Raw genomic sequence first — 56786 nt, forward strand, 5'->3', positions numbered from 1 at the left:
CCTTCGAGGGACAGATACGCGGGTGTTGGCATGAGTGCTCTCCTTGCCTGGGTCATGGATCGTGATCGATCCGGGAGCCAGACCTATAGCGAGCGGCGTGCCAGGTATTAAAATTTCAACAAGATCAATAAGTTGAAGTGACCATCAAATCACTCGTGGTCATATTGAGCGGTGTCGCACAGATTGTTGCGCAAAAAGTTGCGCAGTGCTGCGCAAGTTTTTGCGCAGTGTCATGCAGGCCTTTGAGTGCTTGGCCTGTAGCGATATATCCACAGGCTTATCCACATTTTGCTGTGCAGGAAGTTGCGCAGTTGGGGCGATGCTTACTGGTGATCATCCCCGCAACACCAGATGTCGGCTGAGCAGCGCCCGCAAGGCCGCCGGCTTGACCGGTTTGGGCAGATAGTCGAGCCCTGCCGCATGCACCTCGGCCACCAGCTCCGGGCGGCCGTCGGCGCTGATCACCACGCCGGGCACCGGTTCGCCCAGACGCGTGCGTAGCCAGGCCATCAGTTCGGTGCCGGTTTCGCCCTCGTCGAGGTGGTAGTCCACCAGCGCCAGTTGCGGATGCACGTCTTCGCTGAGCAGGTGTTCGCATTCCAGGCGGTTGCGCGCTGTCCACACCTGGCAGCCCCAGCGCGACAGCAGGCTGTACATGCCGGTGAGGATGCTGTCCTCGTTGTCGATGCAGATCACCTGGGTGCCCTGTAAGGGCTGGCCATCGACTGCCGGCACGACTGGGCCTTGTGGCTTCGGTGCCGGTTTTCTCGCCAGCGGCACGCTGACGCTGAACACGCTGCCCTTGCCCGGCCAGGAGCGCACCTCCAGGCGATGGCCGAGCACGCGGCACAGGCCGTCGGCGATTGCCAGGCCCAGCCCTAAGCCTTTCTCGGCGCGGGTCTGGTGGCTGTCGAGGCGCTTGAATTCCTCGAAGATCACCTTGCGCTTGTCCTCGGGGATACCCATGCCGCGGTCCCAGACTTCCAGACGCAACTGCTCGCCCTCGCGGCGTACGCCCAGCACCACGCGGCCCTTGGCATAGCGGAAGGCGTTGGTCAGGAAGTTCTGCAACACCCGGCGCAGCAGCTTGATGTCGCTGTCGATCCATTGCCGGCTGCCGTGCACGCGCAGGTCGATGCCCTGCTCGGCAGCCAGCACGCCGAACTCGGCGGCAAGGGTGTCGAACAGGCTGGACAGGGCGAAGGGGTGGCGATCCGGGGTGATCCGGCCGTTCTCCAGGCGCGAGATATCCAGCAGGTCGGTGATCAGGTCCTCGGCCGAGCGTAGTGAGCTGTCCAGGTGCCGGACCAGCTCCTGTGCTTCGCTGGGCAGGGCGTCATCCTGATGTGCCAGCGCTGCGGAGAACAGGCGCGCGGCGTTGAGCGGCTGCATCAGGTCATGGCTGACGGCGGCGAGAAAGCGCGTCTTCGACTGGTTGGCGGCTTCGGCGTGGGCCTTGGCTTCGGTCAGCGCCTGGTTGAGCTTCGACAGTTCCCGGGTACGTTCGGCGACCCGCCGTTCCAGGCTCTCGTTGGCATCCTTGAGCGCGCGCTCGGCTTCGCGGAACTCGGTGATGTCGGTGAAGCTCATGACGAAGCCGCCGCCGGGCATGGGGTTGCCGATCAGCTCGATTACCCGGCCATTGGGGAACACGCGCTCGTAGCTGTGCGCGGTGCCCTGGCGCATCCAGTACAGGCGCTTGGCGACGTTCTCTTCGACGTCGCCACTGCCGAGCATGCCGCGCTCGGCGTTGAAGCGGATGATCTCGGCAATCGGCCGGCCGACGTAGATCAGCCCCTCGGGGTACTCGAACAATTCCAGGTAGCGGTGATTCCAGGCCACCAGGCGCAGGTTCTGGTCGACCACGCTGATACCCTGGGTGATGTTCTCGATCGCGCCCTGCAGCAGGGCGCGGTTGAACTGTAGCACCTCGCTGGCTTCGTCGACGATGCGCACCACGTCCTCGACCTGCATCTCGCGGCCTTCGATGGCCGCCTTGACCACCGCGCGGGTCGACGAGGCGCCGAGCACACCGGCCAGCAGGCGCTCGGTATGGGCGATCCATTCGCTGTTGGCCGGCTGGTTGGGGTCGAAGTCCTTGCCCTTGCCCTGACGCAGGGCGAAGCGGGCGAAGCTCTGCCGAGCGCGTTCCTCGCCGACGAAGCGGCTGGACAGCATCAGCAGATCGGCCACTTGCACCGCCAGCAGGCTGCGGTTGCTGGGCTTGGTGCCCAGGTCATGGCCGATGAAGCGCCCGGCCTGCCAGTGCTCCGACACCCGGGTGCGCGAGAACCAGGAAACCCAGGCGAACAGCAGCAGGTTGCCGGCCAGCGACATCACCACGCCGCGCGTCAGCGGGTCGACCTGCAGGCCGATGGGGGCGTAGAGCAGGGTGGTGAGCCCGGGGAAGCTCTCCAGCGACCAGCCCATGCCACGTGCCGCCAGCGGCAGCACCAGGGTGTAGAACCAGAGCATGGCGCCGACGATCAGGCCGGCGAACACACCGCGGCGGTTGGCCTGTTTCCACACCAGGGCACCGAACATCGCTGGCGCCAGCTGGCCGATGGCGGCGAACGACACCTGGCCGATGGTCGCCAGGCTGGCACCTTCGCCGAGCAGGCGATAGCAGACGTAGGCCAGCAGCAGGATCAGCACGATGCTGACCCGGCGCGCGGTGAGCATCCAGTGGCGGAAGGCTTCGAAGGGGCGTTCGGTGCTCTGCCGGCGCAGCAGCCAGGGCAGCAGCATGTCGTTGGAGATCATGGTCGACAAGGCAACGGATGCGACGATCACCATGCCGGTGGCGGCCGAGGCGCCGCCGATGAAGGCCAGCACCGCCAGGCCCGGATGCGCCTCGGCCAGCGGCAGGCTGATGACGAAGGAGTCCGGGGTGATGCCCGCCGGCAGCAGCATCTGCCCGGCCAGGGCGATGGGGACGACGAACAGCGCGGCCAGCATCAGGTAGGCGGGGAATACCCAGCGTGCCAGGCGCAGGTCCTTGGGCTCGGTGTTCTCCACCACGGTGACGTGGAACTGCCGTGGCAGGCAGACGATGGCGATCATCGCCATGCCGGTCTGCACCAGCAGGGCCGGCCAGTTCACCGCCTCGTTCCAGAAGGCGTCCAGCTCGGCGGTGTCGCGCGCCTGGTGCAGCAGGTCGTTGAAACCGTCGAACAGGCCGAAGGTGACGAAGGCGCCCACGGACAGGAAGGCCAGCAGCTTGACCAGCGATTCGAAGGCGATCGCCAGCACCATGCCGCGGTGGTGCTCGGTGACGTCGAGGTTGCGCGTACCGAACAGAATGGTGAACAGCGCCAGGGCCAGCGACACGATCAGCGCCGTGTCCTGAGCGCTGGTGCCGATGGTCTGCGGGTCGATGCCGATCAGCAGGTTGACGCCGAGCACGATGCCCTTGAGCTGCAGGGCGATATAGGGCAGCACGCCGACCAGGCAGATCAGCGCGACGACTATGGCCAGCGATTGCGACTTGCCGTAGCGCGCGGCGATGAAGTCGGCGATCGAGGTGATGTTCTCCTGCTTGCTGATCATCACCATCTTCTGCAGCACCCAGGGCATGGTCAGCAGCAGGATGGTCGGACCTAGATAGATAGGCAGGAACGACCACAGTTGCTCGGCGGCCTGGCCGACGGCACCGAAGAAGGTCCAGCTGGTGCAGTACACCGCCAGCGACAGTGAATATACCCAGGCACGGACTTTCGACGGCAAGGGCGTGTTGCGCCGGTCGCCATAGAAGGCTATGGCAAACAGAATGGCCATGTAGATCAAGGCGACCGCGGCGATCAGCCCGGGGGACAGCGACATGCAGACTCCGAAAACACCCAGTGGAACGAAATGAGGCGAGGCGATACTGATCAGTGTTGCACAAAGCCCGAGTCTGTCGGCTGCGACCAAGGTCGCAGCCGAGCAGGCGAGCTTTGCGACGGGACTCGATTGTGCCGCAAGCGCCGGGCTGATAGCGTGGTCGGCTCGCAACCGCGCCAGGAGAAAGCATGTTCAAACCGCAATTGGTCACGCTGCAGCGAGGTGCCCTGCGCCTGGAGCCACTGGCCGATGCCGACATTCCGGCCCTGGTCGCGCTGGCCGAGGCCAACCGTGACGAGCTGCTGTACATGAGCGGTACCCAGCGTCTGGACTGGTATCGCAGTGCGCTGGCCGAACTGCGCGAGCAACGCGCACTGCCGTTCGCCGTTCGCCTCGGCGACCAACTGGTCGGCACCACGCGCTTCGGCGATTTCATGAACAGCCTGCCGGCCTGCGAGATCGGCTGGACCTGGCTCGATCGCGCCCAGCATGGCAGCGGCCTGAACGCCACCATCAAGTACCTGATGCTCAGGCATGCCTTCGACAGCTGGGGCATGGTGCGCGTGCAACTGAAAACCGCCGCCAGCAACCTGCGCTCGCAACGCGCCATCGAGAAACTCGGCGCCGTGCGTGAGGGCCTGTTGCGTAACCACAGGCGCCTGGCTGACGGTCGTCTCGACGACACCGTGCTGTACAGCATCACCGACCAGGAATGGCCGGCGCTGCGCGAGGCGATGGAGGCGCGCTTCGGCGGCTGAACCATGCGGCCACTGACGGCAAGCGAACGCGCGCGGTTCAGCGCCAGTGACGATCTGCACGGGCTCGAGCTGCTGTCCGCGCGCTTCATCGAGCACCGTTTCGCCCCGCACGTGCATGACGGCCATGTGATCGCCGTGCTCGAAGCCGGCGCCGAGCGCTATCGCTATCGCGGCGTCGACCACCTGGCGGGCGCCGGCAGCATCGCCTTGCTCAATCCGGACGAGGTACACACCGGCTCCAAGGGTGTCGAGCAGGGCTGGCAGTACCGGGTGTTCTACCCCCAGCCCGGTACATTCGAAGCGCTGCTGGCCGAACTCGAACTGCCGTCGGCATCGCCGATGTTTCACGACAGCGTGCATCACGACCCGCTGCTGGCGGCGCGCCTGAGCGCGCTGCATCGTCTGCTTGAGGATCCGTACAGCGAGGCGCTGCACCGCCAGACCCTGTGGCGTGAGGCAATGCTCGAGCTGCTGCAGCGTTACGCGCGCCTGCCGGCGCCGCGTGGCGTCGGCCAGGAGTCTCGGGCAGTGGCGATGGCCAAGGAGCTGCTGGCCAGCCAGTTGAGCGAACCGCCTTCGCTGGAAGAACTGGCGGCGGCGGTCAATCTTTCGCCTTTTCACTTCACCCGGGTGTTCCGTCGAGCGACAGGGCTGCCGCCGCATGCCTGGCTCAGGCAGCGCCGCCTGGAGCAGGCGCGGGCGCTGCTCAGAAGCGGCTGTGCGGCCATCAGCGTCGCCATGCAGCTGGGCTTTGCCGACCAGAGCCATCTGTCGCGGCAATTCAAGCAGGCCTATGGCGTCAGCCCCGGCGAATACCGCGCCGCGGTGGCGCGTATGTAGGGTGCGCCGCGCGCACCGGGGGCACTGCCGCGGTTGCTGATGCGCACGCAATAAAAAGGTTCTTCGCATAGTTTGGGGAAAATGCGGGGCGACACCGGACTGGCAATAACGTGTTAGCTGTCGATGACTTGGCACTATCCCTTAGCGTGTCGTCTGATCTGATGGGTTTCGCCCCTTACGGGCGACTCACTTTCTTTGCTTGTGCAAAGAAAGTAAGCAAAGAAACACACCCCTGCATCCGGCCCCGGCTACGCCGGGGTTCCCTCGCTCCATCACCGCTCCAGGGGCACGCCGTGAAGGGCCATCCCTGGCCCATCACGGCTCTCGCGACATCCATGTCGCTCAACCCCTTCCACGGTGATTCCACTCGGCCTCCTGAAGGGGACTTGGGCGTCGTCTGTGACGATCGCGCTTCAAGAGCAAAAGCCAAACGCTACCGACTTTGATCTTCCTGAGATTTCGCAGGCTAACGCCCCTCCCCCGGCGGCGCACCGGAGCATGGGGAGTTTCGCGCAGCGAACCCCGAATGCAGGCTAATGCCGATCAGATAAGGTTGCCAAAGCGGCCTTTCGTAGGAGCCCCGCCTCGGGGCGAAGCTTTCAATGGATAGTGCTCAGCCCGTGAGCGATACGCACACAAACTTGCCAGTCCGGTGTCAAGCGCATCTTCCCCGCGAGAACGCGAAGAACCATAAAAAAGCCGGCGCTCCTTAGCGGGGCGCCGGCTTTTTCAGCAGGCTGCGTCGATCAGAATTGGTGATCGGCGGTGTCCGGGTTCAGGTCGCTGATACCCAGCTTGGCGGCGGCCTGCTCGATGGCGCCGGTCTGCTTGACCAGGGCGGCGATGGCGTCACGCACCAGTTGCTGGCCTTCGGCGTTGTCGGCCGCGATCAGTTGGTCGAAGTGCACGTTGTTCTTCTCGGCGCTGTCGACCAGGGCCTGCAGCCTGGCTTCGGTTTCCTGCAGGTCGGCCTTGAGCGTGGCATCGGCCTGGGCATCGACCTTGGCCACCAGCTCGGACAGGCTCGGGCCGCTCAGGGTGCTGCCGTCGACCTTTTTGTACTCGCCCAAGTAGACGTTGCGAATGCCCTTGCCATTGTAGAAATGCGAGTTGTGGGTGTTGTCGCTGAAGCAGTCGTGCTCGTCTTCGGTGGAGTTTGCCTCCAGCGCCACCTTCATGCGCTCGCCGGCCAGCTCGCCGAGCGACAGGCTACCCATGCCGAACAGCATCTTGCGCAGGCCGTTCTCGGCCGAGTCGGCGACCAGCTCGCTGCGATAGTTGTCTTCGACGCCGTCCTTCCACTGCTCGACCATGTCGTTGAGGTCGCTGACCAGCAGGTCGGCGGCGGCTTTCAGGTAGGTGCGGCGGCGCTCGTTGTGGCCGCCAGTGGCGCCTTCACCCACCAGGTAGTCGGTGTAGGGACGCTCGCCAGCGCCCGGCTCGGTGCCGTTGAGGTCCTGGCCCCAGAGGAGGAATTCGATGGCGTGGTAGCCGGTGGCGACGTTGGCTTCGGAGCCGCCCAGCTCGTTCAGGCTGGCCAGCAGCTCGCCGGTGATCTCGGAAACGTCGATCTTGTCTTCACCGACCTGGATCTCGGTGTTGGCGATGATGTTGGCCTGGGCGCCCGGGTTGCCCAGTGCGTGCTGGTAGTCCTCGGCGACGTAGTCGATCAGGCCTTCGTCCAGCGGCCAGGCGTTGAGTTGGCCTTCCCACTCGTCCACCACCGGGTTGCCGAAGCGGAACACCTCGGTCTGCATGTACGGCACGCGCGCGGCCAGCCAGGCGTCGCGGGCGGCTTTCAGAGTCGCCTCGCTGGGATCGGCGAGTAGGGCATCGACTGCGCTCTGCAGGGCCTGGCCGGTGCTGGCGGCGTCGCTGAACACGGCCAGGGCGAGGTCGGCGTAATGATTGACCACGGCCTTCGCCGCTGCCTCGTCGACCTTCGCCGCAGTGGCCGGAGCCGCGCTCTCGGTGGCGGCGGGCGTTGCCGCCTGGGTTGCGGGGGCTTTGTCTTCGCCGCAGCCAGCGAGGGAAATGGCGATGGCCAGCAGACTGGCGGAGGCCAGGGGCATACGAATCATGGCGGGGTCCTTTGCATGTGCGAATGTGGACGGTACGCAGGAGTACCTGAAAAACCGCGACATAATGCAAATGTTTCCCATTATGTGTAAAGGCCATTATGCGTCGTTGTGCGGGATATCGCTGCCGGGCCATCTGGTTGCCGTTAGAATGCCAGCACCCGATTCGCAGTTCTGCCTGGAGAAAACTGCATGAGCCTGACCGCCGTGATCGTCATCGTTGTTCTCGTTCTGCTTGGCGCCTATGCGGTGTCCCTGTACAACGGCCTGGTGCGCCTCAAGCATGGGGTGAGCAAGGCCTGGTCGAACATCGACGTGCTGCTCAAGCAGCGCCACGATGAACTGCCCAAGCTGGTGGAAACCTGCAAGCAGTACATGCAGCACGAGCGCACCACGCTGGAGCGAGTGATCGCCGCCCGCAGCGCCGTGGCCAGCGCCCGCGAGCAGCATGACGTGGGTGCCCTGGGCAAGGCCGAGAGCGGCCTGCGTGCCGGCCTCGGTCAGTTGTTCGCGCTGGCCGAGAACTACCCCGAGCTCAAGGCCAACGACAGCTTCCAGCACCTGCAGCAGCGCATCAGCGGTCTGGAGAACGGCATCGCCGACCGCCGCGAGCTGTACAACGAGGCCGTCAATCTCAACAACGTGCGCATCGAGCAGTTCCCCGACGTGATCCTCGCGCGCCTGTTCAATTTCCAGGCCGCCGAGCTGCTGGTGTTCAGCGATGCAGAGAAGTCGGACGTGAACCTGAAGTCGCTGTTCAACTGAAATGATGCAAAGCGACCCCATCGGCTTCTTCCTGGCCCTGTCATTCGCCCTCGGCGCATTCCTGGGCGGCGGCTGGTGGTGTCTGCGGCGCCGGTCGCAGGCGCGCCACCTGCTCGATACGCCCACCTCGAAGATCCGCTCGGCGGCGCAGGGCTACGTCGAACTCTACGGTGTGCTCGAGGCGCTGCCGGACATGCAGATTCGCGGGCCGTTGACCGGCAAGCCTTGCGTCTGGTGGCGCTTTCGCATCGAGGAATACCGCTCCAGCGGCAAGAAGCGCAACTGGCGGGTGATCGAGAGCGGCGCCAGTGACGCCTGGCTGCGCCTGGCCGACGGCACCGGCCAATGCCTGATCGACCCGCGCGGTGCCGAGATCAGGGCAGCGGTGCGCGAGGTCTGGGAGGGCAGCCAGCGCCACCCGCTGGGGCCGGCCAAGACCGGCTTGCTCAGCTTTCTCGGCGGCGGCCAGCGCTATCGCTACAGCGAGGAGCGCTTCCATGTTGGCCAGCCGCTGTATGCCATCGGCGATTTCCGCACCTTGGGTGCGTCGCAGCAGGGCTTCGACAGGCACGCCGCTCAGGGCGAGGTGATCCGTGAGTGGAAGGGCGATTACGCGGGCCTGCTGCGACGCTTCGACAGCGACGGCAACGGTGAGCTCGACGAGCAGGAATGGAATCGCGTGCGTCTGGCGGCGCAGCTGGAAGCCGAGGATCGGCACCGGCACAAGGCCGCCGAGCCGGCGTGGCATCAGATGGGCAAGCCCGCTGAGCGCCAGCCGTTCATCCTCTCCAACAGCGGAGAGGATGAACTGGCCCGCCACTTCTACTGGCAGGCTGCCGCGGGTGCCGTGCTTTGTGTGGCCGGCGCCGTGGCCACGGCCTGGTTGCTGGGCGTGCAGCACTGGTGAAGTGCTGGCTCTTCGCGCAAACAAGAACGCCGCGAGAAATCGCGGCGTTTTTCTTGGTACAGGGTTCAGAGCGTCGCAGCTGAACTCAGACGCCTTGCCTGCTTGAGGAACAGGGTCAGTTCGCGTGCCGGCAGCGGCTTGCTGTACAGGTAGCCCTGACCTTCGTGGCAGCCCTGGGCGATGATGTAGGCCTCCTGCTCGGCGGTCTCCACGCCCTCGGCGATGACCTGCATGCCCAGGCTCTTGCCCAGCTGGATGATGGCGCGAACGATGGTCGCATCGTCTTCGTCTTCGAGCAGGTCCTGCACGAAGCTCTTGTCGATCTTGATCTTGTCCAACGGCAGGCTCTTCAGGTAGCTCAGCGACGAATAGCCGGTACCGAAGTCGTCGATGGCGATCAGCGCGCCGGAGCGGCGCAGGCTGAGCAGGTGCTGGGCGGCGGTGCTGATGTCCTCCATCAGGCCGGTTTCGGTGACTTCCAGCTCCAGGCTTCTGGGCGGCAGGCGATAGACCTGCATCAGGTTGTTGACCACTCGAGGCAGCTCGGCGTGATGCAACTGCACGGTGGACAGGTTGATGGCCATGCGCAGGTCGCTGAAACCCTGATCGTGCCATTCGCGCAACTGGCGGCAGGTCTGGTCGAGAATCCACTCGCCGATGGGGATGATGGTGCCGTTCTGCTCGGCCAGCGGGATGAACAGGTCGGGCGCGACGAAGCCGTGCTGCGGGTGCTGCCAGCGCAGCAGCGCCTCGACGCCGACCACGCGGTGGTCGCGATAGTCCACCTGCGGCTGATAGACCAGGTGCAGCTGGTTCTGCGCCAGGGCATCGCGCAGGTCCTTCTCCAGCTCACGGCGGCGGCGCATCTCGCTGTCGACGCTGGCGATGTAGAACTGGTAGCGGTTGCGCGAGCGGCTCTTGGCCAGGGTCATGGTCTGTTCGGCTTTTTGCAGCAGCTTCTCGGTGCTGTCGCCGTCTTCGGGGAACAGGGTGATGCCGATGGTGGCACGCAGGCGCACTTCATGCTGGTCGAGCAAAAAGGGCAGTTCCAGATCGTCGAGTACGCTCTGCGCCAGCTCGGCGGCTTCGTAGGGTTGCTCGATGTCGGCCTGAACCAGGGCGAACTGGTCGCCACCCAGTCGGGCCAGGGCGCCGAGGCGACCGCTGTGGCTGCGCAGGCGGTCGGACAGTGCCAGCAGCAGCTGGTCGCCGCTCTGGTAGCTGAACTGCTCGTTGATGCCCTTGAAGTCGTCGAGGCCGACGCACAGCACGGCGACGCGGCGCTGCAGGCGGCCGGCGTCTTCGAGAATCTGGTCGAGCTGCTGCTGCAGTTGCTGGCGGTTGGGCAGTCCGGTGAGGAAGTCGTACTGGGCCATGCGCAGCAGGCTGTTCTCGGCTTCGCGGCGCAGGTGGGTATTGCGTTCGATGGAGGCCAGCAACTGGTTGGCGGTGTTGATCCACAGGCCCAGCTCGTTCTTCTCGTTGCCCTTGAGCATGGGCAGCTTGTGTTCGCTGGGACGGTCGGGATTGATGTTGGTGAGGTGTTCGATGATCTTCGACAGCGGCTTGGTCAGCAGCCAGTGGTAGACCAGATAGAGCACCAGGCCCATGGCCATGGCACGCAGCACGCCGGATATGAAGATGATCACCGAATTGGTGACGAAACTCTCGCCGTAGTGCGCGGTGTCGAGGGTGATGTTGAGGTCGCCGTAATACTCGCTGTAGGGGCCACGGCCGACCAGCTTGGTGGCGAACTGCTGTTCCTGGCCGAGGATCGGGTCGGTCAGCCAGCGCGTGGGCATCTGCGCCAGATCGCGCGAGCGTTCGGCGAGCATCGGTTCGTTGGGGTGGCCGATGGAGGCGTAGCGTACCGACTCGTGCTGGAACAGGCCCTCGATCACCTGCATGCCCATTTCGCGGTCCAGGCTGTAGACCGCCTGGGTCGAGGGATCACGGAACATGCCGAGAATGCGATGGGCGTCGTTGGCCACGGCCTGCCGGGTCTTGTAGGCGTCGAACACAATCTGCGCGCAACTCAAGACCACCCCGACTACGAATGCCGACAGCAGCACCACGCGGAGCAATTTGAGCGACAAGCTGTTTTTCAATTCCAGCTTCAAAGGCCATTCCTTATGTCGATGCTTACAGCGTCAGTCAGACGAGAGTATTGGCAATCTAGCCCTGGCCGTCAAAGGGCCATCATGACCGGTGGCACTATTTATCCCACAAGGAACGCTCCTGGTGCGAGTCGGCACCAAAGCGCCGCTCCACTGCTCTGTGTCGGTGCGGTTGCGCCGGACTTGAGCGCCTTTGGTCAACTCGACCATTCGTCGCCATGACGCCCCGCAGCGCCTGCTTCGCCTCTGGCACAAGAGTTGCGAAGGCCGGGCATCGACCAGGAGGGGACTCGTGATGAAAACGCTCATGCTGTTGCTCGTCGCTGTCAGTTTTACCCCACAGGCCCATGCCGCCAGCGAGGAGGCTGCGAACACGGCCTGGCTGGTCTTGGCCAGCGTGCTGGTGTTCTTCATGCAGGCGGGTTTCGCTCTGCTGGAAAGCGGCATGTCGCGGGCCAAGAATGCCGTCAACGTGATGATGAAGAACTACATGGATTGCTGCGTGGGCGGCATCGTCTTCTGGCTGCTGGGCTTCGGCCTGATGTTCGGCGCCAACCTCACCGGCTGGTACGGCATGAGCCACTTCGCACCGAACGATGGCGAGCCCTGGGATCACACCTTCCTGCTGTTCCAGATGATGTTCGCCGCCACGGCTGCGACCATCGCCAGTGGCGCGATGGCCGAACGCACACGCTATGGCGCCTACCTGATCGGCGCGGTGCTGATCAGCGGTGTGATCTATCCGATATTCGGCAGCTGGGTGTGGGGTGGCCTGTATGGCGGCCAGGGCTGGCTGGCCAGGCTGGGGTTCATCGATTTCGCCGGCTCGACCGTGGTGCACAGCATCGGTGCCTGGTGCGCGCTGGCGGGGATCCTGGTCCTTGGCCCGCGTCTCGGTCGCTTTGCGGCGGACGGTTCGCCGCGCCTGATTCCAGGGCACAACCTCGGTCTGGTGGCGCTGGGCGGCTTCATCCTCTGGGTCGGCTGGTTCGGTTTCAACGCCGGCAGCAATCTGGAGGTCAGCAGCAGCCTCGGGCTGATCGCCCTGAATACCCATCTGGCTGCGGTCGCCGGCGCGCTCGGTGCATTGCTGGCGCAACGCAGCACCGCCAGCCCGGTGCTGCTGACCACGACGGTGAATGGCTCGATCGGCGGGCTTGTCGGCATCACTGCCGGTTGTGCCAGCATGGCGCCGGGGTTCGCCCTGCTCAGCGGTCTCATTGCCGGTTTCGTCGTGGTCTACGGCATGCGTCTGCTCGATTACCTGCGCCTGGACGACGTCGTCGGGGCGATTCCCGTGCATGGCTTTGCCGGCGTCTGGGGCACGCTGGCGGCAGGGCTGTTCTACCAGGGCGATCCGTTCAACTGGGAGCGGGTCGCAGTGCAGGCACTGGGCGCTGCCGCCGCCTTCCTCTGGGCCTTCCCGCTCGCCCTGGTGCTCTACTTCCTGCTGGCCAGGACCATGGGGCTGCGGGTCTCGACCCAGCACGAACAGCGCGGGCTGGATTTCGCCGAGCATGCCGAGGTCGGTTATCCCGAGTTCAACCTGACGCAGACCTTCGACACCGAGCAATGGTCGAGGAGGGGCTGACGATGAGATTGAGTCTGCGCCGTCGCGCGATCTACACCGGTCTGGCCGGGCACTTCTCGGACGAGGAGGTGTGGCCGTTGCTGGCGCTGTGGGAAAGCAAGTATGCGGAGCAACCGCCGTTCGCCCTCAATGAATTCCTTGCCGAGGTGGTGCTGCGAACCGAGCGCAAGGTCGAACGGGCACGCCTGTATCGTGAACTGGTGGGCGCCCTCACGGGGGCGCCTTCGCAATTGTTGCCGGACCCGGAAGAACAGTTGGCCGCCTGGCGGCAGGGGCGCAATGAGGCGGTACGGCAGGTCGCGACCCCGGACAGCGCCGCGCAAACGACTTTCCTGGCGCTGAACCAGGCTTTGCTGGCGCAACTCGATGGCGCGCAGCAGAGCGCGTTGAGACATTTTGCCGCCGGCAACCTGTCCGGCATGGGGGTGAGCGCCGAGGTGTCGACGCGTCTGCGCATCTGGTGCGAGCAGGGTGCTGGCGACGGCATTGCCAGTCTCGGGCTGGAGCAGCTGCGCAAGCTGCTGAACCTGCTCTATATCGGCCTTTGCGAGTTTCTCGGGCCGGTGCGTGCCGACCGTATCCTGAGCCAGGCGGTCAGCCGGGTGGAGCAGCAGGGGGTGGCGTTTTCACCGCGCCGATTGCTCTAACCGCGCAAACGAAAAACCCGGCCGCAGGGGCCGGGTTTTCGTATTACGGGGCTTGCACTCAGGCCGCGTAGTTCTGGGCGACGAAGTCCCAGTTGACCAGGTTCCAGAACGCCTCGACGTACTTCGGACGCAGGTTGCGGTAGTCGATGTAGTAGGCGTGTTCCCAGACGTCGCAGGTCAGCAGCGGGGTGTCACCGGAAGTCAGCGGGCAGCCGGCGCCGATGGTGCTGGCCAGGGCCAGGGAGCCGTCAGCCTTCTTCACCAGCCAGCCCCAGCCGGAACCGAAGGTGCCGATGGAAACCTTGCTGAATTCTTCCTTGAACTTGTCGAAGGAACCGAAGGCGGCGTTGATGGCGTCAGCCAGGGCGCCGGTGGGCTGGCCACCGCCGTTGGGCGACAGGCAGTTCCAGTAGAAGGTGTGGTTCCACACCTGAGCGGCGTTGTTGAAGATGCCGCCCGAGGAGGTCTTGACGATCTCTTCCAGGCTCTTGCCTTCGAACTCGGTGCCCGGCACCAGGTTGTTCAGGTTCACGACATAGGTGTTGTGGTGCTTGTCGTGGTGGAACTCGAGGGTCTCGGCGGAAATGTGCGGCTCGAGGGCATTCTTTTCGTAAGGCAGCGGCGGCAATTCAAAAGCCATGGTCTATCTCCTACTCAGGTCGTGTGCGATATGCGCCAGGCCGATCACGGGCGGCCCGTGGAGGGTGTTCACAAGCGCTGTGCTGCTGCCTTGCGAACACCACTCTGAGCGGCGTCGAGTTTGTACTCCTTGCGCCGCAGACTCCGGATCATAGCACCCGGTCACGGCCATAACCACGCAACATCTGTGTGGGAAAGCCGATGCCAGGGCCTCTGCGGCAATGGCTTCGACCGTCGTGCGTGGCAGCAGTTGCCTCAAAGGGCGCCAGCTTTCTTCCAGGCCAGGTAACTGCTGACCAGTTCCGGGCCCAGTTCGCCGGGGCGCGTATCGAGCACCGGCACCTCATGGGCAGCCAGGCGTTCGTGCAGTTCGGCGCGGGCGTTGAGGTAGTCCAGCGTGCCGCAGTAGGCCAGGGCCTGGTCGAATTGCTCCACGGGCGTCTGGCGCAGACGGTCCAGCGCTTCCTCGCGCAGGCTGGCGATCAGCACGCGGTGCTGGCGCGACAGGCGCCGTACCGCGGCGAGCAGGTCCTGGTCGTCCTCGTCGCGCAGATTGGTCACCAGCACCACCAGCGAGCGACGGCGCTGACGCGCCAGCAACAGGTCGGCAGCGGCGCTGAAGTCGGCCGGCTGCTGGCTGGTGTCCAGATCGTAGACGGCGTTGAGTAGCACGTTGAGCTGGGCCTGTCCCTTGACCGGCGCCAGGTAACGCGACTGTTGGCCGGCGAAGGTGGCCAGGCCCACCGCGTCGCCCTGGCGTAGCGCCACGTAGCTGAGCAAGAGGCAGGCGTTGAGGGCGTGGTCGAAGTGCGACAGCTCGTCGTCCTGGCTGCGCATGCGCCGGCCGCAGTCGAGCAGGAAGACGATCTGCTGGTCGCGCTCGTCCTGATACTCGCGAGCGATGGGCGTGCGCTTGCGCGCGGTGGCCTTCCAGTCGATCTGGCGCAGGGTGTCGCCATCACGAAACTCGCGCAGCTGGTGAAACTCCAGGCCCAGGCCGCGGCGCGGGCGCTGGCGCACGCCCAGCTGGCTCAGCCAGTCATCCACGGCCTTGAGCTGCGCGCCATAGAGGCGAGCGAAATCGGGGTAGACGCGGCTTTCACCTTCCAGCGGCAGCAGGCGCCTGGCCTGCCACAGGCGCAGTGGGCTGGGCAGCAGCAGTTCGCAGTGATTGAAGAGAAAATGTCCGCGTACCAGCGGTTTGAGGCGATAGCTGATGCGCGTCTGCTGGCCGGGGCGCAGCGCGACATGCTGCGGCATGTGCTCGAATTCCATGCCTTCCGGCATATGGTCGAACACTTCGATATCCAGCGCCTGGCTGTATTCATGATGCGCGCTCAGCTGCACCTCGCTCCAGCGGCCCAGCGGCAGGTTGCCGGGCAAGGTGCGTTCGATGCGTGGCGAGGGCAGGCGGCGCAACCATAGGGCATCCACCGTTGCCACCAGCAGCAGGGCCAGCAACAGCCCCCAGGCCAACAGCATCAGGCTGCCTGCCAGGCGAATACCGAGCAGGGGCAGAGCGCCGAGCAGCACGGCAGCGGCGAACAGGCCGCCGAGCAGCCCGAGGAGCAGGCGCGAAGGTTTCATAGGCGCGGTGCCGGCACCTGATCGAGCAGCTGCTGCAGCACCTGATCCACCGACAGGCCCTCGATGTCCAGCTCCGGCGCCAGACGTACGCGATGGCGCAGCACGGCCAGGGCACAGCTCTTGATGTCATCCGGCAGGACGAAGTCGCCACCGCGCAGTAGCGCGCGCGCACGGGCACCGCGCACCAGGGCGATGGAGGCGCGCGGCCCGGCGCCCATGGCCAGACCCGGCCAGCTGCGGGTAGCACGGGCCAGGCGTACGGCGTAATCGAGCACCTGGTCGTCCAGGGGCAGGTCGCTGGCGATCTTCTGCAGCGCCAGCACGTCCTTGGCCTGCAGCAGGGTGCGCAGCGGGCTGACTTCGAGCATGTCGGCCTTGGCCGAACGGGTCACCTGGCGCACCATGTTCAGCTCTTCGTCCTGCTGCGGATAATCCATGCGCAGCTTGAGCATGAAGCGGTCCAGCTCCGCTTCCGGCAGCGGATAGGTGCCTTCCTGCTCGATCGGGTTCATGGTCGCCAGCACCATGAACGGCAACTGCACCGGCAGGGCGCGACCTTCCAGGGTCACCTGGCGCTCCTGCATCACTTCCAGCAGCGCGGCCTGGGTCTTGGCCGGCGCACGGTTGATCTCGTCGGCCAGCAGCAGGTTGGTGAATACCGGGCCCTTGCGCAGCTTGAACTGCTCGCTCTGCATGTCGTACACGGCATGGCCGGTGACATCGCTGGGCATCAGGTCCGGGGTGAACTGGATACGTGCGAACTCGCCGCCGAAGCAACGCGCCAGGGCGCGTACCAGTAGGGTCTTGCCCAGGCCCGGTACACCCTCGACCAGCACGTGGCCACCGGCGAGCAAGGCGGTGAGCATGTCATCGATCACCGCGCTCTGGCCGATCACGGCCTTGCGCAGCTCGGCGCGCAGGGCCTGGGCCAGCTGGCTGGCGCGCTGGCGTTGCTGCGCCTGCGGGTTGCTCGGCGCGGCGCTCGGGGTTTCCTGCACCGGCAGGTTGTCGTTCTCGGGGATTTCGCTCATAGGGCATTCCTGAGGGTTTGCAGGTGGGCGACCTGGCGGGTGAAGTCACTGGCGGACAGGCGTTGCGGCGGCAATGGGCGCATGGCCTGGCTGATGTCCTTGGCGGGCAGGCGGGTCAGGCGACCGAGCACCTGCCATTGATCGGCGACCGCGAGCTTCTCGAAGCCGGGGTAGCGGCGGCGGGCACGGCGGTTGATGTCCTGTTGCAGGCCCTTGAGCAGACTGTGCTGGCCACTGCGCCGCAGGAGGAAGTCGGCGCTGCCGCGCAGGTGTTCCTCGAGCTGACGCCGTGCTCGGCTGGCCGGCGCCTGCAGCGGGCCGTGGCGCATGCCGAGGTGCCACAGGCTGGCGATGATCAGCAGGGCCAGCACCAGCAAGGCCAGCGGGAAATGGCGCAGCAGCAGGCGCGCCAGACCATCGCTGTCGGCGTGGTAGAGCAGGGTCACGGCGCTGTCCTGGCTCAGATACCAGAGCAGCCAGGCATGGTCGTACTCGTTGATGTTGCGGTTCTGCCAGATCCACGGATCGCTCAGTACGGTGATCAGGCCGTCGCCGTGGTAGAGCTGCAGCAGGTGCGTGGCGGCCTCGCTGTTGGCCCAGGCGTGGGCACGGTTCTGCGCGTCGTACAGGTGGAAGTCGGTGTCGAAGGCGATATAGGCCGGCGCCTGCTCGTTCTCCAGGTAGAGCTTGGTGAGCTGCGGGTAGGCCTCCTGCTCTCCTTTCTGCCCGTTTTCCGCCTCCGTCTCGCTGGCCTCTTCCTCGTCCAGCTCGTCGCTCATGTACTGCTGGATGCCGAGCAGATCGAGCAGCAGGTCGCCGCTCTTGCCTTCCTCTTCGTCCCACAGGCGTTCGGCGATGAACAGCAGGTGGCCGCCATTGGCCGTCCATTGCAGTACGCGCTCGACCTGGCGCGGCGTCATGTTGCCGCGGTCGGCCAGCAACATCAGGGTCTGGCCCTCGCTGGGCAGGCCGTCGAGCACGTCCAGACCTTCGGCGCGGCGTGCGGCGATGCCCTGCTTGCGCAGGAAATGTTCAGCGGCCAGGTAGGGGCTGCTGGCAACCTCGGGGGCAGGGCCGTGCTCGATCACGTCTTCGTAAGGTTCGAGTTTGCCCAGTACGTAACTGGCGATCAGCCCAACCGCCAAGAGCAGGGCCATGGCGAGGATGAATCCGGCGCGCCGACTCATGCCGCACGCTCCTGGCCGAACAGGCTGCGCCAACCCTGACACAGGCCCTGACGGAGCGACTCGGCGGGCAGGCGATGACCATAGGCCAGCGCCTGCCAGTGGCCGGTGAGCAGGCGACTGTAGTCCTCCAGGTTCTGCTGCCCGAGGCCTGCGACCAGGTGCAGCACTTCCCCTTCGGTATGCGACTGCTTCAGGGGTAGACGGTGTTCGTGCAGCAGGCGGCTGAGCAGGGCACGGTAGAGCAGGCCGAGCGCAGCGCGCGGTTGTTCGGCCCAGAGCCGCTCGGCTTCGCTGGCGACGTCATCGGGCAGGGTTTCCGGGGCCAGTTCGAGGCCAAAGAGTTGTTGCGGTGCCACTGGCCGGCGCCGTGTCGGCAGGCCGATGCGTTCGCCAAAGACTTGCAGCCATTGGCGATAGCGCCATGCAACGAAGGCCAGCAGCGTGGCCAGCGCCGCCCACAGCAGCACTTCGAAGATTTGCGCAACGACATCCAGGCTCTTCCACCATTCGCCCAGCTTCAGCAGGTTCCTGAGCATCTCGAGGAAGGCTTCGACATCTTCCGGCTTGGGTTCCTCGGCCGGTTTTTCTTCGCCCAGGCGCCAGCGGGTGACGGTTTCGCGGTGCTGGAAGGGCGGCTCGTCGAGCAGCGCCTCGATGCTGGCGCGCGCGGCCTGGCTGGTCAGCGGCTGCTTGAGCAGGCGCGGGGCGTCGGGGCCTTGCGGGTCGGCCTGCTCAACTTCTTCGCTGACGATGGGCGGCGTGTCGGCCCAGGCATCGCCTGGCAGCTGCGCCAGCAGCAGGGCGCAACCGAGCAGCAGGGCGTAGGCGCTGCCGGTCAGGCGCTGGCGCAGGCGGCGGAAGGTCAGCTCGATATCCCAGGCCTCCAGGGCGGTACGGCGATTGAGATAGAGGGTGAAACCGCAAGCGACGTAGACCGGTTCCCAGAGGATCAGCAGCAGCACGTAGAGCAGGTTGGACAGGTGCTCCAGCCACAGCCACTGACCGCTGCTGGCGGCGATCAGGCTTTCCCAGGTCCAGTCCAGCTCCACCTGCTGCGGCAGCATCAGATAGAACAGGGCGACAAGGCCCATCCACAGGGCCATTTCCAGGTGCACGCCGACCAGTGTCAGCCAGGTAGCGGCGCCGCTGTCACGCTGGCCGAGCACCACCAGGCGCTGGCTACGCGCCTGGCCGGACAGGCCTTCGAGCTGCAGCACGGGCAGATCGAAGCTGCGTGTCGGGCTCAGACGGCGCCAGGTCAGGCTGGCCAGCAACTGTGGCCACAGCAGTTTCGGCAGTGCGCGCAGCGATTGTTTCAGCGAGGGCGTATTGCCGAACAGCGCCTGCGACAGGATGTACAGCGGCAGCCGTTCATAGGCGGGTTTGAGCCACCAGAACAGGAAGATGGCCCAGCCCGGATACTGCCAGAGCAGGGCGCAGAGCAGGGCGAACAGCGGCAGGGTAACCAGCGCCCAGCTGGCCATCAGCAGGCCGGCGTGACGACGGGCGAGCAGCACGCCGAGGTCGATGGCTTCCCAGGCGCTGCGCGGGCGGATGGCCACGCTGGCTTCAGTCAGGCGCATGCTGCCTCCGCCCGGCCAGCAGCAGATAACTCATTACCAGCGCCCAGAGCCCGGCACCGACGATGTACTTGATGTGCGGGCTGGCGAAGGTGGTGGATGACCAGAACGCTTCGATGAAGGCGGCCAGCAGCAGGAACAGGATCACCCCGGCCACCAGCTGGATTGCCTTGCCGGCCGCCAGGCGCAGGGCCTCGCCGCGGGGCAGGCGGCCGGGGGCGAGCAGCGCCCAGCCGAGCTTGAACCCTGCCGCGCCGGCCAGGGCGATGGCGGTCAGCTCGAAGGCACCATGACCGATGACGAAGGACCAGAACGGCTCGCCGTAACCGATGCGTGTCAGGTGGCCCGCCACGGCGCCGATCATCAGGCCGTTGAACAGCAGGAAGAACAGGCTGCCAAGGCCCAGCAGCAGGCCGCTGGCGAAGGTCTGAAAGGCGATGCCGATGTTGTTCATGATGTAGAAGCCGAACATCACCCAGTCATCACCGGAGCCTCGTTCGCTGAAGCGGCCGAGGCGGCGCGCGTCGGGATCGTACATGCGCTCCATCTCGCTGACCTGATCGGGGCTGACCAGGCTGAAGATCAGTTCGGGATAGAGGTAGGTCAGCAGCCCCATCAGGGCCAGGCTGCCGAAGAACAGCAGGCTGGCGACGCAGACGCTGCGCCATTCGCTGCGTACCAGGCGTGGGAATCCGCCTAGCAGGAAGCGGATCATCTGCGCGCCGAGGTGGCTGTGGTGGCGATAGAACTGCTGGTGGCCGCGCATCGCCAGTTGCTGCAGCTGATCGATCAGGTGGCTGCTGTAGCCGCGCGCCTGGGCCAGGGCCAGATGCTGACAGAGCTGGCGGTAGCGGGCGGCGAAACTCTGACAGGTCCGCGCATCGGCCTTGCCGCGCTCGAGCGCGTCGAGCTGGCCGTTGAAGGCATCCCAATCCGGCTGATGGCGACTTTCGAACAGGCTCTGCTTCATGGCGCGTTCCCCAGCAGGCCACGGGCGATGCCATTGAGGCGCGGCTCGGCCTGTTCGGCAGGCACCTGCAGCGGCTCGGCCAGCAGCGCCGCCAGTTCCGCTCTGCGGGCGGCGGACAGCTGGCCGCCGCGTTCGGCGAAACCGAGGATGGCGCGTTGCTCGTCCAGGCTGAGCGGGAAGGGCGCTGGCAGAGGTTCGGCCTCGGCCAGCTGCGGTTTGCTCAGCGGCGCGTCGCGATAGACCACCAGCGTGCCGGCGGCGATATCGCCGAGGCGCTTGAACGCCGGATGGTTCAGGCAACTGATGATGCCCAGGGTGTAGCCGAACGGCAGGATATCGACGGAGCGCAGCAGGTTGCGGGTCAGCGAGGCAGCCCAGCCGATGGGCGTGCCGTCATCGTGCACCACGCGCAGGCCGAGCATCTGCTTGCCGGGGGAGCGACCCTGGTTGAGTACCTCGAACAGCACCATGTACCACCAGGTCACGAGAAACAGCAGGATGGTGCCCAGGCCCATGCCGAACTGACCGAGCAGGCCGAGGACGATGAACATCAGAATGAGGATCAGGCCGCGGATGGCCAGGTCGATGGCGAACGCCAGGGCGCGCGGCACCAGCCCGGCCGGCCGCAGATGCAGATCGATGCCTTCCGGCGTTTCGACCTGATAGCGGGTGTCCAGAGGGGGCTGGGTGGGCGGAAGGCTTGCGCTTGAGCGTGAGGGCATCGGCGGACTGCATCAAGGAAAGCCCGATGCTAGCGAGCAGCGGGCCTCGAACGCAACCGGGCCGGTGCACCGGCCCGAAGGTGACGTCGGTTTATCGAGTGGCCGGCAGCACGCCGAAGATGGTGCGATACAGCACGCCCATGGCCACGACCATCAGCGGAATGCTCCACACCAGGCCGATGCCCAGCGGCAGGGCGCTGACGATGACGATCAGGCCGAGCACGATGAACAGGCCGAAGACCTTGAACCAGTGCTGGGTGATGGCCTTGCGCGAGGCTTCCAGCGCCTGCCAGGGCGACAGGCCGCGCTCGACCACCAGCGGGATGGCCAGCAGATAGGCCACGCCCAGGTAGATGCCGGGGATCAGCAGCAGGATCAAGCCGAGATAGATCAGCAGCATCATCACCACGGCGGTGATGATCAGCGGCACGGTGCGGCCGAAGTGGCTGAAGATCTCGTTGAAGCTCAGCGACTGGTCGGCGGCGCGGCGGATGCCGACCATGTTGATGCCGGCCATGAAGGGGTAGGCCAGTGCCGAGGCCAGCAGCGAAATCAGGATCTCGCCTACGAAGACCATGAACAGGTTGTCGCTCAGGGCGCCGAAGATGCCGAGCACGCCGCCGAGGATGAAGGAGGCGGCCAGCAACACCACGTAGAACACCAGGAAGCCGCCGATGATGATGCCCTTGGTGCCCTTGACCTTGCTCCAGGACTCGCTCAGCAGTGCGCCGATGCTGAAATCGTAACCACGCGCCAGGGCCTCTTCGATGCTCGGCGCATGATCAGGCGACGGCTGCTGCAGGTTGCTGGCGGGCGCAGCGTAGGGGTTGGGGGTGATCGCGTCACTCATGATTGCATCCTTGTACACAGAGTGGAGGGGTGGGGCTTTCATGCTAGTGGCTGGGGCGTTTGCCCCACAAGTGCAGCGCGTCCGCTCGTGTGGCAGCTGTGCGCTGGTTCATGCTTTGGCCGGCGGCGGTGAGCCTGGAGGTGAATGATAGACTGCCGGCAATTCTGCGTTGGGTACGGAACCGCCAATGACTTCCAGCATCTTCTGGTACGACTACGAGACCACCGGCATCAATCCGCGTTGCGATCGTCCGCTGCAGGTGGCGGGCATCCGCACCGACGAGGCGCTCAACGAGATCGGCGAGCCCCTGAACCTCTACTGCCGGCCCGGCGACGACATCCTGCCGCACCCGGCTGCCTGCCTGGTGACCGGCATCGACCCGCAGCGCCTGCTGCAGCTGGGGCTGGACGAGGGCGAGTTCATGACCCGCGTGCACGCCGAACTTTCGGCTCCCGGCACCTGCGGCGCCGGCTACAACAGCCTGCGCTTCGATGACGAGGTCACGCGTTACAGCCTCTATCGCAACTTCTTCGACCCCTATGCGCGCGAATGGCAGGGCGGCAACAGTCGCTGGGACCTGATCGATCTGGTGCGTACCGCCTACGCACTACGGCCCGAGGGCATCGCCTGGCCCGAAGAGGACGGGCGCGTGTCGCTCAAGCTGGAGCGGCTGACCCAGGCCAACGGCATCGATCACGGCCAGGCCCACGATGCCTTGTCCGACGTGCGTGCCACCATCGGCCTGGCGCGCCTGCTGCGTGAGCGGCAGCCAAGGCTCTACGACTTTCTCTATCAGCTGCGCAGCAAGCAGCGGGTGATGGATCAGATTCGCCTGCTGCAGCCTGTGCTGCACGTTTCCGGACGCTTTTCCGCGGCGCGCCACTACCTGGCGCCCGTATTGCCGCTGGCCTGGCACCCGCGCAATCGCAACGCCCTGATCGTCTGCGACCTGCAGGCCGATCCGGCGCCCCTGCTGGAGCTGGATGCCGAGACGCTGCGCAGCCGCCTCTACACGCGTCGCGAGGCCCTCGCCGAAGGTGAGGCGCCGGTGCCGTTGAAGCTGCTGCATATCAATCGCTGTCCGGTGGTGGCGCCGTTGTCGGTTCTGCGCGAGCCGGATCGGCAGCGCCTGCAGCTGGATTGGTCGGTCTGCGAGCGTAACGCCGAGATGCTGAAGAATACACAGGCGCGTTGGCGGGACAAGCTTCCTGCCATCTACCACGAAGAGTCCTTCACAGGCAGCAGCGACCCGGAGCAGCAGCTCTACGACGGCTTTATCGGCGATCGTGATCGGCGCTTGTGCGAGCAGGTGCGCAGTGCGCAACCGCAGGCATTGGCCAAGGATCAATGGCCGTTCGACGATGCGCGACTACCGGAGTTGCTGTTCCGTTATCGCGCGCGCAACTTTCCCGACAGCCTTTCAACCGCCGAACGTCAGCGCTGGACGGATTTCTGCCGGCAACGGCTGAGCGATCCGCAGTTCGGCGCGCCCAATACGCTGGCGCAATTTCATGCAGCACTCGAGCAGTTGTGCCGCGACTGCGACAGGCCGGAGCAACTGCAACTTCTGCAGCAGTGGCGGGCGTATGCAGAACAAGTGCAGGCGCGTTTTTCCATCGGCCCTTCCGGCATCTGAGTGCGCAGAAGAAATACCCGCGCTATGCCAAGGGACTTTTGCAAAACAGGGATTCGTAAGAAAAGTGTAAGAGGCGGGAACTTTTCGCCGACTCGGCATTATTGCTGCAATCGCCAACCCGATGTGCCGGCCTAGACACTCTGAAAGGGATTGCCTTTCCGTCCAGATGGCACCTTGGTGCCGATTCTACGGTTGTTGCGGGAGTGACGGTGACGGGGCTTTTCAGAACTTCCCAACTTGAACGCGGGCATGGCGTGGCGCCGGGAATTGCCCAAAGCTGTTTTTACCCAGGGCAGGAGAAAAATATCGGCAATAAAAAACGCCAGCAGGGCTGGCGTTTTTGCTGTGTCACTCTGGAATTAGCCCAGCAGCGTGGCCCAACCTTCTACGACGTCGGCGCCCCACTTGGCTTTCCACTCTTTCAGCGTCTTGTGATTGCCGCCTTTGGTTTCGATCACTTCGCCGCTGTGCGGGTTCTTGTACTGCTTGACCTTGCGTGCGCGCTTGGTCGCGGCAGGCTTGGCGGCACGAGCGCCCTTGGCGGACTTGGCTTCGGGATCGAGCAGGGCAATGATGTCGCGCAGCGACTTCTGATATTCGCCCATCAGGGTGCGCAGCTTGCCTTCGAATTCCAGTTCTTTTTTCAGTTTGTCGTCTTGCGACAGGTTCTTCAGGCGCTCTTGCAGTTCCTTGATGGCTTCTTCGGTGGCGCGGTATTCGTTGATCAGCGACATGGGCATTACCTTGGCGTGAATAAGTCTGTGACAGTGAACAGTGCTCCAATAATAGTCAGGCCTTAAAAACAAGTAAACAGCGAGCCATGAAATTACTGCAGCGCAGTGCAACCCTTTGTGTCATCACAGCTGAATAAATCGAGTATTGCAAATAGCCCGGGAAGTTTCCTGTGCGCTGCAATAGTGCATTATCCATCCGCTCGCGCCGCGCGTCTGTGGTCAGGGCCTACTGCAGTTTTGCCGGGGTATCGTTACAATGCCCGGCTTTATGCGCCGCCATTGGGATTTTAGTTATGCGCACGTTCAGATTGGTGATTTCCTGCCCCGACCGCGTCGGCATCGTTGCCAAAGTCAGTAATTTTCTCGCCACCTATAACGGCTGGATTACCGAAGCCAGCCACCACTCCGATACGCAGAGTGGCTGGTTCTTCATGCGTCACGAAATTCGTGCCGATTCCCTGCCGTTCGACTTGGATGGGTTCAAGCAGGCCTTCTCGCCGATCGCCCGCGAGTTTTCCATGGAGTGGCGCATCACCGACTCGGCGCAGAAGAAACGCGTGGTGCTGATGGCCAGCCGCGAGTCGCACTGCCTGGCCGATCTGCTGCACCGCTGGCACAGCAACGAACTCGATTGCGAGATTCCCTGCGTGATCGCCAACCATGACGACCTGCGCAGCATGGTCGAGTGGCACGGTATCCCGTACTTCCACGTGCCGGTCGACCCCCGGGACAAGGCGCCGGCCTTTGCCGAGGTGGAGCGTCTGGTCAAGGAGCATCGCGCCGACGTCATCGTCCTGGCGCGCTACATGCAGATCCTGCCGCCAGCGCTGTGCGCCGAGTTCGCCCAGCGCGTGATCAACATCCATCACAGCTTCCTGCCGTCCTTCGTGGGCGCCAAGCCCTATCACCAGGCCTCGCTGCGTGGCGTGAAGCTGATCGGTGCAACATCTCATTACGTTACCGAAGAACTGGATGCGGGACCGATCATCGAACAGGACGTGGTGCGCGTGACCCATCGCGACGATATCGAGGAAATGGTGCGCCTGGGCAAGGACGTAGAGAAGATGGTGCTGGCGCGTGGGCTACGCTATCACTTGGAAGACCGAGTGCTGGTGCACGACAACAAGACGGTGGTGTTCGACTGATCTTGCTGCGTGGCCGGCCTGATGCACGTCAGAGGAGAACGGCCATGCTCAAGTCCATCAAGGTGCGCGACTACATGACTCGCCATCTGGTGACCTTCAGATCGGATACCGATCTGTTCACCGCCATCAACCGGCTGCTGGAACACCGAATTTCCGGTGCTCCGGTGGTCGACTCCCAGGGCCACCTGATCGGCCTGCTGTCGGAGGGCGACTGCTTGCGTGGCATTCTCTCCGGGGCGTATTACGAGGCGACCGGCGGGACGGTCAGCACGTACATGACCACCGAGGTGGAGACGGTGACGCCCGAGGCGGACATCATCGAGCTGTCCGAGCGCTTCCTGCGTGGCCGGCGCCGGCGTTTGCCGGTGATCGAGCACGGGCGTCTGGTCGGGCAGATCAGCCGCTGCGACGTGCTGCGCGCGGTCAAGGAGTTCGCCCAGCACGAGCAGGGCGAACTGAGCATCGGTTGAGGATGGAAGCGATGAGCGATCCACTGGACAAGGCGACCTCCAAGGCGCCGCCGACCCTGGGCGAGGGCTGCGTGCGTCGTTACGACCCTGATGCGCTCAGCGACGAGGACGGCACCGAGTTCGCCGAGGCGGCCGAGCTGTGGCGGCAGCTGCAGGAGCAGGCGCCGAAGCCCGAGCAGGATTGACCACCAAGGGCGCTACGGCGCCTTTTTCATGGCCTGCTGCTGCGCATCCGCGCACCTTCGCGCCGATACCCGCGAGACGGCCGCCTTCAGCGCGGGCGCAATCGGGCTGTGTGGCTGCAGGTTTTTGCTCATGCGATCTTGCGTCCGCACGGCGCTGCAACCAGTCTTGTGGGGCACGGCTGCGCTTGACGCGCTTGGCCACGATAGAGCTTCCAGGGGATGGCAGATGTCTTTGAATGCGCAGTTGGTATTGGGTGCGGGCAGTGATGGACAGGCGGTGGGGCAGCCGCTGCGTCTGGGCAATCGCCACGGCCTTGTTGCGGGCGCCACCGGCACCGGCAAGACGGTGACCCTGCAACGCTTGATTGAAAGCTTCAGCGATGCCGGGGTGGCGGTGTTCGCTGCCGATGTCAAAGGCGATCTGTGCGGCCTCGGCGCTGCCGGTGCGCCGCAGGGCAAGATCGCCGAACGCATCGCCAGCATGCCCTGGCTCGATTACCAGGCGCAGGCGTACCCGGTGACCCTGTGGGACGTGCATGGCCGCAGCGGCCACCCTTTGCGCACCACGCTCAGCGAGATGGGGCCGCTGCTGCTTGGCGCACTGCTCGAATTGACCGACAGTCAGCAGGCCGCGCTCTATGCCGCGTTCAAGGTGGCCGATCGCGAGGGCCTGCTGCTGCTCGACCTGAAGGACCTGAAAGCGCTGCTCGGCCATCTCAAGGACAATCCGCAGGTGCTCGGCGAAGATGTCGCGCTGTTCACCAGTAGCTCTGCCCAGGCGCTGCTGCGCCGTCTGGCGGGGCTGGAGCAGCAGGGCGCCGAAGCGCTGTTCGGCGAGCCGGCGTTGCAGCTCGAAGACCTGTTGCACCCGGACCGCGACGGCCGCGGGCGCGTGCACCTGCTCGACGCCACGCGTCTGGTTCATGAGGCGCCCAAGGTCTACGCGACCTTTCTGCTATGGCTGCTGGCCGAGCTGTTCGAGCAGTTGCCGGAGCGTGGCGACGCCGACAAACCGCTGCTGGCGCTGTTTTTCGATGAGGCGCACCTGCTTTTTCAGGGCACGCCCAGGGCCCTGCAGGAGCGTCTGGAACAGGTGGTGCGGTTGATCCGCTCCAAGGGCGTCGGGGTGTATTTCGTCACCCAGTCGCCAGGCGATTTGCCGGACGATGTGCTGGCCCAGCTGGGGTTGCGCATCCAGCATGGCCTGCGCGCGTTCACGGCCAAGGAGCAGAAGGCCCTGCGCGCCGTGGCCGACGGTTTTCGCCCCAACCCTGCGTTCAACACGTTGAGCGTTCTCACGGAGTTGGGCATAGGTGAGGCTCTGGTCGGCACCCTGGAAGACAAGGGTACGCCGGCGATGGTTCAGCGCGTGGCCATCGCACCGCCGCAGTCGCGCATCGGCCCGCTGAGCGAGGCCGAGCGTGCGCTGCTGGTGCGCCAGTCATCGCTTGCCGGGCGCTATGACAAGCCCGTCGACCGCGAGTCGGCCTACGAACTGCTTACCGCCCGCGCCAGCCAGGCGTCCGCCGAGGCACCCGCACAGGCGAGTACGAAGACCAGGGCCGCAGCGCAGGAGCCGGGTCTGGGCCAGATGGCCGGCGATTTGCTCGGCGGCGCGATGAAAAGCGCCTTGCGCCAGGCGGCCAACCAGCTTGGCCGGCAACTGGTGCGAGGGCTGATGGGGTCGCTGATGGGTGGCAGAAAACGCTAGGTTCTGTACGGAAAGTGCCTGCGCTCGGTGATGCTTCGTTAAAAACAGGTTCGGAATGCTCATTTACAGCTCGTAAACTCGAGTGCGAGCCCAGTCCGTTCCTCACCTGTTTTTTGCGGGGCCGCCATCGGTATCGCCTGACCTTCGCTCGACTACTTTCGTACAGAACCTAGGTGATACTGCGGCCGCAGGTTGTGCGGCTGCAGGGCACGCTCAGGGCGTCATTCGTATTCGCCGGCCGCTTCCTTCCTTTCCTGGCGTTCCTTCTCGATTTTCTCGATCTCTTTCTCGAAGGCCTGGTCGAGCAGGCTGGGTCTCTTGCGCCAGGGTTTGCGGTCAGGGTCCGGTTGAGCGGCATAGGTGATGACTTCACCGCCGTATACATCCTTGTAACGCTGCGCCTGGCGCTCGAGTTCGGCGCGCAGTTCGTCTTTCGTCACGAGTTATACCTGTAGGTTGTGATCGACCCACACGACACGTGAAACACCTGCTTTCACTGCTGCGGTCAGGAATCGATCGGGAGGCGCCTGTTGGAAGCGGGGGTAGAGGCGGCAAAGTTTAAGGCTTCGCATCCTTTTCCGTTCACGTCGGCTAGTTATCTATCTGTAACTTTCTTATGGAAAAAGTTGCACGGTGCAACCGGCGCGTATTATCGCCAACGCCTTGCGGATGTCCAGTGATCAGCCCGCCAGCGCCTGATATTGCAGGCTGAAATGCAACCGGCAAGTTTGCCCCGGGGCCAGCAACTGCAGCCCCGGGCGCTGCGGCAGATGATGCGCGTTGACCGGGTGGGTGACCGGTTCGAAACAGAAGAAGTTCTGCCCCTGCGGGCAGAACAATAGAAATACATCGGCGCCGTGCGCATGGCAGACAAGTTGATAACCGGCGTCCGTCTGAATGATGCGAGCGTCGCCCGGCCAATGGCTGAAGGCATTGTCGACAAGTTGCTGCGGCAACAATCTCGGTTCGGCGAAGTTCCAGGCCTCGGGTAATTCGACCCAGTGACTGGAAAGTTTGTCTTCGCCACATAACCAGACGCCGTCAGCTTTGGCTTGCACGCGGGTATGCGTCGTACGCGGCAGATAAGGATGCAGGCCGAGGCCATACCAGGTGGGCTGCTGGCCCAGGTGGGTGGCGTGCAGGCTCAGGCGCAGGCAGCCGTTCGCCAAACCAACCTGCAGCGTGGCGCGGTAGGGGAAGGGTACTTGGCTATCGAGTTGCAGGCTTGCGCTGTCGGATGTCACGTCGACTACCTGCCAGGGCTGCTGCCAGGCGCTGCCATGAATCGGCAGAGGCTCATGGTCGGTATTGGCGCTCAGAGACTGCCAGCCGGCAGGCGTAGCGAAGCCGCCGCCGCCGATGCGATTGGACCAGGGCAGCAACGGGTAGCAGGCCAGGCGTCTAGGGTTGGCGGCGTCCAGCGCCTGTTCGTCGCTATGCCGAAGCAGTGCTCGACCATCGCTCAGACGCACCCAGTTGACCAGACTTGCGCCCAGTTCCGGGGCGAGGGTCAATTGTGTCAGGCTATCGCGCAGGGTCAGCAGAGTCGTAGGCATTTGGCGTTCCTGGGGCGGTTGATGTCGGGAATTCATAGTGTCATCGTACAACTGCTGGGCTATCATTACGGCAAAGCCTCCAGTCGAGAAGTCGTCCACCATGGAAATGCAGAACGCTCAACCCCGTGCTCGTCGCAAGCACCGCAGTCTGGCCCAGGAGCTGGTGGCCGAGCTGTCGCAACGCATTCGCGATGGGCATATCAAGCGCGGTGAGAAGCTGCCGACCGAGTCGGCGATCATGGAAGAGCAGGGCGTCAGCCGCACCGTGGTGCGTGAGGCGCTGTCGCGGCTGCAGGCGGCCGGGCTGGTGGAAACCCGCCACGGCATCGGCACCTTCGTACTCGACACGCCCAGCGCCAGCGGTTTTCGCATCGACCCGGCGACCATCGTCACCCTGCGCGACATACTGGCGATTCTCGAATTGCGCATCAGCCTGGAAGTGGAGTCCGCCGGCATGGCGGCGCAGCGCCGCAGCGATGCGCAGCTCAAAGCCATTCGTGAGGCGCTGGACGCCATCAACGAGAGCGCTGCGCATGCCAGCGATGCGGTGTCCTCGGACTTCCAGTTCCACCTGCGCATCGCCGAGGCCACCGGCAACCGCTACTTCACCGATATCCTCAGCCATCTGGGTACCAGCATCATCCCGCGTACCCGGGTCAATTCCGCCAGCCTGGCGCGTGACGATCAGACCCATTACATGGCGCGGCTGGAGCGCGAGCACGAGCAGATCTTCGAAGCCATCGCGCGCCAGGATGCCGAGGCGGCACGCGCTGCCATGCGTCTGCACCTGACCAACAGCCGCGAGCGTCTGCGCCAGGCGCACGAGGCCGCCGAAGCCGAGGCGCTGCACGGCTGAGGGCCCATGGCCTCGGGCGCCGACGGCCGTAGGGTGTGCCGTGCGCACCAGCCTCAGTGCGGAGTTCTCGGTGCGCACAACCTCGGCCCCACGGCACCTTAGCGGCGGTAGGCCAGGGCGATGATGCCGCCGACCACGATCATTCCGCCGACTACCTGCAGCGCGCCGAGCAACTGGCCGAGGATCAACCAGCCGAACAGCATGCCGGCCACCGGTTCCATGTTCATCACCGGCGCATTGCGCGCGATGTCCAGGCGCGGCATGAGTATGAACAGCAGCGAGAAGGCAGTGCCATAGAGCAGCACCAGCACCGCCAGGGCAAGCCAGCCGGCCAGGGCGTTGGGTAGGCCGAGGCCGCCGGGCAGCGCACCGCTGGCGCCGGCCAGGGCCGAGGCGCTGAACACCACCGCCATGGTCAGCATGCTGCGCACTCGTCCGGGCATGGCTGACAGGCGATGCTCGGTGATCCACAGGGCCACGGCGAATACCGCCGCCGCCGTCAGGCTGAACAGCACGCCTTCGACCCAGCCTTCGTCGATGACGCCCGGGCCGGCCAGGCGCGCCGGTACGTCCAGTACCAGCACCAGGCCGAACAGGATCACGCCCATGATCAGTGCCGCGCGGCGGGTCGGTGCCGGGCCGCCGAGTGCCCAGGTGAGCAGCGCCAGAAGGATCGGCGAGAGGTTCACCACCAGCAGCGCCAGGCCTACCGGAATGCGCGCCACCGCCGAGTAGATGCAGAAGCTCTGCACCGCGATCAGCAGGCCCAGTACCAGCTGCCAGCCCCAGGTGGCGCGGCTCAGGCGCAGCGAGTCGTGCTGCCACAGCACCAGCGCGGTGAGCACCAGGAAAGTCACTCCGGAACGGCAGAGAATCGCCAGCAGCAGACCAGCCTCATGATCGAAGGCGATGCGTGCGGCGATATGGTTGCCGGCGAAGGAGCAGGCCAGGGTGGCGAGGATCAGCGCGGCGATATGCCGGGGGAACGCGGTGGCAGGCATGGCGAAGCAAAGCATCCTTACAAAGCGAGGAGCCGCCAGAAGGCGGCTCGGGTTGGGCACAGCGGGCCCTGCAAGCAGGGCGGCGAATCAGAGCACCACGCTCGGCAGCCATAGCGAGATGGCCGGGATATAGGTGACCGCCATCAGCACGGCGAACAGCGCGACATAGAAGGGCAGCAGCGCCTTGACCGTGTTCTCGATGCTGACCTTGCCGATGGCGGCGCCGACGAAGAGTACCGCACCGACCGGTGGCGTGATCAGACCGATACCGAGATTGACCAGCATGATCATGCCGAAATGCACCGGATCGACCCCGAAGGAGGTCACCACCGGCAGCAGGATCGGGGTGAGGATCAGGATCAGCGGCGCCATGTCCATCAGCGTGCCCAGCATCAGCAGCATGAAGTTGACGCACATGAGGATCACGTAACGGTTGTCCGACAGGGTCAGGAAGGCCGTGGTGATCTTCGACGGAATCTGCATCAGGGTCATGATGTAGCCGAAGCTGGCGGCGAAGGCGATGAGGATCATCACGATCGACAGGGTGCGCACCGTGCGGTGCAGCATCTTCGGCAGTTCACTCCACTTGTAGTCGCGGTAGATGAACATGGTGACGAAGAAGGCCCAGACCACGGCCACGGCGGCCGACTCGGTGGCGGTGAACACGCCACTGAGGATGCCGCCGAGGATGATCACCATGGTCATCAGGCCCCACAGCGCCTCGACGCAGATCTTCAGCGCCTGGCGCAGCGGAATGACCTCGCCCTTGGGGTAGTTGCGCTTGCGTGCGAACAGCAGGCACAGCGTGGCCATGGTGGCGCTGAGCAGCAGGCCCGGGCCGATGCCGGCGACGAACAGCGCGGCGATGGACACCGTGCCGCCGGCAGCCAGGGAGTAGATCACCGAGTTGTGGCTGGGCGGGGTGAGCAGCGCCTGCACCGAGCCGGAGACGGTGACCGCGGTGGAAAATTCGCGCGGATAGCCCTTCTTTTCCATTTCCGGGATCAGCACCGAGCCGACCGAGGCGGTATCGGCCAGGGAGGAGCCGGAGATGGCGCCGAAGAAGGTCGAGGCGGTGATATTGACCAGCGACAGGCCGCCGCGGACGAAACCCACCAGCACACCGGCGAAGGCCACCAGGCGCCGCGCCATGCCGCCTTCGGCCATGATCGCGCCGGCCAGGACGAAGAAGGGGATGGCCAGCAGGGAGAATTTGTTCACGCCGCCGGCGATCTGGATCATCACCGCGTGCAGCGGGATGTCGATGTACCAGGCACCGACCAGGGTGGCCAGGCCGAGGGCATAGGCGACCGGGACGCGCAACAGGATCAGGGCAATGAAGCTGCCCAGCAGGATGGCGGCATCCATTACACGGACTCCTTGGAATCTTCGCAGTTCTCGTAGTCGACGACCCGGCGCTTGCTCTGGTCGCCGTACAGCAGTTGCTCGATGACGAACAGCAGGGTGATCAGGCCGCCCAGGGGAATCGGCGCATAGCTGACGCCGACACGCATCCAGGTCAGGGTGCTGAGGTACTGGTTCCAGGTGGCGACGCACAGCTTGTAGCCCCAGATCAGCATGAACAGGGCGATGGCGGCCATGGCCAGGCGGACGAACAGGGTGAGAAAGGGCTGTGCCACGTCGGGCAGGCGATCGCTCAGCACCTGCACGGCCATGTGCGCGCCGGCGCGGTAGCTGGCAGCGGCGCCGACGAAGGTAAACAGCACCATCAGCAGGATGGCGATCGGCTCGGGCCAGCCGAGGCCCTGGCCCAGTGCGTAACGGCTGAACACGCCCCAGGGGATGATCAGGGCCATGATCACGATGGCCAGGCCGGCGGTCGCGATACAGGCGCGGTAGATGACGTCATTGACGCCCAGAACCAGGTTTTTCATGAGGCTTCACCGGTGGCGCGGCGCGGGCAGGGAGCCGGCGCCGCGCGCTTGCGCGTGGATTACTGAACGGCTTCGATGCGCTGGATCAGTTCGGCGAACTGCGCGCCGTACTTCTCACGGACCGGGGCTGTGGCGTCGTAGAAGGGCTTGGTGTCGACTTCGATGAACTCGACGCCTTCAGCCTTGAGCTTCTCGTCGCTGGCCTTTTCCTTGGCGACCCACAGGTCGCGCTCTTCCAGCTGGGCTTCCTTGGCCAGCTTCCTGACCAGCTCCTGTTGCTCGGGGGTGAGCTTGTTCCAGGTGGTCTTGGACATCAGCAGCGGCTCGGGGAGGATCAGGTGATGGGTCTGGGTGTAATACTTGGCCGCACGGAAGTGGTTGTGCTCAAGCAGGGTCGGCGAGTTGTTCTCGGCGCCGTCGATCACGCCGCTCTGCAGGGCGCTGAAGATTTCGCCGGTATCCATGGCGATGCCATTGGCGCCCATGGCGTTGAGCGTGTCGATGAACAGGGGGTTGCCGATCACGCGGATCTTCATGCCCTTGAGGTCTTCCAGCTTGCGTACCGGCTTCTTGGTATAGAGGCTGCGGCTGCCGGCTTCCATCCACGCCAGGCCGACCATGTTGAAGTCGGAATTGGTGATGGCGTCGAGAATTTCCTGACCGATCTCACCGTCGACTACCTTGCGCATATGGTCGATGTCGCGGAACACGAACGGCATGTTGAACACGTTGGTGGCAGGTACCACCGGGCCGACCGAACCGAGGCTGACGCGGGTCAGCTGCACGGCGCCGATCTGGGTCTGTTCGATCACTTCCTTCTCGGAACCCAGTACCCCGCCTGCGAACATGCGTGACTTGATTTCACCATGGGTGGCGGCTTCCAGTTTCTTGCCGAGGTTCTCCATGGCCACTACGGTCGGGTAGCCGGCAGGATGGATTTCGGCAATCTTCAGGGTCGTCTCGGCCTGTACGAAGGAAGACAGACCGAGCGCTAAAGGAAGTGTGGCGAGAAGCAACTTGCGTTTGAGGTTCATGCGGAAACTCCGTCTTGTTGTTGTTGGTGAGCAGCGTTGCAGCCGGTGCCGCGAATGGCCCGGGGTGAAGCGAATCAGGGGATGAAGGCAGGCTCCTCGATACCACTCACGCCGGCCCTGAGGGCGAACACGCCGCCGGCCAGTGGCTGGTCGGAGATATCGCCGCCAGGGCGGATCGAGGTGACGAACAGGGTGTCCAGATTGGCGCCGCCAAAAGCGCACATGGCGGGCTTCTTCACCGGTACGGCCAGTGAGCGATCCAGGCGACCATCCGGTGTGAAGCGGTGCACCAGGCCTGCGTCGTTGCCGCAGATCCAGTAGCAGCCATCGACGTCCACGGCGGCGCCGTCCGGCCTGCCGGGGTGCTGTTTCATGTCGATGAACAGGCGACGGTCGTGCGGCGTGCCGCTGTCGGTGTCGTAATCGAAGGCCCACACGGCCTGCGCCGAGGGATGCGAGTCGGACAGATACATCGTGCGGCCATCGGGACTGAAGGCCAGGCCGTTGGGCACGATGAGGTCGTCGAGCACCTGTTGCAGCTGGCCGTCGTAGCGATACAGCGCGCCTGCGGCGGTACCTGCAGCCATGTCCAGCAGCATGCTGCCGGCCCAGAAACGGCCCTGACGGTCGCAGCGACCATCGTTGAAACGCATGTGCGGGCGGGCGTGCTCGACCTGCGCCAGCCGCTCGGCCTTCAGACTGCCATCGTCTTGTGGCTGCAGATGAAAGATGCCGCTCTGCATACCGGCGAGCCAGCCGCCTGCCGGATGCAGGGCGATGCAGGCGAGCATTTCCTCGGCCTGCCAGCTCTGCGTCTGGCCAGTGGCGGCGGACCAGCGATACAGGCGTCCGGCAGGAATATCGACCCAGTAAAGAGCCTGTTCGGCTGTGTTCCAAACCGGGCATTCGCCCGTGGCGTTGCGCGCATCGACAATCAGTTCGGCTGTCATGGCTGGGGCGCTCTGGTTGTTGTCATGGCTCGGGCGGTGAGGCGTTGTCTTAGTCGTCGCCGAACGGGCCGGCCGCCACGAAGGCGCCGCCCTGGTAGATGCGCGCCGGATCGTCGGCGGCCGGCATGGGTTGCGCTTCGACCTTGTCGCGGAACACTTCCGAGCTGTCCTTGGGGGTGAAGCCCAGGTGCGCGGCCTGGCTGTTGTCCCACCACACCTCGCGATTGGCCGACATGCCATAGACCACGGTGTGGCCGACGTTCTCGGTATAGAGGCTGCGTTCGATCAGTTGGGTAAGGTCGTCGTAGCTCAGCCAGGTGCTCATCATCCGGCGGTTGGCCGGCTCGGGGAACGAGGAGCCGATGCGGATGCTGACGGTCTCGATGCCGTAGCGATCGAAGTAGAAGCTGGCCATGTCCTCGCCGTATGACTTGGACAGGCCGTAGTAGCCGTCCGGGCGCCGTGGGCTGTTGGCGTCGAGCCGTTGGTCCTGTTTGTAGAAACCGATGACATGGTTGGAGCTGGCGAACACCACGCGTTTCACGCCATGGCGGCGGGCGGCTTCGTAGATGTGGAAGACGCCACAGATATTGGCGCCGAGGATTTCCTCGAACGGGCGCTCGACCGAGACGCCGCCGAAGTGCAGGATGGCGTCGACGCCTTCGACCAGTTGATGCACGCCCGCCTTGTCGGCCAGGTCGCAGCGCACCACTTCTTCATGCGGGCCTTCGGCAGGGGCCATCTCGCCGATGTCGGACAGGCGCAGGATGTTGGCGTAGGGGCGCAGGCGCTGGCGCAGTACCTTGCCCAGCCCACCGGCAGCGCCGGTCAGCAGCAGGCGATTGAAGGGACGCAGTTCGCTGGAGGTCGTGGTCATGGCGGGGCCTGGACTCTTGTTGCTTGTTGTTATTGGTTGTCATACGTTGTCGTATGACTTGGCTCGATTATCAGCACCCGCCTGAGCAATGTCAACGTGAGCAGGGGGAAAACCAGCCATGTGCTGCGCCTGTCGCTCGACTTCGCGCGTGCGCCGTCGATTGCTGGAAGGTCAGCGAGATTCTGGAGTGAGCTGCTCTAACGCGATGCTTTGTGGCGTTTCGCATGGGCCGTGCGCTGCCCGTGGTCACGCCGTCGGGCAGAGGGCGGGGCGATATCGCTTCGGCCTATATGACTAAAGTTGTATGACAACGTATCTCGATTCAAATCAAGCGCCTTCCATGCAGGGCGCTCGCATGCGGGAGGCAGGACATGGGCAGGAAAGCGATGGGCATTCGCAGCAGCACGGCACCAACGCTGATCGATGTCGCCAGGGTGGCTGGGGTGTCGCCGATTACCGTATCGCGCGCCCTCGGTCGCCCCGAGGTGGTCACCGATGCGACCCGCAAACGTGTGCTGGAGGCCGTGCGGGCGACTGGCTATGTACCCAACCTCGCCGCCGGCTCTCTGGCATCCAGCCGCAGTCGGTTGGTGGCGATCTTCCTGCCGACCATCGCCAACTCGATCTTCGCCGACACCGTGCAGGCGCTGACCGACCGCCTGGCTGCCGCCGGCTATCAGACCCTGCTGGGCCTGACCGGCTACCGTCCCGAGCAGGAGGAGGCGCTGCTCGAAGCGGTGCTGGGGCGGCGCCCGGACGGCATCGTGCTGACCGGTACCGAGCACACCCAGGCCAGTCGCGAGCGCCTGGCGCGGGTCGGCATTCCGCTGGTCGAGGCCTGGGACCTGTGCGAACGGCCGCTGGACATGCTGGTCGGCTTCTCGCACGAGGCCGTCGGCCAGGCGGTGGCGCTCTATCTGCTCGGCAAGGGCTACCGTCGGGTGTCGGCGGTCGGCATCGATGATCCACGTGGCTTGCGCCGTTATCGCAGCCTGGTCGCGGCGCTGCAGGGGCAGGTTTGTTGCGCCGGTGACAGCGCAGATTCTGCCGGCACCGGCGACGCTCGCGGTCGGCCGCGAGGGGCTGACGCGCCTGCTGCAGGAGGGCGCTGCCGGGGAGGTGGTGGTGTGCAGTTCCGATACGGTGGCGCAAGGGGTGATGGCCGAAGCGCTGAGCCGTGGCCTGCGCATCCCCGAGGATCTGGCGGTGATGGGCTTTGGCGATCTTTCCAGCGCGGCGCATACCCATCCGCCACTGTCTACCGTGCGGGTGGACGGGCCGCGTATCGGCTGCGCCATTGCCGAAGCGCTGCTGGCGCGTATTGCCGAACCGGCGGCTGCGCGTCAGCCGCTGCGAATGGACGTGGGCTGCGAGCTGATCGAGCGTGGCAGCGCCTGAGCCCGGCTCAGGCCAGGCGCAGGTGGTTGTCCCACAGGCCGGCCGGTAGCTGCAGGGCGTTGGTGACGATGCGCGCGCCGCGGCAATCGTACAGGCGGCAACGGCCCTGGCCAGACGTGACGACGAAGCCATCGGCCACCGCGCCGACGCCTGCGCAGTCAGGCAGCGGCACGTCGAGACGCACTTCGGCGCTGTCCAGATCCCAGATGAAGAAGCGGTTGCCGCGCGGTGCGGTCATCGCCAGCAGGCGCAGCTCGTCGTGGATGGCCACGCTGGCGGTGTACTGGTTCATCGCCGCGCGCTGCGTCTCGCCGAGGGCGAAGGGCTGGTACGGCTGGCCGGGGCGTTTGATCGCCAGCAGCGGCACGGCATCGTGCATGTCGCCCATGTACTGCTGGCCGCTGACCACGGTGCCGTCGCGGGCCACGGCCAGGTGGCGGATGCTGTTGCGCTGGTCGGCCAGATACTCCTGGCTGACCAGGCTGCCGTCGCGGCGCATCAGCACCAGGCTGGCCTGCATGGCATCGAGATTCATGTCGACGCGGCTTTCCGCTTCGGTGCGGATGCCGCCGTTGGCCACCACCAGGGTTTCGCCATCGGGCATCCACAGCAGCTGGTGCGGGCCGACGCCGTGCGTGCCGTGTTCGCCGTCGCGTTGCAGTCGTTCACCTTCCAGGCGATAGACGCCGAGCACGCCGCGACCCGGTTCGGTGGTGTCGTTCTCGGTGGCGTACAGCCACTCGCCGCCCTTGTGGAACACTGCATGGCCGTTGAAGTGGCGCCCGGCTGGCGAGGCGAGCGTTTGCAGCAGGCGACCGTCGCGGGTGTCGATCAGGTAGCTTTCGGTGCTCGGGCGACGGCCGACGAACAGCGCCAGCGGCAAGGCCGGGTGCGGCACCACATCGTGGCAGCGTTCGCTCACCAGAGTGGCGAAGGCGCGCTGGCCGTCCAGGCGATAACCGACCGCGTAGTGCTTGCCATCGGCATCGTCACGGGCCGACAGCAGCAGCGGTTGTCCCGAGGGGCCGAACAGCGTCCAGCCGCCGAAGGCGCCCGCTGCCGCCAGGCTGGCCGCGGCGGCGCCGAGACCGAGAAAGGTTCTGCGGTGCATGCGTCAGTCCCCGTCGTGGGCGTTGAAGCCGATCTGTACGCCGAGCGCCTTGGCCAGGTCGCTTTCCTGCAGGCGATGCAGGCGGTTGAGGCTGTCGTACAGCTCGTTCAGCTGCTTGCGGCCGTCTTCGCTGGCCAGCAGTTCGGTCAGCGGCAGATCGAAAGCGGCCAGGCGCTGACGGGTGTCGAGGTAGGCGGCGTCGATGCGCTGCACCAGCTCGGCCTGGTCGCTGCCCAGCAGCGATTGCAGGCCATCCTTGTTGTTGCCGTGCCAGAGCCGTTCGGCACTGGCCAATGCCGAGCCGAGGTTGGCCAGGCTGGCGCTGCTGCGCCAGGATTCGGCCTGGTAGGGCTGGGCGATGCCCTTGGTCTGGCGGCCGAGCGGCGCGCCGAGCTTCTTCTTCAGACCGTCGATGCCGCTGACCTGAACGCGCAGCAGTTCTGCCACCGCTTCCCTGGAGTCGGCGTAACGCTCGTTGGGGAACTGCTTGAGCTGCGCGGCCATGCCGCTCTTGTCAGCCTGCCATTGCGCCACGATATCGGCGGCCAGGGCCTGCTGATGCTGACCGATGGCCTGCAGCAAGGGGCAGTAGCGGGCTTTCTGCTCTTCCTGGGTCAGGTCGATATCGGCGTCGAACAGCACGTACTCGGAGGCAGTCAGGCCCTGCACCACGACACTGGCGCTGGCCAGGTCGGCCTGGGTCAGTTGCGGCCTGCTCTTGAGCAGCGCCTCGACCTGGCGCTGCACCAGGTTCTTCTTGTCCGGCCAGAACTGTACCTGCCAGGCGCGGTTACCCTCGGCCAGCGGGCCGAGCATCAGCGGTTGCAGCGCCGACCAGGCGCTCATGGCACCGAGAAAGGCCTGGCGCGCGGCGGGCAGATCGGCGCTGCCGGCGCAGAAGGCCGCGGCACGCTCGGCCAGTTGGCGATCGGCTTCCTGCCAGCTGGTATAGGCCGGCAGCAACACGCCGTCGGTGAGGGCGCCGGTGACCTTGGCGGTCTGATCCTGCTGGCCGCAGCCGACCAGGGCCAGGCCGAGCAGGGAGGCGATCAGGCTCTTGTGCAACATCTCGGGCTCCTTAAAGGGAATTGAGGAAGGCGAGCAGCGCGGCTCGCTCATCGGCATCGAATTTCAGCACCTGCTGCCTGGCCGCTTCGGCCTCGCCGCCGTGCCAGAGTATGGCTTCCAGCAGGTTGCGGGCGCGACCGTCGTGGAGGAACTGGGTGTGGCCGTTGACCGCCTGGGTCAGGCCGATACCCCACAGCGGTGGCGTACGCCACTCACGGCCGCTGGCGAGGAACTCCTCACGGCCATCGGCCAGGCCCTCGCCCATGTCGTGCAGGAGCAGGTCGGTGTAGGGGCGAATCAACTGATTGGCCAGTTCCGGCTCGGCGGCATCGGCCGAGGTGTTGAAACTGGGCGTATGGCACTTCTGGCAGCCGGCCTGGTGGAACAGGCTCTTGCCCTTGAGCACTTGCGGATCGTCGACGTCGCGCCGCGCCGGCACGCCGAGGTTGCGGCTGTAGAACAGCACGCTGGCGAGGATGTTGTCGCTGACCTCCGGCACGCCGCCGTTGACCGCCGCCAGACAGTCGGGCTGGGCCTGGGTGCAGCTGTCATGTGCAATCAGCGTGGTGGTCAGGCCCATGTCACTGGCGAAGGCGTCGGCATTCTGCTGATTGAGGTTGGGTTGGCCGGCCTTCCAGCCGAAGCGGCCAAGCACAGTGCGTTGCTGCTGGCGATCCCAGACGAGGTTGGGGCGACCGGAAATGCCGTCACCATCGGCGTCATCCGGGTCGGCATTGGCCAGGATATCGGCCTCGGAGATGGCTTCGAGCAGGCCGAGGCCGATCATCGGCGGGGCGATACGGGTGGAGAACAGGGTGTCCGGGTGCAGGTCGCCATAACCGAGCTGGGTGATCTCCAGTTGCGGTTTGCGCAGCTCCACCCGCGTGCCGTCGGCAAAATGCACCGGCACGCTGCTGTAGGTCACCCGCACCTTGCCCTCGGCGGCCACGCCGGGATTGGCCATGTCCTGCAGCTGAGTGCCGTAGGTGGGCTCGGCGACCACGCCCTGGCGTTGCAGCAGCTCGGCATGCTCGGCTGCGGCCGGGATGGACAGGCGCACCAGCATGGAGGCTGCGCTGAGGTCACCCGGCTCGGGCGGATGACCGCGGCCGTCCTTGAGGTGGCAGTTCTGACAGGCGTTGGTATTGAACAGCGGGCCCAGGCCGTCGCGCGCGGTGGTGGAGGCGGGCGCAGGCACCCAGGGGTTGCGGAAGAAGCTGTTGCCCACCGCAAAATCCAGACGCCGGCTCGGCGCCAGATTGGCCGACGGCTGGGAGAAGGCGTTGTGATCGAACTTGCGTACCGTGGTGGCGCCGGCAGAAAGGGCTTCGCCGGGTTCTGCCGCGGTGAAGTTCGGTTGCTGCTCGCAGGCGATCAGGGTCAGGGCCAGAAGGGGCAGCAGGCAGCGCTGGAGCGGCGACATCGAGGGGGACTATCCGGGCGGGCAGTAAACGAAGCGCCAAGATTAGCAGGCTAACGTAATTTAAATAAGATCAATTAGCGTTATCCGGGCGTGGCCAGAGGTCGCGGGGCGGCCCGATGCGAGCATCGGGCCGCGTGGTTCAGGCGACCCGGAAGCGGTTGACCTGCTGCTGCAGGTCGCTGCCCAGGCGCGCCAGGTCGACGCTGGCCACCGAGGTCTGCTCGGTGGCGGCTGCCGACTGTTCGGCGATGTCGCGGATGTTGGAAATGCTGCGGTTGATCTCCTCGGCCACCGAGCTCTGCTGCTCGGACGCAGTGGCGATCTGCTGGTTCATCTGCTGGATACGCGACACGGCCTCGTCGATCAGTGTCAGCGCGGTGCCGGCCTGGCGCGCCGCCTCCACGGTATCGCCCGTCATGCTGCGGCTTCTGGTCATCACCCCTACGGCATTTTCGGCGCCACTTTGCAGGGTTTCGATCAGTTGCTCGATCTGCTGGGTGGACTCCTGGGTGCGGCGCGCCAGCGCCCGCACTTCATCGGCCACCACGGCGAAGCCGCGGCCGGCGTCACCGGCGCGCGCCGCCTCGATGGCGGCGTTGAGCGCCAGCAGGTTGGTCTGCTCGGCGATGCTCTTGATGACGTCCAGCACGGTGCCGATGTTGGCGCTGTCACCCTTGAGCCTGCCGATGGCTTCGGCAGAGGCTTCCACCGTTTGCGCCAGCTGCTCGATGCTGGCGATGGCCTGCTGCACCACGCTGCCGCCCTGACGGGTCTGGTCCTCTGCATCGCCGGCCGAGGTCGCGGCGCTTTCGGCATTGCGCGCAACGTCCAGCACGGTGGCCGCCATCTGGTTCATGGCGGTGGCGACCTGCGCGGTCTCCATGCGCTGTTCGGTGACGCCGGCGCTGGTCTGCTCGGTGACCGCCGACAACTCCTCGGCCGCGGTGGCGAGCTGGCTGATGCCGGCACCGAGGCGCCCGATCAGGTCGCGCAGGCTCTCGGTCATGGCCTGCATGGCCTGCATCAGTTGGCCCAGTTCGTCGCCTCGTTCGCTGCGGATGTCCAGGGTCAGGTCGCCTTTGGCGACCTGGCGGGCGACGCCGACCACGCGTTGCAGCGGGCCGACGATCACCTGGGTGATGAGCATGGCGCAGAGCAGGCCGAGGGCGAAGGCGACTGCAGCGGCGACGAAGAGCATGTGCCTGGCGTCGTTGGAGTCGCTCTCCAGCAGCGTGCGTTGCAGGCCCAGCGACTTGCTGGAGGCGGCTGCCACTTCGCGGGCGCGCTCGGTCATCGCCTGCTCCGACTGGTCGCGGGCCTGCAGGCTGGCGCGCATGCTCTGGAACTGCTCGCGGTACTGGTCGAGCGCGCGCATGGCTTCGCCGAGCGTCTGGCGCGACTGGGCGTCCAGGGCCAGGCGCTGAAGCTTCTCGCCATTGCGCTCCAGCGACTGGAAATGTTCATCCAGCTTGCTGACGTAGCTGTCGTCGCCGCGCAGCAGGAAATCCTTCTCCCGGCGCCTGGCTTCGAGCAGCTCGGTGGACAGGGTGTTGGCCAGGTTGGCATGGTCCAGCAGCTCGATGCTGGCCGTGTCATTGGTCTGGCGAATCTGCTCGATGGCGGTCTGGCGCAGGCTTTCGGCCAGTGACTCGAAGCGTTCCAGCGCCGCCCGGGCGGACGCCTCCATGGCCTTCTGGGCCTGCTGGTTGTCATCGGTGGTTTGCTGCAGGAGCAGCAGCTTCTCGCGGTAGCGCCCGACGTCCTCTCTGATCTGGCGCATCAGCGCCTTGTTCTCCGGCAACTGCAGACGTGCTTCGCTGACCTGCGCCTGGGCACCGACCTCGTCGGCGAGGGCGACGGCCTGGTTCAGGTACTGGTTGTCTCCGCGCAGGATGTAGTTCTTCTCCTGCTGGCGTGCCTGGCTCAGTTTGCCGTCGATCGCGTTGACGCCCAGCAGGTTGTCGAAGCGGGTCAGGCTGGTTTCCAGCGCCCAGTGTCCGATCCAGACGGTACACAGGGTAATCAGCAGTATCAGACCGAAACCGGCCATCAGTTTCTTGCGAACACTCAGATCAAGCAGGACTCTGGCAAGCGTATTCATAACAACTCCTTGTAACGCGTTAGTTCTCTTGGAACCTGTGGTCTGCAGCGTGCGTGACTGCCGGGGAAAGTGGTTGGCAGGCATGCACGACCGTTTGTGCAGCGGGTAGCCGTGCAACGAATGGATCGCGATGGATGGGGGGCTGGCCGGTCGTGCGGCCAGGTTGGGACGGGAGAAAGCTCGTTCAGGTTTGCCCAGCGTCGCCGGCCACGGCGAGTGGCCTTGCGGGAGTACCTGAAAGCGGGCGCTTGAGACTCGACATTCGAAGTGAGCGGGCACCTGCAGAATAGCAAGCTGCCACATGATGGCAATGTGATATCTGTAACTTGCTTGAAAAAATGACGCCGACCTATTGACGACATGCCGGGCAGGTTTGCCGCATTCGCCGCTGCTAGCTGGATTTACCGCCCAGTTCGAGGGAAATCGCATCCGCGCACTGTTGCAGGCTTTCCCGGTAGCGTTCACGCGCTATGGGGCTGTCCATCACCGCTTCCGGGCCGGAGAGATTGATCGCCGCCACCACGTCGCCACGATGGTCGCGTACCGCGCAGGCGATGGCGGTGGAATAGTCGGAGCGGTGCATCACCCAGCCGCGCTCGCGGTCGCGTTCGAGCAGTTGCTGCAGCTCGGGCAGGGTCTTCGGTGCGGGCGGCGGGTAGTCGTCCAGGCGTACGTGCTGATAGAGCTTGTCCAGCTCCATGGGCGTCAGGCCGCTGAGCAGCATGCGGCCCATGGCCGTGCAGTGGCAGGGAATGCGGGTGCCGATGGGGATGTTCACCGACAGTCGCTGGGCAGCGAAGGCGCGGCCGATGTAGAGGCTGTCGGTCTGTTCGCGGATGGACAGGTGGCACGACAGCGAGGTGCGGTCGCGCAGGGCATTGAGGTGCGGCATGGCGATGTCCACCAGGTCGCGGCTGGCCAGGTAGGCGAAGCCGTCGCAGAGCACCTGCGGACCCAGCTCGTAGCTGTTCTTGCCGAGCTTGCGCAGGTAGCCCATGTCGGTGAGCGTGACCAGGATGCGGTAGATGGCCGAGACGCTGACCCCCAGGCGCTCGGCGATGGCGTTGCTGCTCAGGCTGCGTTCGCTGGCGTTGAACATCTGCAGGATGCTCAGGCCGCGTTGCAGGGCGGGTACGCGGTAGTCCAGTTCGTCTTCGTGGATGCCCATGGTTGTCCTCCGAATTCGATGGGAAGGTGGTGCGCATGGCGCACCCTACGTGTGGCTCATGGCCGTAGGGTGCGCCGTGCGCACCTTGGGGCTCAGGGCAGGGCGTCGATCCCGACCGGCTGTCCACCGAATTCCTGCATGGCATCGAGCAGCGCGCCCCAGAAGTAATGCACCGAGGCGCGGTCGCAGAGGATGTGCAGGCACGGCACTTCGCCCAGCGGCAGCTTGGCGACGATGACGTTGATCCGCGCCGCCGAGGTCTGCGCCACCTGGCCGACGGCGAAGGCCGGCGCGCTGAGGTCGACGCCGCAGAGCTTGGCCATTACCTCGGCCTGGCAGGTGCCGGTCAGCACCAGCCAGGCGTGGCTGTCCTGGCGCGGCAGCAGGTACTGGCCGGCGCTGGCGTGCCACTGGCTTTCCTCGCGCTGCGCTTTGCTGCCGGCATCGTGCAGGCTGCCGAGCAGCAGGTACTCGGTTTGCGACAGGCGCAGCACATGGCTGCCATCGGCCTGGCTCAGCGCCTGGTTGGGCGCCTGTGGCAACTGGTAGCCCAGGGCGCCCAGGTATTGGGCGGCCGCCGGGCCGCGCAGGCCGTAGCGGGCGAGGTTGGTCAGGTCGAGCAGGGCGCAGTGGCCCAACAGGGCGCTTTCGTCGCCTTGGCCGTAGGTGGTGACGATGCAGCTCTCACCGAACGGAGCGAGGGTGGCGCCGGCCTGCAGGCGGTAGAGCGGGCTGCGCGCTGCGAATTGATCGGCTTGGAGGGTCATCTCACAGCTCCTGGCGTTGGCTTTCAGGGTCATAGAAGGGCGGTTGCACCACGGTGGCCTGCACCATCTCGCCGCCTTCGACGCGGATCGGCAGGCGCTGGCCCGGCGTGGCCTGGTCGGGCGCACAGTAGGCCAGGCCGATGATCTGGCCGAGGGTCTGCGAGTATTCGCAGGAGGTGACGTTGCCGCTGATGTCGGGCCCCTTGAGCACCAGATGGCCTTCCAGCGGCTGGCTGCTGCCCTTGGGCAGGGTGAAGCCGACCAGCTTGCGTATCGGCGCCTGCGCCTCGAGGATCTCCACCGAGCGCTTGCCGACGAAGAACGGCTTGCTGCGAGCGATGGCCCAGCTCATGTCGATCTCGGCCGGGCTGGTCATGCCGTCGGTGTCCTGGCCGATGATCACGTGGCCCTTTTCCAGGCGCAGCAGGCGCTGCGTCTCGACGCCGAAGGGGCGAATGTCGAACTCCCGACCGGCTTCCATCAGCGCATCCCACAGGGCTTCGCCGTAGCGCGCCGGGACGTGGATCTCGTAGCCCAGTTCGCCGACGAAACCGACCCGCAGCAGGCGGGCGGGAATGCCCGTGACCGTGCCCAGGCGCACCGCCAGGTAGGGGAAGCCCTCGGCGGACAGGTCGACATCGCTGCACAGCTTGGCCAGCACCTTGCGCGAATCCGGCCCGGCCAGGTTGACTGCGGCCAGCGCGGCGGTGACGTTGGTGATGTCGATGTTCAGGCGCCACTGCGCGTTCCACTTGAGCATCTGCTGGTAGACGCGGTCGACGCCGCTGGTGGTGGCGCTGACGTAGAAATGCTCGTCGGTAAAGCGTGCGCAGACGCCGTCGTCGATCACCACACCCTGCTCGTTGGTCATCAGCGCATAGCGCGAGCGGCCCACCGGCTGTTTGGCGAAGGCGAAGGTATAAAGGCGGTTGAGCAGCTCGGCGGCGTCCGGGCCGCGCACGTCGAGGCCGCCCAGGGTGGACACGTCGATCAGGCCGACCTTCTCGCGCACGTGGCGCGCCTCGGCCTGCATGCAGGCGTCGCGCTCTTCGGGCTTGCCGTAGTAGGCCGGGCGCTGCCAGATGCCGGCGGGCATCATCTTCGCCCCCAGCTCCAGGTGCCGCGCGTGCATGGCGGTTTGCCGATACGGATCGAAGCCACGGCCGGCGACTTGCGCCAGGGTTTCCGGGCAGAACGGCGGACGCGCGGTGGTCACCCCGGTTTCGCTGACGCTGCGGCCGGTGGCCTGGGCCACCAGACGCGCGGTCGGCAGCGCCGAATGGCGGCCCTGCGAGGGGCCCATGCCGACGGTGGAGAAGCGCTTGACCAGTTGCACGTCGCGGTAGCCGTGGCGGGTGGCATTGACGATGTCACGCACCTGCAGGTCTTCGTCGAAGTCGACGAACTCCTTGCCCTTGGGATGGGGGAAGATCGGCCAGGGAAAGTTGACCCGCGGCTCGGCTGGTAGCTCGCGCGGGCTCGAACCCGCCTCCAGGCCAAGGGCGGCGAGCGCGCGCAGGGCGCCGTTGGTGGCATCGGCGAGCAGCGCGTCGAGGGCGTTGCGGCCGTTGACCGAGCCGACCACCTGCAACCCGCTCGGCAGGCCGGACAGGCTGAAGGCGGCGCTGGCGTCGTCGTAGGCCAGCTTGCCACCGGCCTGGCACGGCAACTGGTACACCGGCATGTAGCCGGCGGACATGCACAGCAGGTCGCAGTCGATGCGCAGGCTGCTGTCCGCCACCTTGCCCTGGCCGCTGATGCGGCGCACGCCCACGGCGTTCAGGTGCTTGTCGCCCAGCGCTTCGTACACCGTGCTGCCGGCATGGCAGGTGACGCCTCGGGTCTGCAAGGCAGTGACCAGACTGTCGTCATCGGCGCGTTCGCGCATGTCCACCAGGGCGACAACCTCGACGCCAGCATCGAGCAGATCGAGGGCGGCCAGGTAGCCGTCGTCGTTGCCGGTCAGCACCACGGCACGCTGGCCCGGCTTGACCGCGTAGAGCTTGATCAGGCGCTGCGCGGCGCTGGTCAGCAGCACGCCGGGCAGGTCGTTGTTGCGGAACACCACCGGCTGATCGAAGGCGCCAGCCGCGACGATGCACTGGCGGGCGCGCACCTTGTACATCCGCCTGCCCTGGATCACCGGCAGGTAGTGGTCGGTGAACCAGGCGTTGCAGGTGGCTTCCTTGAGGATGCGGATATTGGCGTGGCCTTCCACAGCGGTAAGCAGCTCAGCGCGCAGCTCGGCGGCACGTTTGCCTTCGACGTCGAAGCGGGCCCAGGCCAGCGCGCCGCCCAGATAATTCTGCTGTTCGATCAGCAGCACCTTGGCTCCGGCGTTGGCAGCACTCAGCGCCGCGCACAGGCCGGCCGGGCCGGCGCCAATCACCGCCAGGTCGGTGAACAGGAAGGCCTTGTCGTGGTACAGCGGCTGCAGCTTGAGGTTGAGCACACCGAGACCGGCTTTCTTGCGGATCAAGGGTTCCCAGACCTTCCACATGCCCTTGGGCTTGTAGAACGAGCGGTAGTAGAAGCCCACCGGCATGAACCTGGAGAAATGCCCGAGCAGGGCGTCACGATCCTTGTCCAGGCTGCCGTTGTAGTTCTGCGCGGTGACGTCGAGGCCTGCGGCCAGCGGCTGCATATCGGCCAGCACGTTGGGTTCGTCCGGCAGTTGCACCAGGGTGTTGGCGTCCTGCCCGGCCATCGACAGCGGGCCGCGCGGGCGGTGGTACTTGAACGAGCGCGACAGCAGCCAGCGCTGGTTGGCCAGCAGGGCGCTGGCGATGCTGTCGCCGGCCAGGCCCTGGTAGGTGGTGCCCTCGAAGTCGAAGCTGATCGGGCGGCTGCGGTCGATCAGCAGGCCCAGCGGGGCCGGCAGGCGGACATCGGCGCTCATGCGCTCACCTCCTGGGGTTTGGCGGGCGCGGCGAAGTCGACGCGGCGGTCGAACAGTTCCTTCGGATCGAAGGTGCGCAGGATCTCGTCGCTGACGGTGTGGCGTTCGGCCAGGAACCAGTAGCTGGAGGCGTTGTGCATCCACCACTCGGTGACGACGCCGGCGATGTTCTCGCTGTTGAACACGTAGTCGGCCCATTCGGCGTCCGAGCAGGTGTTCGGGTCGGGCATGCGCTTGAGTTCGCCGCCGTAGGTGAATTCGTTGATATTGCGAGGCCCGTTGAGCGGGCAGGGCATGATCTTCATGGGTTCAACTCCTTGACGAGCAAGGCTGGGGTAATGGGATCGTAGGAGCGAGCTCTGCTCGCGAAGCTTTCGTCTCGGTTGGATTCGCGAGCAGAGCTCGCTCCTACAAAGGAATTCATCAGTGGCTCGCCGCCGTGGCGCCCATCTCGTTGACCTGGCGGAAGGTGGTGAAGCGCTCGAGGGCGAAGGGTTTGATCAGCGCCGGGGTCTTGCCGGTGGCGACCAGCTCGGCCATGGTCCAGCCACAGATCGGCGTGGCCTTGAAGCCCCAGGTGCCCCAGCCGGCGTCGAGGTAGTAGTTGTCCAGCGGCGAGTGACCCATGATCGGGCTGTAGTCCGGGGTCATGTCGGTGCTGCCGGCCCACTGGCGCATCAGCTTGGCGCCGGCCATGAAGGGGAACATCTCGATGGCTGCTGTCAGCAGGCTTTCCTTCAGGTCGAGGGTGGAACGGGTGTTGTACAGCGGGTAGGGGTCGGAGCCGCCGCCGAAGACGATCTCGCCACGGCTGGTCTGCTGCACGTAGCAGTGCAGCGCCGAGGAACTCACCAGCGGATCGAGGAAGGGCTTGAACGGCTGGGTGACCATGGCCTGCAGCGGGTAGGTGTGGATCGGCGCCTTGATGTTCAGCTTGTTCATCAGCAGCGAGCTGGCGCCGGCCACTGCCTGCACCACGCAGCCGCAGCGCACGTCGCCACGGTTGGTGCGCACGGTGGTGACGCGACCGTTCTCGACGATGAAATCCTGCACCTCGGTGAGCTGGTGGATTTCCACGCCGCGCTTGGCCGCCTGCTTGGCGTAGCCCCAGGCCACAGCGTCATGGCGGGCGGTGGCACCGTCGATGTGCCAGAGCCCGGCAAGCACCGGCAGGTGGCCGGGGTCGAGGTTCAGGCAAGGCACCAGCTCACGGATCTGCTGGCGGTCGATCATCTCGGTGCGGCCACCGAAGTGCTTGTTGACCTCGGCGCGCTGGCGGAAGGCGCGCACCGTGGCGTCGGTGTGCGCCAGGGTGAGCTGGCCACGCTCGGAATACATGATGTTGAAGTCGAACTCGTTGGACAGCTCCTTGAACATCCGCACCGACTCGGCATAGAAGCGCACGCCTTCGCTGGTGAGGTAGTTGGAGCGGATCACCGCCGTGTTGCGCGCGGTGTTGCCACCGCCGAGGTAGGACTTCTCCAGCACCGCGACGTTGCTCACGCCGTGGTACGTGGCCAGGTAATAAGCGGTGGCCAGGCCATGGCCGCCACCCCCGATGATGACCACGTCGTAAGCCGGCTTGAGTGCCTTCGGCGCAGGCAGGTCGACCTCCACCGGGTAGTCCGAGGACAGGCCGTACTTGAGCAGGGCAAGGGGCATCGCAGTTACTCCTGGGCCGTCAGGCCGTGTTGCTGGCGGGCGGCGAGCAAGGTGTTGTGCATCAGCATGGCGATGGTCATGGGGCCGACGCCGCCGGGTACCGGGGTGATGGCCGAGGCCACCGGCAGCACGGCGTCGAAGTCCACATCGCCGACCAGGCGCGAGCGGCCGTTTTCCTCGATGCGGTTGATGCCGACGTCGATCACCACCGCGCCGGGCTTGATCCAGTCGGCGCCGATCAGCAGCGGCCGGCCGACGGCGGCGACCACGATGTCGGCCTGGCCGCAGAGCTTCTCCGGCTTGACGCTGCGCGAATGCAGTACGCTGACGCTGCAGTTGGCGGCCAGCAGCAGCGCCGCCATCGGCTTGCCGACGATGTTCGAGCGGCCGACCACCACGGCATGCTTGCCGGACAGATCGCCGAGGGTGTCACGCAGCAGGCGCATGCAGCCGGCCGGGGTGCAGGGCGTGAGCACCGGGCGACCCTGGCTGAGGCCGCCGACGTTCTCGCTGTGGAAGCCGTCGACGTCCTTGGCCGGGTCGATGGCCTGCAGCACGCGGGTTTCATCGATGTGCGCCGGCAGCGGCAGTTGCACCAGGATGCCGTTGACCGAGGCGTCGGCATTGAGCCCGGCCACCACCTCCAGCACCGCCTCGGCGCTGGTATTGGCGCCCAGGCGATATTCCAGCGAGCGGATGCCCACCTCGTTCGCACGCAGCACCTTGTTGCGCACGTAGACGTGGCTGGCCGGGTCATCGCCGACCAGCACCACGGCCAGCGCCGGCTCGATGCCCCGGGCCTTGAGCACGGCCACCTCGGCGGCGACCTCGGCGAGCACGCGCGCGGCGGCGGCCTTGCCGTCGATCAGTTGCGCGCTCATCGGAAGATCACCGTCTTGTCGTGGTTGAGGAACACGCGGTGCTCGAGGTGATACTTGACCGCCTTGGACAGGGCCACGGTCTCGGTGTCGCGACCTACCGCCACCAGGGCGTCGGGGGTGTAGTTGTGATCCACGCGCTGCACTTCCTGCTCGATGATCGGGCCTTCGTCGAGGTCGGAGGTGACGTAGTGGGCGGTGGCGCCGATCAGCTTCACGCCGCGCTCATAGGCCTGGTGATAGGGCTTGGCACCCTTGAAGCCTGGCAGGAAGGAGTGGTGGATGTTGATGGCGCGGCCGGAGAGCTGCCTGCACAGGTCGTCGGAGAGGATCTGCATGTAGCGAGCCAGCACCACCAGATCCGTCTTGGTCTCGTCGACGATCTTCAGCAGCTCGGCTTCCTGCTGGGCCTTGGTGTCCCTGGTCACCGGCAGGTAGATGAAGCGGATGCCCTCGCGCTCGGCCATCGGCCGCAGGTCGAGGTGGTTGGAGACGATGGCGGTGATCTTCATCTGCAGCTCGCCCTTCTGGTGGCGATAGAGCAGGTCGGCCAGGCAGTGGTCGTACCTGCTGACCATCAGCAGCACGCGCATCGGCTCGCGGGTGTCGTGCAGCTCCCATGCCATCTCGAAGCGCTCGGCGACCTCGGCGAAGCCGTCTTCGATCTGCTGGATTTCACCGACGAAACCTTCGTTGAAACGGAACACCGCGCGCATGAAGAAGGAACCACTGACCTCATCGTCGAACTGCGCCATTTCACTGATGTAGCAACCATGCTCGGCGAGGAAGGACGTCACGGCGGCGACGATGCCGGAGGTGGCCGGGCAACTGATCTTGATCACGTATGGGTGCTTGGCGTGCTGCATGGCGAATCCTCTGCTGGGGGCGGCGGCAGGAAATCTTCATGAGTGAAAGGAGTGTTCGCCTATGAATAAAAATTACTGTGGCGAATCTATTTTTCTTGATGGTGATTTTTATAAGTGAATGAAGCAGGCGTGTCTATGCCTGCTAGGAATTTTTTTATCTTTCAGGGAAATTCCTGGTGGCGTCCTTGCCATGCAGCAGCGCGTCGGTCCTAGAGCCGTGCGTAGGCGAAGGGGCGCGGGTCGACCAGCGGTGTGCTGCCGTCGATCAGGTCGGCCAGCAGATGCCCAGCGCCTGGCGCGATGCCGAAGCCGTGGCCGGAATAGCCGGTGGAGAGAAACAGACCTGGCAGCTTCTGCACCGGGCCGATCACCGGAATGGCGTCGGGGGTGACGTCCATCACCCCGGCCCAGCTCTGCTCCACACGCATCTGCCGGAAGAAGGGAAAGGCCGCCGTCAGGGCGTCGCGCGCTTCGGCCAGGATGGCCGCCGAGGGCCGCGGATCGAGCACCCGGCAGCGCTCGAAGGGGCTTTCGGCGTCCATGGCCCAGCGCCTGGGTTGGCGCAGCTCCTCGATGAAACGACCATCCAGGCGCAGGCGCACTTCGCGAAACTGTTTGCTCAGCGCTGGTAGAAAATCGCCCAGATAACGGAAGCTGTCCGGCGTGATCGGCGCCAGGTTGCCGTTGCGCTGGGCAATCGTATAGCCGCCATCGGCGCGCTTGCGAAAGGCATAGCGGCCGGCGCCCACGGCCAGTTCCGGGCCGCCGGCCATTGGCGCGGTACGCAGTACCGAGGCCACCACCTTCAGTTGCGGCAGGCGCAGGCCGAGGTTGGCGCAGAACAGCGTCGACCAGGCGCCGCCAGCCAGCACCACGCTGTTGCAGCGCAGCCGCCCGTGCTCGCTGTACAGGCCCCTGACCCTGCCCGCCGCGATATCCAGCCCGCGTACCGCGCAGCCGGTAACGAGACGCGCGCCCAGGCGTTGCGCGGCGCGGGCGATCACTGCGCTGGCGCGGTGCGGTTCGGCGCGGCCATCGCTGGGGGTGTGCAGGGCGCCGCTCCAGCCGGCGGCGGCGCCTTCGGGCATCACCCGCAGCAGCTCGCTACCCTCCAGCAGGCGTGCCTGTACGCCATGGGCGCTGGCGGCCTGTAGCCAGTGCGCCTGCTGCTGCAATTGCTGCGGGTTTTCGCAGGCATAGAGCACACCGCTGCGACGAAAGCCGAGGTCTTCGCCAAGTTGCGTCTGCCAGCTATCCCACAGGCGCAGGCTGGCCAGGGCCAGGGGAATCTCCGCCAGGTCGCGGCCCATGCTGCGGCACCAGCCCCAGTTGCGTGAGGATTGCTCGGCGCCGATCAGCCCCTTCTCCAGTAGCGTTACGGCGATGCCGCGACGGGCCAGCCAGTAGGCGGTGCTGACGCCGATGATGCCGCCGCCGATGATGGCCACCTCGGTGCTCTCCGGCAGCCTGTTGCTGGCCACCTGTTCGATCTGCGGATACATGCGCGTTCTCCGGCATGGGGTGCGCCGTGCGCACCCAAGGAAGGTTCAGCGAGCATGCCCAGGCCGATGGGGCGTGCAATTTGCATCGAGCTCGCCAGCCCTTCTTTATCAGCATGTGAGAAATGCCATGAGCGGCACCCAGAGCCTGGAGCGGGCCTTTCTGCTGCTACGTGTGATCGCCGCTGCCGGCCAGCAGGGCGCCAGCCTGGAAGAGCTGCGGGCGGTGCTCCGTTGCTCGCAGGCCACCGTCTACCGTCTGCTGCAGTACCTGCGCCGCCAGGGTTTCGTGCGCGGTGCGCAGCAGCGCGGGTGCTACGTGCTGGGTTACGAGCTGTTCGCCCTCGGTGCCCAGGCGGGTAACGCCAGCGCCCTGCGCGAACGGGCGCGGCCAGTGCTGCTGCGCCTGGCGCAGCGTTTCGGCGATACCTTCTTTTTATTGGTGGCGGATGGTCACCAGGTGCTGTGCCTGGACATGCTGGCCGGTGAGCTGCCGGTGCAGAGCTACAGCGGCGCGGTGGGCGGGCGCATTCCCATGGGCGTCGGCCAGGCCTCGCAGGTACTGCTGGCCTGGCTCGGGCGCACCGCGCGCAACGAGATCCTTGCCCACAACGCCGCCACGCTGCGCTTGGACTATGGTCTGGAAATCGAGCGCATCATTGCCAGCCTGCCCAGCGTCAGGCGCCTGGGCTACGCCAGCGGCCTGGTGGACAAGCGCCTGCCGGGCTACACCGGTCTGGCGGTGCCGATTCTCGCCAGCGATGGCCAGCCGCTGGGTGCCCTCAGCTGTGCGCTGGCGCGGCCGCGCATGACCGACACCCGGCGCCAGGCGCTGGCGCAGGCCATGCAGGACGAGGCGCGGCGGCTGGTGATCGCCTTGGGCGAGCAGGGCGCCTGAGACGCAGCGGCCATGCAGAGCGTTGCCTTGGTGCATCCAGCGAAGCCCGCTTGCGGCGCACATGCGTGGCCGTCCTGCAGGCCTCACCGGGCACCTGTGTCCGGCGCCTGCGGCATGCGCTGGAAGCGCTTGCGAAAGGCTGCCGGCGAGATGCCGACCCGCTGGCAGAACAGGCGGCGGAACGAATTGCTGTCCTCGTAGCCGACCCGGCTGGTGATCACCTCGAAGGTCAGGCGGGTGGTTTCCAGCAGTTCCTTGGCCTTCTCCAGGCGCAGGGCCTGCAGGTAGGCCAGCGGCGTATGGCCGGTGGCCTCCTTGAAGCGGCGTTTGAAGTTGCGCTCGCCGAAGCCGAAGCGCGCGGCCAGTTCGTCGATGCCGCAGGGTTCGGCGAAGTGGGCCTCCATCCAGCCCTGCACTCGCTCGATCGCCTCGTCGCCGTGGCCGCGCGGCAGCGACCAGCTGATGTAGACGGATTGCTCGTTGCGCACGTTGTCCACCAGCAGGTAGCGGCTGCACTGTTGCGCCAGTTCGCGCGAGGCGAAGCGGCGGATCAGGTGCAGCAGCAGATCCATCGCCGCCGTCGCGCCGCCGCTGGAGATCACCCGACCGTCCTCGCAGAGGATGCGTCGCTCGTCCACCCGAGCCTCGGGGTAGCGACGCCGCAGCAGATCGGCGAAGGCCCAGTGGGTGGTGACTTCGATGCCGTCGAGCAGGCCCGCCTCGGCCAGCATGAAGGTGGCCGTGCACATCGAGGCGATGACCGCGCCCTGCGCATGCTGGCGGCGCAGCCAGTCGCGATAGTGCCCGAACGCCGGCAGCGCCTCGCGCAGGCTGAAGAGAAAACCGGGGATCAGCACCAGGTCGGTGTGCTGCACCGCATCCAGCGCCACGTCCACCGCCATGGCGCGGCCCAGCGCGTTGGCCACCGGTCGGCCGTCCAGCGAGGCCAGCGTCAGGGTGAAGGGTGGGGTGGCCGGCGTGGCGAAGCGATTGGCCGCATCGAGCACTTCGAGGGCCAGGGCGGAACTGGTCAGCGAGCTGTATTCGGCCAGCAAGAGGGTGATGTGCATGGAGACTCTATTGCCTGATCGGCATGGTATTGGTCATTTCTGCACCTACTTTACTGCAGAGCTCCTGCTTAGAGTGCGGCACTCCTCATTCAAACAGGTGTTTGTCGCATGAACCTATGGTTTCGCCTTCTGCTGATGTTGCTGCGCCGACCCTGGCGCAAGCCGGTGCCAGCGCTTGCCACCACCGTCGTGCGCATGCGCGTGTGGCCGCTGGATCTGGACTTCAACCGGCATGTCACCAATGGCCGCTACTTCACCATGGCCGACGTCGGGCGCATGGACTACGTGCTGCGCAGCGGCGCCTTTCGCGTGGCCCTGCGCCACCGTGCGCTGCCCATCGTCGGGGATGTTTGGGGCAAGTTCCGCCGAGAGCTGAAGCTGTTCGAGCGCTTCGAGATTCACACGCGCATGCTGGGTTGGGACGACAAGTGGAGCTTCGTCGAGCACCGCTTCGTCAAGGACCGGCGAGTCATCGCCGTGGTGGTCATGCGCGGGCTGTTCCGCGGGCCGAAGGGCAATGTGGCGCCCGGCGAATTCGCCCGTGCGCTAGGCCTGGACGAGCAGTCACCGGCATTGCCCGACTGGCTGCAGCAGTGGTCGTCCAGTTGCGAGGGCCTGAGCCTGCAGCTGCGTGATATGGAGCTACCCTAAGTGCTTGGCGATCAATCCGCCCCGTAGTTCATGATCGACAGCAACCGGATCGGCACCTTCACCAGCTTTTCCGGGCCGTGCGGGACCTCGCCGTCGAAGGTCAGGCTGTCGCCGGCCTGCATCGGATAGAGCTGGTTGCCGTGACGGTAGACCAGCTCGCCTTCGAGCAGGTGGAGGAACTCGGTGCCGGGGTGGGCGAAGGTGGGAAACTCCTCGCTGGCGTCGTCCATGCTCACCATGTAGGCCTCGAAGCTCTTCTTCGGCCCACGGGTGTGGTTGAGCAAATGATAGGTGTGGCCCTTGTCGGTGCCGCGGCGCACCACCTCCAGGCCTTCACCGGCCTTCACCAGCAGGGCACTGCCGCCTTGCTGGTCATACTGGCTGAACAGCTTGGACATGGGCATGCCCAGCACGTCGCAGAGGCGGCTGAGGGTGTCGAGGCTGGTGGACACCTGGGCGTTCTCGATCTTGCTCAGCATGCCCTGGCTGATTCCGGCGATGCGCGCGACGTCGGCGATCTTCAGTTCCTGGGCCTGGCGCTGGCGGCGAATCTGCATGCCCAGGTACTGCTCGAGCTTGAGGCGCGGAGGGTTTTCCGGGGTGGTGGTCATACAGGCTTATTTCTTCTGTGAATAAAAAATTCGCACTAGGAATGTGCGGGCTGCCTTGCTTCGGTGCGTTTTTCGTTCGTGACTTTCCTCCTATGAAAGCATTTTTCCTCCATCCATAGAAGAAAGACGCGGGCTGCAACGGCAGATCGCGAGGGCACATTCAGTTGGCAAGCTGCTTGCATTTCTTTTGGGGAAATTAAAATTCCCCTGCGGAATAAAGGCGACGCCACTGGAGGCCCTACCCATGTTGCCCAGCGAAACCCAGAAAATCATCGACCAGCACGGTATCCGGTACGTGCTGGCCCAGTTCGTCGATATCCACGGTGCGGCCAAGACCAAGTCGGTGCCGGTGTCCGGGCTCAAGGCGGTGGCCGAGGAGGGGGCCGGCTTCGCCGGGTTCGCCATCTGGGGCATGGGCATGGAACCGCACGGCCCCGACTTCATGGCGCGTGGCGATCTGTCGACGCTGATGCCGGTGCCCTGGCAGCCCGGCTATGGCCGCGTGGTGTGCATCGGCCACGTCAATGGCCAGCCCTGGCCCTATGACACCCGCTTCGTGCTGCAGCAGCAGGTGC

General features: G+C 65.5%; 49 protein-coding genes and 1 pseudogene (1 of these 50 running past the window's edge). 16 read left to right on the plus strand and 34 right to left on the minus strand.

The window, feature by feature from the left end:
- Positions 1–333: 333 nt before the first annotated feature.
- Positions 334–3822: a hybrid sensor histidine kinase/response regulator gene (locus BLS61_RS20575; protein WP_090434039.1), complete on the minus strand. Its 3489-nt coding sequence runs from the start codon at positions 3820–3822 to the stop codon at positions 334–336.
- A gap of 188 nt (positions 3823–4010) precedes the next feature.
- Between BLS61_RS20575 and BLS61_RS20580 the strand changes: the two genes are divergently transcribed.
- Positions 4011–4580 carry a GNAT family N-acetyltransferase gene (locus BLS61_RS20580; protein ID WP_090434041.1) on the plus strand — a complete coding sequence of 190 codons (570 nt, stop codon included), beginning with the start codon at positions 4011–4013 and terminating at the stop codon, positions 4578–4580.
- Positions 4581–4583: 3 nt separating this feature from the next.
- Entirely contained in the window at positions 4584–5420 is an 837-nt protein-coding gene (locus BLS61_RS20585) for a helix-turn-helix transcriptional regulator (RefSeq protein ID WP_090434043.1), read from the plus strand.
- Between the two features lie 746 nt (positions 5421–6166).
- On the opposite strand, the gene BLS61_RS20595 is transcribed toward BLS61_RS20585, so the two are convergent.
- On the minus strand, positions 6167–7501 hold the full coding sequence (locus BLS61_RS20595; RefSeq protein WP_090434046.1) for an imelysin family protein: 1335 nt from the start codon (positions 7499–7501) through the stop codon (positions 6167–6169).
- 189 nt (positions 7502–7690) lie between these two features.
- Here BLS61_RS20595 and BLS61_RS20600 point away from each other — a divergent pair, with 189 nt between their 5' ends.
- Both BLS61_RS20600 and BLS61_RS20605 read left to right on the plus strand, forming a co-directional pair.
- Positions 7691–8263 carry a LemA family protein gene (locus tag BLS61_RS20600; protein ID WP_090434048.1) on the plus strand — a complete coding sequence of 191 codons (573 nt, stop codon included), beginning with the start codon at positions 7691–7693 and terminating at the stop codon, positions 8261–8263.
- Position 8264: 1 nt separating this feature from the next.
- Positions 8265–9170, plus strand: a complete 906-nt coding sequence (locus tag BLS61_RS20605; RefSeq protein ID WP_090434050.1) for a GIDE domain-containing protein — start codon at positions 8265–8267, stop codon at positions 9168–9170.
- 65 nt (positions 9171–9235) lie between these two features.
- Here the strand turns inward: BLS61_RS20605 and BLS61_RS20610 are convergent, their stop codons facing one another.
- Positions 9236–11290, minus strand: a complete 2055-nt coding sequence (locus BLS61_RS20610) for a putative bifunctional diguanylate cyclase/phosphodiesterase (RefSeq protein WP_090434052.1) — start codon at positions 11288–11290, stop codon at positions 9236–9238.
- Positions 11291–11582: 292 nt separating this feature from the next.
- On the opposite strand from BLS61_RS20610, the gene BLS61_RS20615 reads away from it, so the two are divergent.
- The gene (locus tag BLS61_RS20615) at positions 11583–12878 is read left to right on the plus strand and encodes an ammonium transporter (protein WP_090434054.1); all 1296 of its coding nucleotides are present in this window, start codon (positions 11583–11585) and stop codon (positions 12876–12878) included.
- Between the two features lie 2 nt (positions 12879–12880).
- On the plus strand, positions 12881–13525 hold the full coding sequence (locus tag BLS61_RS20620; RefSeq protein WP_090434056.1) for a hypothetical protein: 645 nt from the start codon (positions 12881–12883) through the stop codon (positions 13523–13525).
- A 58-nt stretch (positions 13526–13583) separates the two neighbouring features.
- Here the strand turns inward: BLS61_RS20620 and BLS61_RS20625 are convergent, their stop codons facing one another.
- The 8 genes from BLS61_RS20625 to BLS61_RS20660 form a co-directional block, all read right to left on the minus strand.
- The gene (locus BLS61_RS20625; RefSeq protein WP_003462535.1) at positions 13584–14165 is read right to left on the minus strand and encodes a superoxide dismutase; all 582 of its coding nucleotides are present in this window, start codon (positions 14163–14165) and stop codon (positions 13584–13586) included.
- Positions 14166–14419: 254 nt separating this feature from the next.
- The gene (locus BLS61_RS20630) at positions 14420–15751 is read right to left on the minus strand and encodes a DUF58 domain-containing protein (RefSeq protein ID WP_090434058.1); all 1332 of its coding nucleotides are present in this window, start codon (positions 15749–15751) and stop codon (positions 14420–14422) included.
- A complete protein-coding gene (locus BLS61_RS20635) occupies positions 15748–16782 on the minus strand; it encodes an AAA family ATPase (RefSeq protein WP_090434060.1) in 1035 nt (344 codons plus the stop codon). The genes BLS61_RS20630 and BLS61_RS20635 overlap by 4 nt, the downstream gene beginning before the upstream one ends.
- Positions 16779–17969, minus strand: coding sequence for a DUF4350 domain-containing protein (locus BLS61_RS20640; protein WP_090434062.1), 1191 nt, complete (start codon positions 17967–17969; stop codon positions 16779–16781). Before BLS61_RS20640 ends, BLS61_RS20635 begins: the two co-directional genes overlap by 4 nt.
- Entirely contained in the window at positions 17966–19552 is a 1587-nt protein-coding gene (locus BLS61_RS20645) for a DUF4129 domain-containing protein (RefSeq protein WP_090434064.1), read from the minus strand. Before BLS61_RS20645 ends, BLS61_RS20640 begins: the two co-directional genes overlap by 4 nt.
- Complete coding sequence (locus BLS61_RS20650) at positions 19539–20519, minus strand: stage II sporulation protein M (RefSeq protein ID WP_090434066.1); 981 nt, start codon at positions 20517–20519, stop codon at positions 19539–19541. The genes BLS61_RS20645 and BLS61_RS20650 overlap by 14 nt, the downstream gene beginning before the upstream one ends.
- Complete coding sequence (locus BLS61_RS20655) at positions 20516–21241, minus strand: RDD family protein (protein WP_090434068.1); 726 nt, start codon at positions 21239–21241, stop codon at positions 20516–20518. Before BLS61_RS20655 ends, BLS61_RS20650 begins: the two co-directional genes overlap by 4 nt.
- A gap of 91 nt (positions 21242–21332) precedes the next feature.
- The gene (locus BLS61_RS20660; protein ID WP_090434070.1) at positions 21333–22091 is read right to left on the minus strand and encodes a hypothetical protein; all 759 of its coding nucleotides are present in this window, start codon (positions 22089–22091) and stop codon (positions 21333–21335) included.
- 187 nt (positions 22092–22278) lie between these two features.
- On the opposite strand from BLS61_RS20660, the gene sbcB reads away from it, so the two are divergent.
- Positions 22279–23727 carry an exodeoxyribonuclease I gene (sbcB, locus tag BLS61_RS20665; RefSeq protein WP_090434072.1) on the plus strand — a complete coding sequence of 483 codons (1449 nt, stop codon included), beginning with the start codon at positions 22279–22281 and terminating at the stop codon, positions 23725–23727.
- Between the two features lie 359 nt (positions 23728–24086).
- Here the strand turns inward: sbcB and mvaT are convergent, their stop codons facing one another.
- Positions 24087–24461, minus strand: coding sequence for a histone-like nucleoid-structuring protein MvaT (gene mvaT / locus BLS61_RS20670; RefSeq protein WP_090434074.1), 375 nt, complete (start codon positions 24459–24461; stop codon positions 24087–24089).
- Between the two features lie 293 nt (positions 24462–24754).
- Between mvaT and purU (BLS61_RS20675) the strand changes: the two genes are divergently transcribed.
- From purU (BLS61_RS20675) to BLS61_RS20690, 4 genes are all read left to right on the plus strand, one after another.
- Positions 24755–25606 carry a formyltetrahydrofolate deformylase gene (gene purU / locus BLS61_RS20675; protein ID WP_074680791.1) on the plus strand — a complete coding sequence of 284 codons (852 nt, stop codon included), beginning with the start codon at positions 24755–24757 and terminating at the stop codon, positions 25604–25606.
- Positions 25607–25650: 44 nt separating this feature from the next.
- Positions 25651–26076, plus strand: coding sequence for a CBS domain-containing protein (locus BLS61_RS20680; protein ID WP_090434076.1), 426 nt, complete (start codon positions 25651–25653; stop codon positions 26074–26076).
- Between the two features lie 11 nt (positions 26077–26087).
- Positions 26088–26261: a hypothetical protein gene (locus BLS61_RS23715; RefSeq protein WP_167358762.1), complete on the plus strand. Its 174-nt coding sequence runs from the start codon at positions 26088–26090 to the stop codon at positions 26259–26261.
- Positions 26262–26487: 226 nt separating this feature from the next.
- Positions 26488–27972 carry a helicase HerA-like domain-containing protein gene (locus tag BLS61_RS20690; protein ID WP_090434080.1) on the plus strand — a complete coding sequence of 495 codons (1485 nt, stop codon included), beginning with the start codon at positions 26488–26490 and terminating at the stop codon, positions 27970–27972.
- Between the two features lie 221 nt (positions 27973–28193).
- Here the strand turns inward: BLS61_RS20690 and BLS61_RS20695 are convergent, their stop codons facing one another.
- On the minus strand, positions 28194–28412 hold the full coding sequence (locus tag BLS61_RS20695) for a hypothetical protein (RefSeq protein WP_090434082.1): 219 nt from the start codon (positions 28410–28412) through the stop codon (positions 28194–28196).
- Positions 28413–28652: 240 nt separating this feature from the next.
- Positions 28653–29528, minus strand: a complete 876-nt coding sequence (locus BLS61_RS20700) for an aldose 1-epimerase (protein WP_090434084.1) — start codon at positions 29526–29528, stop codon at positions 28653–28655.
- 100 nt (positions 29529–29628) lie between these two features.
- On the opposite strand from BLS61_RS20700, the gene BLS61_RS20705 reads away from it, so the two are divergent.
- Positions 29629–30384, plus strand: coding sequence for a FadR/GntR family transcriptional regulator (locus tag BLS61_RS20705; RefSeq protein WP_090434086.1), 756 nt, complete (start codon positions 29629–29631; stop codon positions 30382–30384).
- Between the two features lie 98 nt (positions 30385–30482).
- Here BLS61_RS20705 and BLS61_RS20710 read toward each other — a convergent pair whose 3' ends face one another.
- The 6 genes from BLS61_RS20710 to BLS61_RS20735 form a co-directional block, all read right to left on the minus strand.
- Positions 30483–31385 (minus strand): EamA family transporter, encoded by a 903-nt coding sequence (locus BLS61_RS20710; protein WP_090434088.1) that lies wholly within the window; start codon positions 31383–31385, stop codon positions 30483–30485.
- An 87-nt stretch (positions 31386–31472) separates the two neighbouring features.
- Positions 31473–32753 (minus strand): TRAP transporter large permease, encoded by a 1281-nt coding sequence (locus BLS61_RS20715; RefSeq protein ID WP_090434090.1) that lies wholly within the window; start codon positions 32751–32753, stop codon positions 31473–31475.
- Complete coding sequence (locus BLS61_RS20720; RefSeq protein ID WP_090434093.1) at positions 32753–33280, minus strand: TRAP transporter small permease; 528 nt, start codon at positions 33278–33280, stop codon at positions 32753–32755. The genes BLS61_RS20715 and BLS61_RS20720 overlap by 1 nt, the downstream gene beginning before the upstream one ends.
- Positions 33281–33339: 59 nt before the next feature.
- Complete coding sequence (locus BLS61_RS20725) at positions 33340–34314, minus strand: TRAP transporter substrate-binding protein (protein WP_090434095.1); 975 nt, start codon at positions 34312–34314, stop codon at positions 33340–33342.
- A gap of 74 nt (positions 34315–34388) precedes the next feature.
- Entirely contained in the window at positions 34389–35264 is an 876-nt protein-coding gene (locus tag BLS61_RS20730) for a glucurono-1,5-lactonase (RefSeq protein ID WP_090434097.1), read from the minus strand.
- 49 nt (positions 35265–35313) lie between these two features.
- Positions 35314–36141, minus strand: coding sequence for an NAD-dependent epimerase/dehydratase family protein (locus BLS61_RS20735; RefSeq protein ID WP_090434100.1), 828 nt, complete (start codon positions 36139–36141; stop codon positions 35314–35316).
- Positions 36142–36512: 371 nt separating this feature from the next.
- Here BLS61_RS20735 and BLS61_RS20740 point away from each other — a divergent pair.
- Positions 36513–37539, plus strand: a pseudogene (locus tag BLS61_RS20740) (LacI family DNA-binding transcriptional regulator).
- Positions 37540–37546: 7 nt separating this feature from the next.
- Here BLS61_RS20740 and BLS61_RS20745 read toward each other — a convergent pair.
- The 12 genes from BLS61_RS20745 to BLS61_RS20800 form a co-directional block, all read right to left on the minus strand.
- Positions 37547–38650 (minus strand): DUF1513 domain-containing protein, encoded by a 1104-nt coding sequence (locus BLS61_RS20745; protein ID WP_090434102.1) that lies wholly within the window; start codon positions 38648–38650, stop codon positions 37547–37549.
- A 3-nt stretch (positions 38651–38653) separates the two neighbouring features.
- Positions 38654–39718, minus strand: a complete 1065-nt coding sequence (locus BLS61_RS20750; RefSeq protein WP_090434105.1) for an imelysin family protein — start codon at positions 39716–39718, stop codon at positions 38654–38656.
- 10 nt (positions 39719–39728) lie between these two features.
- On the minus strand, positions 39729–41141 hold the full coding sequence (locus BLS61_RS20755) for a di-heme oxidoreductase family protein (RefSeq protein WP_090434108.1): 1413 nt from the start codon (positions 41139–41141) through the stop codon (positions 39729–39731).
- A gap of 139 nt (positions 41142–41280) precedes the next feature.
- On the minus strand, positions 41281–43242 hold the full coding sequence (locus BLS61_RS20760; protein WP_090434110.1) for a methyl-accepting chemotaxis protein: 1962 nt from the start codon (positions 43240–43242) through the stop codon (positions 41281–41283).
- A 391-nt stretch (positions 43243–43633) separates the two neighbouring features.
- Positions 43634–44410 (minus strand): IclR family transcriptional regulator, encoded by a 777-nt coding sequence (locus BLS61_RS20765; protein ID WP_090434112.1) that lies wholly within the window; start codon positions 44408–44410, stop codon positions 43634–43636.
- Positions 44411–44502: 92 nt separating this feature from the next.
- A complete protein-coding gene (locus BLS61_RS20770; RefSeq protein ID WP_090434114.1) occupies positions 44503–45177 on the minus strand; it encodes a sarcosine oxidase subunit gamma in 675 nt (224 codons plus the stop codon).
- Between the two features lies 1 nt (position 45178).
- Positions 45179–48076 carry a 2Fe-2S iron-sulfur cluster-binding protein gene (locus tag BLS61_RS20775; RefSeq protein WP_090434116.1) on the minus strand — a complete coding sequence of 966 codons (2898 nt, stop codon included), beginning with the start codon at positions 48074–48076 and terminating at the stop codon, positions 45179–45181.
- Positions 48073–48381: a sarcosine oxidase subunit delta gene (locus BLS61_RS20780; protein WP_074938280.1), complete on the minus strand. Its 309-nt coding sequence runs from the start codon at positions 48379–48381 to the stop codon at positions 48073–48075. The genes BLS61_RS20775 and BLS61_RS20780 overlap by 4 nt, the downstream gene beginning before the upstream one ends.
- Positions 48382–48499: 118 nt before the next feature.
- On the minus strand, positions 48500–49738 hold the full coding sequence (locus tag BLS61_RS20785) for an FAD-dependent oxidoreductase (RefSeq protein WP_090434118.1): 1239 nt from the start codon (positions 49736–49738) through the stop codon (positions 48500–48502).
- 5 nt (positions 49739–49743) lie between these two features.
- Entirely contained in the window at positions 49744–50619 is an 876-nt protein-coding gene (gene folD, locus BLS61_RS20790) for a bifunctional methylenetetrahydrofolate dehydrogenase/methenyltetrahydrofolate cyclohydrolase FolD (protein ID WP_090434120.1), read from the minus strand.
- Complete coding sequence (purU, locus tag BLS61_RS20795) at positions 50616–51482, minus strand: formyltetrahydrofolate deformylase (RefSeq protein ID WP_090434122.1); 867 nt, start codon at positions 51480–51482, stop codon at positions 50616–50618. The genes folD and purU (BLS61_RS20795) overlap by 4 nt, the downstream gene beginning before the upstream one ends.
- 209 nt (positions 51483–51691) lie before the next feature.
- Positions 51692–52984 carry an NAD(P)/FAD-dependent oxidoreductase gene (locus tag BLS61_RS20800; protein WP_090434124.1) on the minus strand — a complete coding sequence of 431 codons (1293 nt, stop codon included), beginning with the start codon at positions 52982–52984 and terminating at the stop codon, positions 51692–51694.
- Positions 52985–53111: 127 nt separating this feature from the next.
- Between BLS61_RS20800 and BLS61_RS20805 the strand changes: the two genes are divergently transcribed.
- Entirely contained in the window at positions 53112–53879 is a 768-nt protein-coding gene (locus BLS61_RS20805; protein WP_167358763.1) for an IclR family transcriptional regulator, read from the plus strand.
- Between the two features lie 83 nt (positions 53880–53962).
- Here BLS61_RS20805 and BLS61_RS20810 read toward each other — a convergent pair whose 3' ends face one another.
- Positions 53963–54949, minus strand: coding sequence for a GlxA family transcriptional regulator (locus BLS61_RS20810; protein WP_090434128.1), 987 nt, complete (start codon positions 54947–54949; stop codon positions 53963–53965).
- 108 nt (positions 54950–55057) lie between these two features.
- Between BLS61_RS20810 and BLS61_RS20815 the strand changes: the two genes are divergently transcribed.
- Positions 55058–55600 carry a thioesterase family protein gene (locus BLS61_RS20815; RefSeq protein WP_090434130.1) on the plus strand — a complete coding sequence of 181 codons (543 nt, stop codon included), beginning with the start codon at positions 55058–55060 and terminating at the stop codon, positions 55598–55600.
- An 11-nt stretch (positions 55601–55611) separates the two neighbouring features.
- Here the strand turns inward: BLS61_RS20815 and BLS61_RS20820 are convergent, their stop codons facing one another.
- Entirely contained in the window at positions 55612–56211 is a 600-nt protein-coding gene (locus tag BLS61_RS20820) for a helix-turn-helix domain-containing protein (RefSeq protein ID WP_090434132.1), read from the minus strand.
- Between the two features lie 244 nt (positions 56212–56455).
- Here BLS61_RS20820 and glnT point away from each other — a divergent pair, with 244 nt between their 5' ends.
- Positions 56456–56786, plus strand: the start of a protein-coding gene (gene glnT, locus BLS61_RS20825) for a type III glutamate--ammonia ligase (RefSeq protein ID WP_090434134.1). The gene runs 1004 nt beyond the window's last position; only the first 331 of its 1335 coding nucleotides appear in the window; the start codon lies at positions 56456–56458; its stop codon lies off the right edge, out of view.

The sequence above is a fragment of the Ectopseudomonas guguanensis genome (genome assembly GCF_900104265.1).
GTDB classification, from domain to species: Bacteria; Pseudomonadota; Gammaproteobacteria; order Pseudomonadales; family Pseudomonadaceae; genus Aquipseudomonas; species Aquipseudomonas guguanensis.

Excerpts from the sequence above, each read along its gene's own strand:
- BLS61_RS20575 (WP_090434039.1), bottom strand. The coding sequence starts at position 3,822 with ATGTCGCTGTCCCCCGGGCTGATCGCCGCGGTCGCCTTGATCTACATG.
- BLS61_RS20580 (WP_090434041.1), top strand. The coding sequence starts at position 4,011 with ATGTTCAAACCGCAATTGGTCACGCTGCAGCGAGGTGCCCTGCGCCTG.
- BLS61_RS20585 (WP_090434043.1), top strand. The coding sequence starts at position 4,584 with ATGCGGCCACTGACGGCAAGCGAACGCGCGCGGTTCAGCGCCAGTGAC.
- BLS61_RS20595 (WP_090434046.1), bottom strand. The coding sequence starts at position 7,501 with ATGATTCGTATGCCCCTGGCCTCCGCCAGTCTGCTGGCCATCGCCATT.
- BLS61_RS20600 (WP_090434048.1), top strand. The coding sequence starts at position 7,691 with ATGAGCCTGACCGCCGTGATCGTCATCGTTGTTCTCGTTCTGCTTGGC.
- BLS61_RS20605 (WP_090434050.1), top strand. The coding sequence starts at position 8,265 with ATGATGCAAAGCGACCCCATCGGCTTCTTCCTGGCCCTGTCATTCGCC.
- BLS61_RS20615 (WP_090434054.1), top strand. The coding sequence starts at position 11,583 with ATGAAAACGCTCATGCTGTTGCTCGTCGCTGTCAGTTTTACCCCACAG.
- BLS61_RS20620 (WP_090434056.1), top strand. The coding sequence starts at position 12,881 with ATGAGATTGAGTCTGCGCCGTCGCGCGATCTACACCGGTCTGGCCGGG.
- BLS61_RS20625 (WP_003462535.1), bottom strand. The coding sequence starts at position 14,165 with ATGGCTTTTGAATTGCCGCCGCTGCCTTACGAAAAGAATGCCCTCGAG.
- BLS61_RS20630 (WP_090434058.1), bottom strand. The coding sequence starts at position 15,751 with ATGAAACCTTCGCGCCTGCTCCTCGGGCTGCTCGGCGGCCTGTTCGCC.
- BLS61_RS20635 (WP_090434060.1), bottom strand. The coding sequence starts at position 16,782 with ATGAGCGAAATCCCCGAGAACGACAACCTGCCGGTGCAGGAAACCCCG.
- BLS61_RS20640 (WP_090434062.1), bottom strand. The coding sequence starts at position 17,969 with ATGAGTCGGCGCGCCGGATTCATCCTCGCCATGGCCCTGCTCTTGGCG.
- BLS61_RS20645 (WP_090434064.1), bottom strand. The coding sequence starts at position 19,552 with ATGCGCCTGACTGAAGCCAGCGTGGCCATCCGCCCGCGCAGCGCCTGG.
- BLS61_RS20650 (WP_090434066.1), bottom strand. The coding sequence starts at position 20,519 with ATGAAGCAGAGCCTGTTCGAAAGTCGCCATCAGCCGGATTGGGATGCC.
- BLS61_RS20655 (WP_090434068.1), bottom strand. The coding sequence starts at position 21,241 with ATGCCCTCACGCTCAAGCGCAAGCCTTCCGCCCACCCAGCCCCCTCTG.
- BLS61_RS20660 (WP_090434070.1), bottom strand. The coding sequence starts at position 22,091 with ATGAGTGACGCGATCACCCCCAACCCCTACGCTGCGCCCGCCAGCAAC.
- sbcB (WP_090434072.1), top strand. The coding sequence starts at position 22,279 with ATGACTTCCAGCATCTTCTGGTACGACTACGAGACCACCGGCATCAAT.
- mvaT (WP_090434074.1), bottom strand. The coding sequence starts at position 24,461 with ATGTCGCTGATCAACGAATACCGCGCCACCGAAGAAGCCATCAAGGAA.
- purU (WP_074680791.1), top strand. The coding sequence starts at position 24,755 with ATGCGCACGTTCAGATTGGTGATTTCCTGCCCCGACCGCGTCGGCATC.
- BLS61_RS20680 (WP_090434076.1), top strand. The coding sequence starts at position 25,651 with ATGCTCAAGTCCATCAAGGTGCGCGACTACATGACTCGCCATCTGGTG.
- BLS61_RS23715 (WP_167358762.1), top strand. The coding sequence starts at position 26,088 with ATGAGCGATCCACTGGACAAGGCGACCTCCAAGGCGCCGCCGACCCTG.
- BLS61_RS20690 (WP_090434080.1), top strand. The coding sequence starts at position 26,488 with ATGTCTTTGAATGCGCAGTTGGTATTGGGTGCGGGCAGTGATGGACAG.
- BLS61_RS20700 (WP_090434084.1), bottom strand. The coding sequence starts at position 29,528 with ATGCCTACGACTCTGCTGACCCTGCGCGATAGCCTGACACAATTGACC.
- BLS61_RS20705 (WP_090434086.1), top strand. The coding sequence starts at position 29,629 with ATGGAAATGCAGAACGCTCAACCCCGTGCTCGTCGCAAGCACCGCAGT.
- BLS61_RS20710 (WP_090434088.1), bottom strand. The coding sequence starts at position 31,385 with ATGCCTGCCACCGCGTTCCCCCGGCATATCGCCGCGCTGATCCTCGCC.
- BLS61_RS20715 (WP_090434090.1), bottom strand. The coding sequence starts at position 32,753 with ATGGATGCCGCCATCCTGCTGGGCAGCTTCATTGCCCTGATCCTGTTG.
- BLS61_RS20720 (WP_090434093.1), bottom strand. The coding sequence starts at position 33,280 with ATGAAAAACCTGGTTCTGGGCGTCAATGACGTCATCTACCGCGCCTGT.
- BLS61_RS20725 (WP_090434095.1), bottom strand. The coding sequence starts at position 34,314 with ATGAACCTCAAACGCAAGTTGCTTCTCGCCACACTTCCTTTAGCGCTC.
- BLS61_RS20730 (WP_090434097.1), bottom strand. The coding sequence starts at position 35,264 with ATGACAGCCGAACTGATTGTCGATGCGCGCAACGCCACGGGCGAATGC.
- BLS61_RS20735 (WP_090434100.1), bottom strand. The coding sequence starts at position 36,141 with ATGACCACGACCTCCAGCGAACTGCGTCCCTTCAATCGCCTGCTGCTG.
- BLS61_RS20745 (WP_090434102.1), bottom strand. The coding sequence starts at position 38,650 with ATGCACCGCAGAACCTTTCTCGGTCTCGGCGCCGCCGCGGCCAGCCTG.
- BLS61_RS20750 (WP_090434105.1), bottom strand. The coding sequence starts at position 39,718 with ATGTTGCACAAGAGCCTGATCGCCTCCCTGCTCGGCCTGGCCCTGGTC.
- BLS61_RS20755 (WP_090434108.1), bottom strand. The coding sequence starts at position 41,141 with ATGTCGCCGCTCCAGCGCTGCCTGCTGCCCCTTCTGGCCCTGACCCTG.
- BLS61_RS20760 (WP_090434110.1), bottom strand. The coding sequence starts at position 43,242 with ATGAATACGCTTGCCAGAGTCCTGCTTGATCTGAGTGTTCGCAAGAAA.
- BLS61_RS20765 (WP_090434112.1), bottom strand. The coding sequence starts at position 44,410 with ATGGGCATCCACGAAGACGAACTGGACTACCGCGTACCCGCCCTGCAA.
- BLS61_RS20770 (WP_090434114.1), bottom strand. The coding sequence starts at position 45,177 with ATGACCCTCCAAGCCGATCAATTCGCAGCGCGCAGCCCGCTCTACCGC.
- BLS61_RS20775 (WP_090434116.1), bottom strand. The coding sequence starts at position 48,076 with ATGAGCGCCGATGTCCGCCTGCCGGCCCCGCTGGGCCTGCTGATCGAC.
- BLS61_RS20780 (WP_074938280.1), bottom strand. The coding sequence starts at position 48,381 with ATGAAGATCATGCCCTGCCCGCTCAACGGGCCTCGCAATATCAACGAA.
- BLS61_RS20785 (WP_090434118.1), bottom strand. The coding sequence starts at position 49,738 with ATGCCCCTTGCCCTGCTCAAGTACGGCCTGTCCTCGGACTACCCGGTG.
- folD (WP_090434120.1), bottom strand. The coding sequence starts at position 50,619 with ATGAGCGCGCAACTGATCGACGGCAAGGCCGCCGCCGCGCGCGTGCTC.
- purU (WP_090434122.1), bottom strand. The coding sequence starts at position 51,482 with ATGCAGCACGCCAAGCACCCATACGTGATCAAGATCAGTTGCCCGGCC.
- BLS61_RS20800 (WP_090434124.1), bottom strand. The coding sequence starts at position 52,984 with ATGTATCCGCAGATCGAACAGGTGGCCAGCAACAGGCTGCCGGAGAGC.
- BLS61_RS20805 (WP_167358763.1), top strand. The coding sequence starts at position 53,112 with ATGAGCGGCACCCAGAGCCTGGAGCGGGCCTTTCTGCTGCTACGTGTG.
- BLS61_RS20810 (WP_090434128.1), bottom strand. The coding sequence starts at position 54,949 with ATGCACATCACCCTCTTGCTGGCCGAATACAGCTCGCTGACCAGTTCC.
- BLS61_RS20815 (WP_090434130.1), top strand. The coding sequence starts at position 55,058 with ATGAACCTATGGTTTCGCCTTCTGCTGATGTTGCTGCGCCGACCCTGG.
- BLS61_RS20820 (WP_090434132.1), bottom strand. The coding sequence starts at position 56,211 with ATGACCACCACCCCGGAAAACCCTCCGCGCCTCAAGCTCGAGCAGTAC.